Below are 57671 nucleotides of genomic sequence, written 5' to 3' on the forward strand. Positions count from 1 at the left end.
GCTGCTCACCAGATGGGTAATCTTACCGCCGGTATCTCGCCAGATCTCAAGAGCGGTGCCTTCATAATGCGCTCGTGGGTTATCAGGGCTGGCGAACTGATCAAGGATGACGCCGCGCCCCTCATCACACATGCGCTCGGCCACATCGCGCGCTTCTTCCATGCTGCCCTCCTTCGAGGTCAGCACGATTTCCGCACCGAACGCCTTCATCGATTGCCGCCGTTCAATGCTGAGGTGCTCCGGCATCACCAGCACCATGCGATAACCCATTATCGCCGCCGCCATCGCCAGAGCAATACCGGTGTTGCCGCTAGTCGCTTCTATCAACGTATCGCCCGGCTTGATATCGCCGCGCTCCTGCGCATGCGTAATCATCGATAACGCCGGACGGTCTTTCACCGAACCTGCAGGATTGTTACCCTCCAGCTTGACGAGAACAACATTGCTGGTATTCCCCGGCAGGCGCTTGAGTTTTACCAGCGGCGTGTTGCCGACAAAATCTTCTATGGTTTTGTACATGACGGCGTAATTTGCAAAAAGATTATGCCGGATTATCGCACACGTTCCGGCTAGCGCGACGTCTACCAATAGGATAGTAGGATGGGTGCAGCGAAGCGTAACCCATCGACTCACTGATAAGATGGGTTACGGCTTGCAGCCTCCACCCATCCTACCGAGCGTGGTTTAGTCAATAAGGGTATGTTTGTTACTTCGGCGCAGGCTTATTTTCTTTCTTGGCCGTAGTAGCGCCACCAACCGCAATGTCCTTGCGCAACCGCTTCAGCGTAGCAGGACCGATGCCGTTGACCTTCTCCAAGTCATCAGCCGACTTGAAAGCTCCATTCTTCTTGCGATGATCGATGATGGCCTTGGCTTTGGCCGGACCAATTCCCTGAAGCGTTTCAAGCTCGGCCTGGGTTGCGGTATTGATGTTGACGGCCGCGTAGGTAGCGCCAGTAAACGCGAACAGCGTAACCAAAACAATTGTCAGGAATTTTCTCATTAAATTTCCCTTGGGAAGGGTCAGGTTAGAGGCTGGCCCCGCACTGTTTTTCTCAGTAAGAATTTGATCGCTGGGAAGGCAAAACTATTAACAATACCGGTAAGGCAGATTCCTCTATAACGGCAAAATGAATATCAGAAATGAGCATGTTAAATAAAAATATTCCTGTTCAGTTCGAAAGAGAATTTTAGCCCTCAGAATGATCGATGTAATATTAAAACGGAATATCATCATCCATATCATCAAACCCACCGCTGCTTTTAGCAGGCGCTTTGCTCCCCGACGGGCTCGGCGCAAAGTTGCTCTCGTCCCGCCCTTCCCTGTCTGAATCAAAACCGGCGCTGCCGGGTTTGCTGCCCAGCATCTTCATATCGCTGGCAATGATGTCGGTGGTATAGCGCTCAACACCCGCCTTGTCGGTCCACTTGCGCGTTTCCAACCGTCCCTCGACGTATACCGGACGGCCTTTTTTCAGGTATTCGCCGGCGATTTCAGCAAGCTTGCGATAAAAGGTGACGCGATGCCATTCGGTTTTTTCCTGTTTTTCGCCGTTTTTATCCTTCCAATTTTCCGTGGTTGCCAAAGTGATATTGGTCACCGCGTCGCCATTTGGCATATAACGCGTCTCGGGGTCTTTGCCGAGATTGCCAATGAGTATTACCTTGTTGACTGATGCCATTATGCTTCTCCCCCCAATAATTGAACAACGCCTTCTTCGTCGAAACCTCTCATATCCACTTTCAGATAGGCCACGCCTTCGCTCGCCAGCACCAGCGCCTCATGCACACCGGGCAGTGCCGCCAGCTGGCGGGATAGGCCGCTGGCCCTGCCAGTATCCATCTCTTGCACGTGGTACATTCTGGTGCGTACAGCGGCGGGGGCTTTCATCGTAACGGCAAAAATAAGCCATAATGTCAGTAGGGCTCCGCAGAATGCATAGAGTGCGGAGGCCCCATGATGCTGATACAAATAGCCGCCTACGGTTGCACCTACAAATGCGCCGAGAAACTGGACGCTGCTATAGACGCCAATGGCGGTGCCTTTCGCACCCACCGGCGCAATCTTGGAAATGAGCGAGGGCAGAGTCGCTTCCAGAAGGTTGAAGGCGGTGAAGAACACGAGCAACGCCAGGGTCGTTCCCCAAAGCGAATCGAATGCATAGGCCAGCATAACCTGGCTGGCAAGCAATACAGCCACCGAAATGACGAATATCTGCTTGAGCTTGGCCTTCTTTTCACCATAAATGATCGCCGGAACAATCAATACCATGGAAAGGAGCAGTACCGGCAAATATACCTGCCAGTGATGGTCCGCCGCCAGTCCGGTTGTTCGTAACGACAACGGCACCACCAGCCACAGCGCCATCAATGTCGCATGCAATGCAAACACACCGAAATCCAGGCGCAGCAGTTGCGGGTTGCGCAACACATTCCGGAAACGTCCGGCGGATGCTTCGGTATCGGAATGGAAGCGGCTGATTACCGGATCGGGAATGATTTTGAAAACAACCACCATCGCCAGTAGTGCCAGCACGCCGGTCATCGCAAAAATTCCCGGCACACCGATCACGTTATTTAGTGCTGGCGCGATAATTAACGAGAGTGCGAAGGTCGCACCTATGGTCATGCCGATCGCGGCCATTGCCTTGGTCCGGTGCTCTTCACGGGTAAGGTCGGCGGCAAGCGCCATCACAGCCGCGGAAATCGCCCCCGCACCCTGGATGACGCGTCCAAGGATTACCACGTAAATATCGGTGGCGGATGCAGCAACAAAACTGCCGATTGCAAAAAGGATCAATCCGATGTAAATGACGGGCTTGCGGCCGATACGGTCGGACAGCCAGCCAAACGGAATTTGCAGTATGGCCTGAGTCAACCCATATGCGCCAAGCGCAATACCAACCAGCGTATAGCTGACGCCGCCGGGGAGATGCTCTGCATAGAACGCGAATACCGGCAGAATGATGAACATCCCCAACATGCGCAACCCGTAAATTCCCGCCAGGCCGGCTGTAGCGCGCAGCTCTATCGGCGACATTTTATCGGGAGGTAATGAGGAGGACATGAATCAGATTGGGGAAACGCGGAAAGTTGCGTATATTAACAGGTTTGACCGGCACTCAGATAGCCTCGACCTCAGGATGTTACAGGATGTCACGAGTAGTTCATGTAATGACATGTCGTTGCAGGTAGTCTATGAGCAGCCAAATGGAAGCAGTCGATGGAACTTATAAAAATTCGCGGTGCGCGTACGCACAATCTCAAAAACATCAGTCTTGATCTGCCGCGAAACAAGCTGATCGTAATTACTGGTTTATCCGGGTCCGGCAAGTCTTCGCTCGCGTTCGACACCCTGTATGCGGAAGGCCAGCGGCGCTACGTGGAATCGCTCTCGGCGTATGCGCGCCAGTTTTTGCAATTGATGGAGAAACCCGACGTCGATCTGATAGAGGGATTGTCTCCCGCCATAGCCATAGAACAAAAAGCGACTTCGCATAACCCGCGCTCCACCGTCGGCACCGTTACCGAAATACATGATTACATGCGCCTGCTGTTTGCGCGCGTTGGCGATCCGCAGTGCCCTGATCATGGCATCACGCTAACAGTGCAAAGCGTCTCGCAAATGGTCGATCATGTCATGCGGTTGCCTGCGGAAACCAAGCTGATGATACTGGCGCCGCTGGTGGTAGGGCGCAAGGGCGAGCAAATGGATTTGATCGATGAGCTGCGCGCGCAGGGTTTTGTGCGGCTACGAATCGATGGTGAAGTGCATGAGATCGATACACTGCCGAAATTGCAAAAAAATAAAAAGCACACAATAGAAGTCGTGGTGGACAGGCTTAAAGTCTCACCCGATTCCAAGCAGCGACTGGCGGAATCGTTTGAAACCGCGCTACGCCACGCCGACGGACGCGCTTTAGCAGTGGAAATGGATTCGGGCCATGAGTATCTTTTTTCGGCCAGGTTCAGTTGTCCGGTATGCAGCTACTCCCTGCCGGAACTCGAACCCCGCTTATTTTCCTTCAACAACCCAATGGGCGCGTGCCCCAAATGTGACGGCCTGGGGAAAATAACCTTTTTCGACCCTAAACGGGTGGTGGCATTTCCTCATCTGTCGCTGGCTTCCGGCGCGATCAAGAGCTGGGATCGGCGAAATCAATTTTATTACCAGTTGCTGGCGAGCCTTGCCAACCACTACGATTTTGATCTGGAAGTACCCTTTGAACAGCTCGCCGAGAATTTGCAGGATATCGTTCTGCACGGATCAGCGAAGGAAAAAATCTCATTCTCGTATTTGAACGAGAGCGGTAAACGCAACTATCGCAAGCATACCTTTGAAGGCATTATTCCCAATCTGGAGCGACGCTACAAGGAAACCGAATCGCTTGCCGTGCGTGAAGAACTGGCAAAATACCTCAATTCCCAAATATGCCCTGAATGCGGCGGAACCCGGCTACGCCGCGAAGCGCGCCACGTCCGCGTGGGCGGGCGGGCTATTTACGAAATCAACGCGCTGCCACTGAAGGAGGCGAAGGATTTTTTCGATCAGGTAACGCTGACGGGGCACAAATTTGCCATCGCGGAAAGAATCGTCAAGGAAATTTCCAGCCGCATATTATTTCTCAACAATGTCGGGTTGGATTATTTGTCGCTGGACCGTTCCGCCGACACTTTGTCGGGTGGAGAATCCCAACGCATTCGCCTCGCCAGCCAGATCGGATCAGGCCTGACCGGCGTGATGTATGTGCTGGATGAGCCGTCCATCGGCCTGCACCAACGGGACAACGGACGCCTGCTGGAAACGCTCAAGAACCTGCGCGATCTCGGCAATAGCGTCATCGTGGTGGAACATGACCAGGACGCCATACTTACCGCCGATCATGTGGTGGACATGGGCCCGGGTGCGGGCGAGCATGGCGGATTGATCATCGCACAGGGAACACCCGAGGCTATTCAACAGGATTCCAACTCACTCACCGGCAAATATCTTTCGGGTGAACTTTCCATCGCACTGCCGGAAAAACGCACCGAACCAAAAAGCGATCGCTGGCTCAGGATCGAAGGCGCATCGGGCAACAACCTGAAGAACGTCAACCTCAACCTGCCTGTAGGATTATTCGTCTGCATAACCGGCGTATCCGGTTCAGGCAAATCCACGCTCATCAACGAAACGCTCTACCATGCAACCGCTCGCCATCTCTATGGCAGCACCGCGGAGCCCGCGCCATATCAGAATCTGGATGGATTGGCCTTTTTCGACAAGGTCATCAGCATGGACCAGAGCCCCATCGGGCGCACGCCGCGCTCAAACCCGGCTACCTATACCGGCCTGTTCACGCCAGTTCGGGAGTTGTTCGCCGGTGTTCCACAGGCGCGCGAGCGCGGCTATGGGCCCGGGAGATTCTCGTTCAACGTCAAGGGCGGGCGCTGTGAAGCCTGCCAGGGTGACGGCATGATCAAGGTTGAAATGCATTTTCTTCCGGATATATATGTGTCATGCGATGTCTGCCATGGCAAGCGCTATAACCGCGAAACCCTGGAGATCCAGTACAAGAGAAAAAACATCAACGAAATTCTGCATATGACGGTGGAACAGGCACGCGAGTTTTTCAGCCCCGTGCCGGTCGTGGCGCGCAAGCTGCAAACCTTGCTGGATGTCGGCCTGGGCTATATCACCCTGGGCCAGTCCGCGACGACGCTTTCCGGAGGCGAAGCCCAGCGGGTAAAGCTGTCGCTTGAACTTTCCAAACGCGACACTGGCCGCACGCTCTATATTCTGGACGAGCCCACTACAGGCCTGCATTTCCAGGACATCGATCTATTGCTGAAAGTGTTGCATCGCTTGCGCGACCATGGCAATACCGTAGTCGTCATCGAGCATAACCTGGATGTGATCAAAACCGCCGACTGGATTATTGATCTCGGCCCCGAAGGCGGCGGAGGCGGCGGAGAGATCATTGCCCAGGGAACCCCGGAGCAAATAGCAGCGGACGAGAGGAGCTTTACCGGACGCTACCTGAAAACGGCGCTCAGTTCCTCAACTCATAATCAGCAGCGGCAACGTAGATATGAGCGTTCATAAGCATGCCCGCAACCTTCTGCTCAATAGCTTTCAGGCCGCAGTCAGCGCAGCCGATCCCCTGCTTGTAGTACCCCGGCATTTGCCGCCACCATTGCGTCATCGATTACCTCGGGGTCGTACGCTGGTGGTCGGTGCAGGCAAAGCTGCGGCGTCGATGGCGCTGGCAGTGGAAAAACATTGGCAAAAAAATGTGGCGCTGGATGGCATCGTCCTCACCCGCTACGGTCACGGCTTGCCGCTCGATCGGATCCAGGTTATCGAAGCCGGACATCCGGTACCCGATGAACAGGGCGAAGAAGCCGCACGCCATCTTCTGGCGGAAGTAAAAAAACTTGGCACGGATGATTTTCTGCTTTGCTTGCTGAGCGGCGGCGGGTCGAGTTTGCTATCGCTGCCGGTAGCGGGTATATCGCTGGGCGATCTCCGAACCGTCACCGCGGAACTGCTCCACTGTGGCGCGACAATTCAAGAGATCAACACTGTGCGCAAGCATCTTTCCGCTGTCCTGGGGGGAAGGCTTGCAGCTTCAAGCCGTGCGCAGGTACTGGCATTGATAATTTCCGACGTAACGGGGGACGATCCAACGCATGTCGCATCCGGCCCCTGCGCACCGGACCCCACAACCTACGCGGATGCGCTCGCAATCATCGAGTATCACGGCATCCCGGCACCCGATGCCGTGATGGAAATATTGCTCGCAGGCACCAAGGGCGAGCTTGGCGAGACGCCCAAACCCGGCGATGCGGCATTCAGTCGCGTAGAAAACCGGGTGATCGCTACCGCGCATGAGTCGCTGCTGGCCGCTGTGGAATATTTTCGCACTCAAGGCATTTTCGCTGTAATACTGGGCGATTCCGTTACCGGCGAGTCGCGCGATGTCGCCAGGGTCTTCGCAGCCTTGCTCAGGGAAATTCGCCGATATGGGCACCCTTGGAGACCCCCGTTAGCGCTAATCTCAGGCGGCGAAACGACCGTTACATTAGGTAAAAAACGAAATGGCGCCTATGGTGATCAAAGCACTCATCGCGGACGTGGCGGACGGAATACTGAATTCCTGCTATCTCTTGCCGTTGAGCTCGGTGGTGCAGAGAATATTCACGCGCTCGCCTGCGATACGGACGGCATAGACGGAACGGAAAACAATGCCGGCGCCATTGTCACGCCGGATTCCTTGTACCGTGCAAGCCAGGCGGGTATCAACGCATCGACATTGCTTGCCCGCAACGATTCTTATACGTTCTTTGAGCAGCTCGGGGATTTGGTCGTTACCGGCCCAACCCGCACGAACGTCAATGACTACCGCGTTATCCTGATGTTGTAAGGCTGGCGCGCGACAGGGCTGGAAAGCCGGGCAGAGGAGGACGCAAGTGTCACGAAACCGCAATATTGTTTACATATCATCGCAATATAAGGACAATCAAAATCGAAGAGAAATAATCACGAATAGAAGGAATGTGCCGATGGCAGCGACAATACTGGTGGTTGAAGATGAACCGGCGATCCAGGATTTAATCTCATATAGTTTGCGACAGGCAAGACATAACGTTTTTTCCGCACGAAATGCGGAAGAAGCGATGGAAATAATCAATGATGCGCTACCGGATCTGGTGCTGCTCGACTGGATGCTGCCGGGGATGAGCGGAATCGAATTCGCCCGCGTGCTGCGGCGCACCGCGCGCACTAAAACAATTCCTATCATCATGCTTACGGCTCGCGCAGAAGAAGGCGATAAGGTGGCGGGATTGGAGATCGGGGCCGACGATTACATTACCAAGCCTTTCTCTCCGCGTGAGATGCTCGCGAGAATCAAGGCGGTGCTGCGGCGGCGCTCGCCCGAAGCAGCCGACGATATGGTCGAGATCGGTGGACTGCACTTGGACTCGGCTGCTCATCGCGTAACCGCCGACGGTAATGAAGTAGTGCTGGGCCCTACCGAATTCCGGTTGCTGCATTTTCTGATGACCCACGCCGAGCGGGTATACAGCCGTTCGCAGCTGCTCGATCAAGTATGGGGAGATCATGTATTTGTAGAAGATCGCACTGTGGATGTGCATATCCGCCGATTACGCAAGGCATTGGAGACAGTCAACAAGGATGGACTGGTGCAGACGGTGAGGGGATCGGGCTATCGGCTTTCCGCGGTGCTGACGGCGAGCATGGGGTGATCCCTGGAATAATCCCAAATCCGGTAGTTGACCGCTTATTTTATAGACCAGTGTTTATAATTAATAACAATATTTCATATTATTTGACACTCACCTCGTGGGTGAGGCCGCTACGGGGCGAATTGCACTGTTTTTGCGACACATTGCTGCGTTGCAACTCCTTGGAATGGAATGGCGCCCCGAAGCGTCGCCCGAGGGGCCCCGCGAAGCGGGGATCGGGCAGCGCAGGGGATGTCGCGATCGCGCTCCACAAGGGGGCGCCCGCATCCCGCTTCGGGTTCGCACCTTCCTGCGGAAGGCACTGCTCCGCCCTGCGCGGTCGTATTCCGCGTCGTTGCGCCTTGCCCTGCACACCAAAAACCGTACACTTCTCCCCGTCCAACTATCGGATTTAGGATAATGATCCAGTTTTATTCTTCCAAATAGCTCACGTGTCCAGTTTCTGGGAGCGTTTCCGGGAGCATGCGGCCAACCTGATCCTGATTACGGTTGTAACCGGGCTACTCCTGGCGGTGCTGGGTACTCTCGCGACATTAGCCCTCTATAATGTCGCGCTGCTGCTGCTGGTCATTTATCATTGGCGTCAATTGGCGGTGCTCGATAAATGGCTCCAGGCCGAAGAATCCAGGTTACCTTCCGGCTTCGGCAAATGGGGGGACGTGTTTGCACGCTTGACACGCCTGACCCGTGATCAAAGCCAGAAACATCGGCAAATCAGTTCTGCGCTGGAGCTTCTGCGACGCGCCACCTCGGCTATGCCGGAAGGCGTGGTAATCATGGATGAGATAGACCGCATCGAATGGTGCAACCCTGTAGCAGAGAAACATCTGGGCATCAACGCGAGTGTTGATACGGGGCAGCATATCACCCATCTGATGCGTCAAACCCAATTCGCCAAATACCTTGCCGCCCAAAACTATTCTGAACCACTGATAATCAAACAGTCCCGGCATCAGGGACTGACTCTTTCAATACAGCTCGTGCCCTATGGTGATAAACAGAAACTGCTGCTCAGCCGTGATGTGACGCGCTTTGAAAGAATTCAGACCATGCGCAGGGATTTCGTGGCCAATGTGTCGCACGAATTACGGACACCGCTGACGGTGGTTGGCGGATTTCTCGAAACACTGTCGGAAGAAGGCCATTCAGATCCTGAAACACGTAAGTGGGCGCTGACGCTGATGACCGATCAAACCAGACGAATGCAAAGCCTGGTGGAAGACTTGTTGACGCTGTCGCGGCTGGAGGACACGGAAAACATGGCCCGGGAGGGGAACGTCGATGTCCCCGAAATGTTACGGAAGCTTTATGATGAAGCGCAATCCTTGAGTGCCGGACGCCACCATATCAGCCTCAATCTCGATACTGACACGAAATTATTGGGTAACACGGACGAATTGCGTAGCGCTTTCGGTAACCTTATCAGCAACGCCATCCGTTATACCCCTGCCGGAGGGAACATCTCCTTGAACTGGGCAATGCGCGACGGGCAGGGCGTATTTTCCGTACAGGACAGCGGCATGGGCATTGAACCCCAACATATCCCGCGTCTTACGGAACGATTCTATCGGGTTGACCATGGGCGTTCGCGTGAAACGGGGGGTACCGGACTGGGTCTCGCCATTGTCAAACATGTGCTGACATGCCATCAGGCGAGACTTGAGATCGACAGCGAACCCGGCAAAGGTAGCCTTTTCAGTGCCTGGTTCCCATCCGCAAGGTTGATCGTGCAGGAAAGCGAGTAGGTCGCCGCCTACCACAAGCGTTATAGGCAAGCGTACAGCCCTTCGGATGAAACGAACCCATCACGAATTTTCGTCAATATTCATTTTCAAGGTTGCTTTACATTGTTATGCCCACAACACCCCTCGATCTCACGGAAACAACGCTCAGCAGCAAGGATGTATATGATGGCGAGCTTCTGCATGTGCGAGCAGACCAAGCCCGGCTGCCTGACGGCAAAGTCGCAGTACGCGAATACATCAGGCATCCCGGCGCAGTGGTCATCATACCGTTGCTCGACAATGGCGAGCTGGTGCTGGAACGCCAGTATCGCTATCCCCTGCATCGGGAGTTTTACGAACTGCCTGCCGGCAAAATCGATGGCGGCGAAGACCCGCTAAGGTGCGCTCAACGGGAGCTGCTGGAGGAAACAGGTTACACGGCGGAAGGCTGGCGTCATATCGCCACCTTGCATCCCTGTATCGGTTATTCGGACGAGAAGTTGATTTATTACTTCGCGGAAAACCTTACCTTCAAGGGCGCAAGCCTGGATGACGGCGAGCATCTGGAGGTGTTCACCTTGGGGTTGTCGACGGCACTGGAGTGGGTAAAAACAGGGAAAATATCCGACAATAAAACGGTTTCCGGCCTGTTTTGGGCAGAGAAGCTACTAAGTGGCGCATGGTAAATGGTAAGCGGTTTCGATTTGCCAGGCACGATCGCTACGCCGCCATAATTACCTAATCCTCCGGTTGCGCCGCATGAGGCTGCTGCCGCTCTTAGCTCTAACAGGATGTTGAAAAACCCCACCCCATCCATGCAAATGGTATAATTGGTCGCGAACGCTGCGCGCGGACCGCGCTCTCCCTCGGCCACGAGTTGGTGCAAGCGGTGGGTTCTAGCCAAGCCGATGACGTAACAACGAGGTTCTACACGCTGCGCCGTCCCGTCAGAGCCTTGTTTTGGTGCTCGCAAGATAGCGCCGTAGGGCTAGAACAATCTCCTCAAAAGTAGCCGCGTAGTTGGAATTTTCTGCGTACAAAAAAACATTTGGATCAATAAAAGTAAAACTTAGGTAACAAATTTCAATTTATTCAGATTTTTTTGCTAGCCGGACCATAGGTAAAGATGGAAAATCTAGCCCGCCATACCCCCATGATGCAGCAATATCTCCGCATCAAGGCGCAGCATCCCGATATGCTGATGTTCTATCGTATGGGGGATTTCTACGAACTGTTCTTTGAAGATGCGGAAAAAGCGGCCAAGCTGCTCGATATTACCCTGACCCGGCGTGGCACTTCGGCGGGCGAGCCGATCAAGATGGCGGGGGTGCCTTATCATTCCGCTGAACAGTATCTGGCAAAACTCATCAAGCTGGGTGAATCGGTGGCGATCTGTGAACAGACCGGCGATCCCGCTACGTCCAAAGGTCCGGTAGAACGGCAGGTCATGCGGATTATTACGCCCGGAACGCTGACAGATTCGGCGTTGCTGGATGAAAAACGCGAAAGTATTTTATTGGCCCTGTGCGTGCATGAAACAACGCTGGGGCTGGCATGGCTCAATCTGGCGGCGGGGCAATTTTGGGTATTGGAAACATCAGCGGATAATCTGGCGGGCGAACTCGAACGCCTGAAGCCAGCGGAGATTCTTTTGCCGGATTCGCTGGATGCGCTTACCGGCCTCAGCGATGCGGGTGCATCCAAAACGTGTCTGAAGCGCCTGCCCTTTTGGCAGTTCGACGTCGAGGCTGCTGTTCGCATTCTCTCGCGCCAATTGGGAACCCATGACCTTTCCGGTTTCGGTTGCGAGGGCCTGCATTCGTCGCTGGGCGCGGCCGGTGCGCTGCTGGAATACGCGCGCCTCACGCAAGGCAACAATATCGCCCATATCAAGACATTGCGGGTAGAGCGGGACGACGCCTATTTGCGCATGGACGCTGTCACTCGCCGCAATCTTGAAATTTCCGAGACTATACTTGGCGGTGCATCGCCTACTTTGTTATCCCTGTTCGATACCTGCTCAACCAATATGGGCAGCCGCATGCTGCGGCACTGGCTGCATCATCCCCTGCGCGACCGGGCAGCGATTCAAAACCGGCTTGACAGCGTGTCGTTTTTAATCGGAGAAGCGGGCTCAGGGCCCTACCTTTCCATTCGAGGATGCCTCAAACGGGTCGCAGACATCGAACGTATCACCGCTCGCATTGGGCTGAAATCGGCCCGTCCACGAGATTTATCCGGACTGCGCGATAGTCTCAAACGCTTACCGGAAGCAATTGCAGCTATCGCTGAAGTCGCCGCTATTGCTGAAGTCATGAACGGCATTGACAAGCATATTGCCGCGCTGGCGCAATCGATGACTCCGGATGCGACGCTTGTCGGGCTTCTGCAGGAATCCCTGCGCGAAGAGCCGGAGGTGGTGCTGCGCGTAGGCGGTGTGATCGCGGATGGCTATGATGCCGAACTGGATGAGCTTCGCGCCATACAGAATAATTGCGGTGAATTTTTGCTGCAACTCGAAACGCGGGAAAAAACGCGCACAGGCATTTCAAATCTCAAAGTGGAATATAACCGGTTACACGGTTTTTATATCGAGGTGACGCACGCGCACACCGAGAAGATCCCGGAGGACTACCGCAGAAGGCAGACGCTGAAGAATGCCGAGCGCTATATTACGCCAGAGCTCAAGGCATTTGAAGAAAAGGCGCTCTCTGCGCAGGACCGTGCGCTGGAACGGGAAAAGCTTTTATATGATGAGCTGCTGGAAGGGCTTTTGCAGTATATCGATCACTTGCAGCAGGTGGCCCGCAGTATTGCCGAGCTGGATGTATTAGCCGCCTTCGCCGAACGCGCACTGGCCCTGGACTATATCGTGCCGACCTTCACCAGTGAAGCCGTTATTGAAATTGAGGCGGGCCGTCATCCGGTTGTGGAAAAACAGGTCGAAAACTTCATTGCCAACAATGTCCAGCTCGGCGCCTGGGGCGATACCGCACGGCAAATGCTCGTCATTACCGGTCCCAACATGGGCGGAAAATCCACCTATATGCGACAAGTCGCACTGATTGCGTTACTCGCACATTGCGGCAGCTATGTACCGGCAAAAAAAGCGCGCTTCGGCCCCCTGGATCAAATCTTCACTCGCATTGGCGCTTCCGATGACCTGGCCGGGGGACGCTCAACCTTCATGATGGAAATGACGGAAGCCGCCAATATCCTGCATAACGCCACTGCACAAAGCTTGGTGTTGATGGATGAGATAGGACGGGGAACTTCTACTTTCGACGGCTTGGCCCTGGCTTTTGCGATTGCCAGGTATCTATTGAAAAACAACCGCTGTTATACGTTATTTGCAACTCATTATTTTGAACTGACGAGGCTCGCGGAGGAGTTTACGCAGGCCGCCAACGTGCACCTGCGTGCGGTGGAACACAAGCATCATATTGTATTCCTGCACTCGGTCGATGAGGGCGCTGCGAGTCAGAGCTACGGGCTTCAAGTGGCTGCGCTGGCCGGCGTGCCGGAGCAAGTGATCAGAACAGCAAGAAAATATCTGGCGCAACTTGAGGAGGAAGCGGTTGGCAGACACCCACAACGGGATTTGTTCGCGGCAGCGTCGGGCAGCGCAAAAGAAAACCCGCAAACCCTGCCCGAACACCCCGTACTCAAACTGCTGCACGCTATCGTTCCGGACGAGCTAAGCCCAAAGCAAGCGCTGGAAGAACTCTATGCGCTAAAAAAAGCCGCGGAGAAAGACCGGCCCCAGGAATGAGAAGGACGAAACAACCAACCGAACGAGGCAAGCCAACTGGTTGTCATAACCCGTCTTGATCGATTTCTTACGTCGAGATACTGCGGGTTCGCCAGAGCCTCTCTTCAATGTTCGTGCCCATGGGCACCATGGACGTGGCCGTGAGCCAGTTCCTCTGAAGTGGCGGGCCGTACTGCGGTAACCGTACAATCGAAGCGCAGTGTCACGCCCGCGAATGGGTGATTGCCGTCTACTACCACCTTGTCTTCGGCAATATCGGTTACGGTATAGATAAAGGCATCGTCGGAACCTTCTTCGCCTCCTTCAAACTGCATTCCGACCGTTACATTGTCGGGGAAAAGATCGCGAGGCTCGACTCGCACCAAATCGCTATCGTATTCACCAAAAGTATTTTCCGGCTCCATCAAAACGGAGCAACTATAGCCCACTTCCTTGCTATGCAATTCTTCTTCCACCATTGGGAAGATACCGTCATAACCTCCATGCAGATAGCTGATTGGCGCGTCGGGTTCTTCCATGATCTTGCCGGTCAGATCAGATAATTTATAGTTGAGTGACACTACGCTGTCTTTTTCGATTCGCATATTAAAGGCCGTAAGTTAATGTAGGTTAATTATTGCAATAAAGATGAGCGCCGATGTTTCTTGCGTTACTCACAAGAAAAACCGCTGGCTCCCACAAAGGCGCATATGCTATCAATGTGGCTTATCAAGAGCAACCATTTGCATTAGTAATTATGAATTGAATAAAGTTCTGTCTGGAGAAAATCTGTATATGCTCAGCACGGCCTTATCCGCCGGTCCGTCAGTTTTTACAGGTTCCAATCAATTCTCTGACTGGCGCAAAGCTGCGTCGGTGCACTACCGATATCCCATGCGTTCGCAGGGCTGCAATGTGTCGTTCTGTGGAATACCCCTTATGCTGGTCAAAGCCATAACGTGGGAAGCGCTGGTGTAACGCCACCATCTCCGCATCACGCGCCGTCTTTGCCAGAATGGAAGCGGCCGAAATCTCGGGTACCAAACTATCGCCTCTGACGATAGTGGTTACGGGGCATCGCAGACGAGGTTTCTGGTTCCCATCCACCAACACCCTGGAAGGAACCAGAGACAGACTCTCTACAGCACGTTTCATGGCCAGTAAACTTGCCTGAAGAATATTGATTCGATCGATTTCCTTAACCGATGCAAAGCCAATGGCCCAGGCTATGGAATGTGCTTTAATGGCAACAGTGAGGCTGTTGCGCTTTGCTTCGCTTAGCGTTTTTGAATCCGCCAGGCCCTCAATGCAATAGTCTGGATCGAGTATGACGCAGGCGGCGAATACCGGCCCCGCCAGCGGTCCCCTGCCGGACTCATCCACACCGCAAACCCAGTTGAATTCCCGTGCCGTCACTTCTCGCGGCTTCCCTTTCTCAATGCCCGCCGCTGGCCAGCCCAAATATTTTCGGCACCATTATCCTAAATCCGGTAGTTGGACGGGGGGAAGTGTACTGCTTTTGGCGTGCAGGGCAAGGCGCAACGACGCGGAATACGACCGCGCAGGGCGGAGCAGTGCCTTCCGCAGGAAGGTGCGACCCCGAAGCGGGATGCGGGCGCCCCCTTGCGTGTGGAGCGCGATCGCGGCATCCCCTGCGCTGCCCGATCCCCGCTTCGCGGGGCCCCTCGGGCGACGCTTCGGGGCGCCGTTCCATTCCAAGAAGTTGCAACGCAGCCATGTGCCCCAAAAACTGTGCAATTCTTCCCGTAGCGACCTCACCCGGAAGGTGAGCGTCAAATAATCTGAGATATTGTTATTGATCATGACACTGATATGTTAAATGAGCGGTCAGCTACCGGATTTAGGATTATTCCTTGCGGCGCATTGTGCACATCAGCTCAGCCACGGCAACAGTCCGGCCTTCCACTTCCGCTTGGGCAGAATATTTCCAGATTCCAATCCTCTCCCGCAAAATCGTGGCCTTGAGTATCAGCTGGTCCCCCGGCACTACCGGCCTTTTGAAGCGGGCGCCATCTATGCCCACAAAATAGTAAACCGAATTCTCGTCGGCTTCCAGATTCGCCGTCTTGAGCGTCAGGATAGCCGCCGCTTGTGCCAGTGCTTCGATTATGAGAACGCCCGGCATCACTGGATAGTGGGGAAAATGACCACCGAAGAACGGCTCGTTAATGGTCACGTTCTTGAGTGCGGTGATGCTCTTTCCCGGATCGCAGGTTAAAACGCGATCAACAAGTAAAAAAGGATAGCGATGAGGGAGGTACTTTAAGATTTCCTGAATATCCATGATGCGTAATATTTCCTGGGTCCGTAATAATGACAGTTTGGATAAGCAATGCCGGTCCCACGTATTTCGGCCGTGGAATTGGCAGGGCCCCTGCTTTTTACTTTTTACTTGTCAGCCAGCGCCTTGATCACCTTCTCGGTGATGTCGACACGTGGACTGCGGTAAACGAGATCGCGCAAGGGCAATATCAAGTCGTACTTTTCTGCCTCCGCGATTATTTGAATGGCTTTACTGGCGGTTAACTGAAGCGTGGCGACTTCATCGTTCTGGCGCAGGCTCAGGTCTTCGCGCATTTGCCGTTGAGCGCGCTGAAGTTCGCGGTTAAGGGTGGCAAGTTCGCGCTCCTTGCTGCGCCGGTCCGCTTCTGGCATCGTTTTTCCCTCATTTTCAAGAAGGTCCTGCAGCGCCTTGGCCTGTAAAGCCAGCTTCTTGATTTCATGGTCGCGTGGCAAGAATTCCTTTTCTATTTTTTTCAGCGCCCTTACCGCAGGCGCTGATTCGGCTAGAATTCTCTCGGTATCGACAACACCTATCTTGATCTCATCCGCAAGGGCGCCCGCCGATCCCCAGGCAGATGCAAGGATCATGCATGCTGCCGCCGTTAAAGTTCTTAGCCTTAGAACCTTTTGTTTCAATTTTATCTCCGGATTGTTCATTTAATTTAGAACTGCTGCCCAAATTGAAACTGAAACCGCTGCAAACTGTCGCCCGGTTTATCATTCAAAGGTTGTGCGGCACTGACTTTAAGTGGTCCCATCGGTGAAATCCACATTACCGCGACTCCCGCCGAATAACGCAAGCCTTCCTGCTGCGGCCTTTCTCCATCAGGACCCCAGACCGAGCCGCCGTCAAGAAATACGCTCAGGCGCACTGTTCGATCGTTTTTCATGCCGGGCATCGGGAACAGTACCTCCACGCTGCCTACACCGCGCTTATTGCCCCCGAGCGCTCTATTGGACGCGTCACGTGGACCCAACGAACTGATGTTATAGCCTCGAACCGAGGTATTGCCACCGGCAAAAAAATTCTTGAAGAAGGGAAGATCCTTTCCATTGTACCCGTCGCCGTATCCGAACTCGCCCTTCAACATAAGAGTAAAGATTTTCGTAATAGGATAATACCAACTAAGGTCATAACTCACTTTATAATAGGTCAAATCGCCTCCCGGCAGACCTGCTTCAGCAAATACCCGCTGTGTGGTGCCTTCGGTCGTCCAGATGGCGCTATTGCGGCCATCGCGCCGCCAGCTGAGCGTTAGAGGTATATTGATGGTGCTCCGCCCGAATTTTTCCACAAAATTGATGTTGCGCTGGGGACTGTTGGCGCCTAGATCGATTACAGTATTTTCGATCCCCAGTCCACCTATAACCCTGTCGTTTTCGTTGACCGGCATGCCAAAGCGTACACCGGCGCCGGTGGTGTCGGTATTGAAGTTCATCACGGATGACAGCGAACTCGTATTCAGGACTCGCTTATAAAGATCGAACCCGGCGTTAATGCCGTCGCGGGTGAAATAAGGATCGGTATAAGATAACGAGTAGGTCTTGTTTACACGACCGGTATTGATCATGAGATTGACAAGTTTACCTGTACCGAAAATGTTGTCCTGGGCAATGGAACCGCTCAGTATCAGTCCCTCCATATTGGAATAACCCGCTCCAAACATTACCGCGCCTGTGGGCTTTTCCTTAACCTCGACGTTCACGTCAATCTGATCGGTGGCGCCTGAAACCGCCGGGGTTTCAAGGCTGACGGAATTGAAATAATTCAGGCGGTCTATACGAGTCTTGGACTGATTAATCTTGCTGGTCGAATACCATCCGCCTTCGAATTGGCGCATTTCCCGACGTATTACTTCATCCCGCGTACGGTTATTGCCCGTTATGTTGATACGCCTTACGTACACCCTCCGCCCAGGATCTATAAAAAAAGTAAACGCTACCTGTTGCTTTTCCTTATCCAGTTGAGGCGACGCGTTGATATTTGCAAATGCATAACCATCATCGCCAAGCCGATCGGTAATGAGCTTGATGGATTCAGTCAGCTGCTCACGTGAAAAAACAGCACCTTCTTCAATTTTTATAAGCTTGCGCAATTCTTCTTCCGGTACCAGCAGTTCGCCAGCCAGTTTTATCTCGGACACCTTATATTGCGGACCCTCAGCGATATTTACCGTAATATAAATGTCCTGCATGTCGGCAGTGATCGATACTTGGGTGGATTCAACGCTGAACTCAAGATAGCCGCGATTGAGATAGTAGGATCGTAATGACTCAAGATCAGCGGAAAGCTTCTGTTTCGAATACTGATCCTCCTTGGTGAACCATGTTAGCAGACCAGGCGTCCTCAATACGAACGCGCTCAGGAGCTCTTTTTCCTTGAAAGCCCTGTTCCCAACGATATTGATCTTGCGAATTTTGGCGGTCTTGCCTTCATCCACATGGAAATTGATTCCGATGCGGTTACGTTCAAGGGGCGTTGTGGTAGTGGTGATTTTTACCGCGTATTTGCCACGGCTGAGGTATTGCTGCTTGAGTTCGTGCTCGGCTCGTTCCAGCACCGAGCGATCGAATATCCGCGATTCCGCCAACCCGGCCTGTTTCAGGCCTTCCTTCAGTTTCTCCTTCTCGAATTCCTTCGCGCCAATAATGCTGATCTGTGCAATAGCGGGGCGCTCTTCAACCACCACTATCAAAATGCCGTTTTCAGATTCGAGTCGCACATCCTTGAAAAAGCCGGTGGCATAGAGCACTTTGATGGCTGCTGCGGCCTTTTCATCGTCAAGCGTGTCTCCCACCTTTACGGGAAGATAACTGAACACTGTCCCAGCCTCGGTTCGCTGTATGCCTTCCACCCGTATGTCTTTCACTACGAATGGCTCACGCGCCCATGAAACCGAAGCGCAGAAGGCAGAAACAAGCGCGACGAGATACCTGACTTTCATACTTTAACTGGGGATAAGCCGGCTGATATCGTTGTATATGGCAAAAGCCATCAGGACAAATAACAATACCATCCCGACCTGCTGACCCATTTCGATAGCTTTCGCAGAAACAGGACTGCCTTTGACGATTTCGATCACATAATACATTAAATGCCCCCCGTCCAGTATGGGAATAGGTAACAGGTTCAGCACACCCAGACTGATGCTGATGAGGGCGACAAAGCCCAGGTAGGATGACAGGCCCATCTGCGCCGATTTGCCTGCGTAGTCGGCAATTGTGATGGGACCGCTCACGTTCTTCCAGGACACTTCACCCGCAACCATTTTCCACATCATATGCAAAGTAAATATCGATGTTTCCCAGGTTTTGCTTATGGCCTTAGCCATGGCTGTGCCCGCCGGATAGCTGACTTCTATGAGCAGCTTCTTCAACTCGTCATGATCGATTTGGGGTCCAATACCAATTTTGCCGATTTTCTCCCCGCTGTCGGTGGTTGTATCGGGAATGACTTCCATGCTCAGCGTTGTTTCATTACGACGGATATCCAGCATGAGCGGAATTCCCGGACCGGCCCGTATCTTTTGCACCAGATCTTCCCAAAGCGTAATCCGCTTACCGTCTACCGCCAGAATCTCATCGCCCGCCTGCAAGCCGGCACGGCTACCTGCGCTATCCGGCGTGACCTGTGAAATAATGGGTTTCACTGCGGGTTGATAGCTGCTCAAGCCGACCTTCTTCAGAAAATCGCCGTCCAGGTCATCGGCATCAATGCCGCTGAAATCTATTCTCCGCAAGACAAGTTGTCCGTGTGCATCAAGCGTCTCCACGGCCACGGCAGGTGACCTTTCAACCGCATTCGACAACAACAGCCAGCGAGCGTCCTGCCAGGTAATGACGGGTTCTGCTTCGATTTTTACGATAGTGTCCCCCTTCTCAAAGCCTGCAACCGCTGCTGGTGTTGCAGGTGCGACGGGCCCCAGGACGGGTTTCATAGCGCTGACGCCGAGCACGAACAGGAACCAGTAAAGCACGATTGCCAGAAGAAAATTGGCAATAGGTCCTGCCGCGACAACCGCAAGCCGATGTGCCACAGACTTGCGGTTGAAGGCTCGCGTCAGTTCCTCGGGCGGAACGGCACCCTCGCTTTCATCAAGCATCTTCACGTAACCGCCGAGAGGAAAAGCCGCTACTACCCACTCGGTTTGGTCTTTTCCCCAGCGCTTCCGTAATAAAGGCTGACCGAAGCCGATCGAAAAACGCAGCACCTTTATTCCACACCAGCGCGCTACCAGAAAGTGGCCAAATTCATGAAATACGATCAGTAGCCCTAAGGCAACAACGAAAGCAACAATGGTAAAAATGAATGTCATGCGGTATGCCGGCTGCTAACGCGGCCCAGGGGAGCTTCAAATATCCGGAAGAAATGGCTTGCTGTCTTCCGCAAAGCGGGATGGCAGCGTGATCGGTGAGAAATGATCAGGTTGGCGTCAGGCACAACGGGAGAAAAGACGGTACTTTATGCCAGGCACGTCAGCCACTCATGTGCAGCTTCACGCGCTATGCTATCCGCATCAAGCACGTCATCAAGGGTGGCGATATCCTGGTGGCCGATGGTCTGCATCACGTCTTCAATCATGGCCGGGATCGCGGTAAAAGGCATTTTACATGTCAGAAAAGACTCTACCGCTACTTCGTTGGCTGCGTTAAGTATCGCTGGTGCGCTTCCGCCGGTAGCCAGCGCCTGGTATGCAAGCCTCAAGCAGGGGAAGCGTTTAAAATCCGGGGCCTCGAAATCCAGTCGGCCGACTTTGAACATATCCAGAGGTGTCACACCCGTTTCAATCCGGTCCGGAAAACCCAGGGCATGTGCAATCGGCGTACGCATGTCCGGATTACCAAGCTGTGCCAATACCGAACCATCCACGTATTCAACCATGGAATGAATGATGCTTTGCGGATGAATCACTACCTGGATTTGGTCCGGGGAAGCCTCAAACAGCCAATGCGCCTCAATGACTTCCAGCCCCTTGTTCATCATGGTAGCGGAGTCGACTGAAATCTTCCGCCCCATTACCCAGTTGGGATGAGCGCATGCCTGCCCCGGCGTTACCTGCTCCAGCGAGCTCAGCGGAGATTGCCGAAACGGCCCCCCGGATGCCGTCAGTAAAATGCGGCGTACCCCGATTGCACCTAAATCACCATTGAAATGCTGCGGTAGCGATTGAAAAATCGCATTATGTTCGCTATCAATCGGCAGTAGAGTAGCGTTATTTTCTTTGACCACATCCATAAAAATCCGCCCCGCCATGACCATGGTTTCCTTGTTGGCGAGCAGCACCTGCTTGCCTGCACGGGCGGCGGCAAACGTGGGACGTATGCCCGCCGCACCCACGATCGCGGCCATCACGGTATCGACTTCTGCTAGCGACGCCACTTTTTCCAGAGACTCGACACCGCAGAGCACTTCGGTAGCAAGCCCTGCCGCACGCGCTTCGGTCTGCAACCATTCAGCGCTCGCTTCCTCAAGCAGGACTGCATAACGGGGCTGAAAGCGACGACATTGCTCCAGCATTTTTTTGGCGCTCTTGTTGGCAGCAAGGGCAACGATACGAAACCGGTCAGGATGGCGTGAAACCACGTCAAGCGTACTTACGCCGATGCTACCGGTAGAACCAAGAATAGTGAGGTGACGAACTGCTATCATAATTCGGACTGTAACAATAGAAGTGACAAAACGGCCAGGGGCAGGGTTGAAGTCAGGGCATCAATACGGTCAAGTATACCACCGTGGCCGGGCAAAATATTTCCGCTATCCTTGAGTCCGGCATGACGTTTCATCATGGATTCGAACAAATCTCCGATGATTCCCATGGCGGCTAGTAAAAGTAGCAGCGGTATCAGTAACCTGGCTGGAACTTCGTCTCCCCCCGCATAACTCCATATCAGCGCATAAATAAACACCGCGGCCAGCGCTCCCGCCACGCCTTCCCAAGTCTTTCCCGGGCTGATAGCGGGCGCAAGCTTATGCTTTCCCCAGGCACGTCCGGAAAAATACGCCGCGGTATCGGATATCCAGACGGTGGACATGAACCCCAGCAGGAGAAGCGGATCGATGGACCGTAACTGGTACAGGGCAAAACACGTCGGCAGTAGCAGCAACCAACCCGTCAATGCCAGCAAGGCCGTATTTCCGATCGGACGTTTTGATCTCAGCAAAAACGGAACGCCCAGCGTCCAGAACACCAGTGATGCGACGTAAATCCATAGAAATGACGTGGTATACGGATCAGCTAAAACGGCGCCGCTAAGCAGGAATAGCAATTCACCCGTCAGCAACACCGTAAATAAAAGATAACCGATGGAATGCTTGAGGGAAAACTTTGCGAGCCGGGTCCATTCCAATGAGCCTGCGGCAGTCAAGATAAGCAGCAATGCCATCCAGAAAATAGGCGACAGGTAAAATAATGCCGCAAGGAAAAGGCATAATATAATGACGGCGGTGAAAATCCGAGCCCTAAGCATGACTGGGAAGGTAAAGAAGAAACGGCACGGATGGAAAGGTGTAGAAGTTATGCCGTTTTTTTGACGACAGCTTCTCTTCCTCCATGACCGGGTGGCGTCGTTTGAAGTTGTTCGCTGGTGCGCCCAAACCGGCGTTCACGCTGTTGATAAGACTGGATCGCGAGGTCCAGCGCACGCGCATCAAAATCCGGCCACAACGTATCGGTGAAATAAAGCTCGGTATAAGCTAATTGCCATAACAGAAAATTGCTGATGCGTTTTTCGCCGCCGGTACGGATAAATAGATCCGGTTCGGGAGCATAGTTCAAAGCAAAATGCTTCATCAAATCATTTTCGTCAAAAGAAGCAGCCAATTGCGGGTGTTGCTCCAGCATTTTCCGAACAGCCTGCATCATATCCCAGCGCCCGCCGTAATTGGCCGCAATGGTAAGTGTAAATCGATTGTTCCCTGCTGTAAGCGCCTCCCCATTGCGAACAAATTCGACTATTTTTTGATCAAATTTGGACAAATCGCCGATCACTTTGAAGCAAATGCCGTTCTCGTGCAGTTTGGTAACCTCCTGCTCGAGCACGCTGATGAAAAGCTGCATCAGGAATGCGACCTCGTCCGTCGGCCTGCGCCAATTTTCGCTACTGAAAGCGAATAAGGTGAGATATTCCACCCCGCGCTCTATACAAGCCTTGATCGCTGTGCGAACTGTTTCCACCCCGCGTTTATGCCCAGCCATCCGCGGCATGAAGCGATTTTTCGCCCAACGGCCATTGCCGTCCATGATGATGGCGATATGTCGCGGAATCAGGCCGGTTTCAGGTATTTCCCGAGTTGAACTGGTGGTAACGGGCATGGGGATACGGTTGAGTCAAGGACATTTAAAATCCGGTAATGCGTAGCACCGTTCGCAAAAGCGGACGCTTACCTCCGCAATACCTTGTGCAGGCTGCTTAACCTCAGATCGCCATCAGTTCGGCTTCCTTGATCTGCAGAAGTTTGTCTATTTCCGCGATATAACGGTCGGTGATTTTCTGAATCTCATCCTGTCCGCGGCGTTCATCATCCTCAGCTATTTCTTTTTCCTTCAGCAGATCCTTCAGGTGCGTATTTGCGTCACGGCGGATATTTCGCACCGCCACCCGCGCGGTTTCACCCTCATGCTTAACCACTTTGGTGAGATCACGACGACGTTCTTCAGTGAGCGCGGGCATGGGTACGCGGATCAACTCGCCTACAGTGACAGGATTTAGCCCCAGATCGGAGCTTCGAATCGCTTTTTCAATCGCACCCAGCATTTTCTTTTCCCATGGCGCGACGGTGATGGTGCGCGCATCCGCCAGGTTGACGTTCGCGACCTGATTGATGAGCGTCGGTGCGCCATAATAGTCGACCGTAACATGATCCAGCAGACCCGTGTGAGCCCGCCCGGTCCGTATCTTGCCCAGGTCCAGTTTCAGCGCATCCAGACTCTTCTGCATTTTTTGTTCAGCGGATTTTTTTATCTCGGCGATCATGATTGTCGTTTACGGAATAACGGAATTTTGCACTGATCGTTGACAGTCCCTATTTTACGGATGATTACAATGGTGTTAAGCAGTAAAAATGTAGACCATTTCAAGCCTGCACCAACGTTCCCTCATCTTCCCCCATCACCACCCGTTTCAGCGCACCCGGCTTGAATATGCTGAATACATTGAGTGGCAACTTCTGATCGCGGCATAAGGTCAATGCCGTCGCATCCATCACCTTGAGATTCTTGGCAATGGCCACATCAAACGATAGCTTTTGATAGCGGATGGCGTCGGCATTCGTCTTGGGATCAGTGGTATAAACGCCATCCACCTTGGTGCCCTTGAGTACAATATCGACGTTCATTTCCATCCCGCGTAGCGCGGCAGCAGTATCGGTCGTGAAAAAAGGATTGCCTGTACCGGCGGCAAAAATCACCACCTTCCCGGTCTCCAGATAACGTATGGCCTTCCCACGGATATAAGGCTCCACGACTTGATCAATTCGCAACGCGGACTGTACCCGACTTACTAAACCGCCGCGGCGCATGGCATCCTGCAGCGCCAGGGCATTCATGACCGTAGCCAGCATCCCCATGTAATCCGCGGTGGCGCGATCCATCCCATCTTCAGCGGACGTTATTCCTCGAAAGATATTGCCACCGCCAATTACCACGGCCACCTGGACGCCCAACTGAATTACGTCGGTGATCTCGGCTACGATTCGTTCAATTACCGCCCGATTGATGCCATAGCTATCATCGCCCATAAGAGCTTCACCGGAGAGCTTCAGCAGAATACGCTTGTAGGAGGCGATCGTCATGAATAATGAATAATTAATTTGGCTGATTTGACTGCGATGTGTTGTCTTCTTTGGCCTGGTTTACTTGCGCCATCACTTCGGCGGCAAAATCGCCAGTTTTCTTTTCGATACCCTCACCCACGATAAACAGGGTAAAGCCATTAACCTTCGCAGACTTTGCGGTAAGTAGTTTCTCCACGGTCTGATCGGGATTCTTGACGAATGGCTGGCCTAGAAGAGTAACTTCAGCAAGGTATTTGACAACACGCCCATCAACCATCTTTGTGACGATATCGGCAGGCTTACCGCTTTCCTCCGCCTGTGCCGTATAGATTTGCCTTTCGCGCGCCAGCAACTCGGGTGACACCTGCTCGCTTGACACGCATATCGGTTTGCTGGCCGCGATGTGCATCGCCAAATCCTTGCCTAGCGCCTGGTCACCCCCCGTATAATCAACCATTACGCCAATTTTTGCACCGTGCAAGTATGAAGCAAGATGCCCCTGCGTTACATGTCGCGCGAAACGGCGCAGGCTGATGTTTTCGCCTAATTTCATTATCAAGGCTTCCCGGAACTCATCCACGTTTTCCCCGCCCGGCAGCGCAGCGCTCGCCAATGCTTCGGTATCGGCTAAATTTTTCGTCGCTGCCAACTGCGCAAGATCGCGGACAAAACCGATAAAGTCTTCATTTCGGGCGACAAAATCGGTTTCGCAATTGACTTCCACCAAGGCGCCGCTCTTGCCATCTGGCGTAATATACGCCGCCACCATTCCTTCCGCCGCAACACGCGCGGCGGCCTTGCTCGCCTTGGCGCCACTCTTGATGCGTAGCAGATCCTCCGCCGCTTTAATGTCCCCGCCGGCTTCAGTCAACGCTTTCTTGCATTCCATCATGCCTAGACCGGTCATGTCGCGCAATTCCTTCACCCTTTTTGCGGTGATGTCCGCCATATTCACTCCAGATATAATTTGTTAAAGTAGCCGGGCGTTGATCATATCGCCAGCGTTGCCTGCGCAGAGGAAAACCCATCTGGCCAGCTAACAGCAGCCCCTGTTATTCCGCGGCTATTGCCTCATCCGCCTCTGCCAGCTCATTTTTAACGATCTCCTGCATGGCCTGATTGCGCCCTTCCAGAATCGCATCGGCGACACCACGTGCATAAAGGCGTATCGCCTGGCTGGAATCGTCATTACCAGGGATAACATAGTTCAACCCCTCAGGGCTGTGGTTGGTGTCCACCACGCCGACTATCGGTATGCCGAGCTTCTTGGCCTCGGTAATCGCTCCTTTCTGGTAACCGACATCGATCACAAACATGGCATCGGGCAAGCCTTTCATGTTCTTGATACCGCCTAGGCTGCGATCGAGCTTTTCCAGATCGCGCTGGATATCCAGCGCTTCTTTCTTGGAAAGCTTGTCGAGAGTGCCATCCTCAGCCATCGCCTCCATATCATGTAAACGCTTGACCGATAGCTTTATCGTCTTGAAGTTGGTGAGCATCCCGCCGAGCCAGCGCTGATCGACATAGGGAGCACCGCAGCGGAGGGCTTCCTCACGCACAATATCGCGCGCCTGGCGTTTGGTGCCGACAAACAGAATATTGCCCTTGTTGGCCGATAACTGGCGCACATAGTTCATCGCATCCTGGTACATCGTCAGGGTTTTTTCGAGATTGATGATGTGTATCTTGTTGCGATGGCCGAAAATGTACTGTGCCATCTTGGGATTCCAGAAACGGGTCTGATGCCCGAAATGGACACCCGCCTCGAGCATTTGTCGCATGGTTACTGACATGAATTTCTCCTGTGGGGTTGAGCCTCTATCCGCCATAGTCGCTCTCCTGAAGAGCACCCTATTTGAAACAGACGGATATGCGAATTTAAGCTGGCTTACGAAAAATTCATCCTGGAACTTGGGGACCAATTAACCGCAAAGCCAGATTAGCGCGAAATTATATCATTTTTGCCGGGATTCACTCAATTTGAACCCGCGAAATGCGATATATAACTCTGGCGTGCGTTACGTTTCGTGCGCGGAAGGGCCTATATGTTTAGGCCTCGGAAGAGAAATAGCAGGATTCCGTTGATAACGATTCGATTATCCTCAATCCAGCAGGACGGGGTGGAGTGAGCGGTCAACGGACGGATTTAGTAGTATGTGTGTCAACGTACATAGCCACGTCAACAATTGTGAGAAACTGATCACTCATGACGAGGCGCTCACAATCGAGTACTGCGTATATCTTCTGACTAACAATTGAAGGAGCCATTATGGAACAGAATACTTCGGATAAGATTGATGACGCAAAAGCCGCGGCAGAAAACATGGCGGACCGGGCCGGCACCGCAGCTCAGCGGGTCGGAAATGCGGCCAAATCCGCAGGTAAGCAGGTGGGTGACGTCGCGAGTGAAGAACTCGCCAATCTCAGAGCCGATCTTGACGACCTGATTTCGCGAATACCCAGCTTATCGGATGTTGACCTCGAGGAAGCCAAGGAAAAACTGATGGCAAAGGTTGCCTCCACGCGTGAAGCGGCGACGGACCTGGCCCACGATGCCCGCGAACAGTTCGACTATGGTGTTGAATGTTCCAAGGAGTGTATAAAGGAGCATCCCCTGCAATCGGTAGGTTACGCCGCCGGCATCGGCTTGCTGATCGGCTTGCTGATGACGCGCCGTTAATTGTCCATCCGGCTCCAGCACCCCAGTCGAGATAATCGCCATGTTTGAGTCCATCAAAAAAGCCAAACAACTCGGAACACTTGCGTTAGAGCGCGTCGACGACTATCTCGAGTTGGTGAAGTTATCAGCGGAGATTCAGGTTCAAAATTGGAAGAAGCAAGTGGTCAGCTATCTAATGGCAGCGCTTTTTTCTGCCTTGAGTCTGATCTTCCTGGGGTTGGCCGTCATCATTACCTGCTGGGACACCCCTTATCGCATACTCTCCGCATGGGGTGTTGCCGGCATTTATACTTTGATAGCTTTTCTGGTTTACGCCGCAGCACCAAAACCGACAGTTTCTGTTTCGGCCTTCGATGTCGTGCGTGATGAATTGCAGCAGGATATAAAGCTAATGAAGGATGTGGTATGAGCACCGCTCTCGAAGATGAACAAAAGGCGCTACTGGAGCGGATGGATGCCAGTCGTAGAAATTATCGATCCAGGTTTGTCCATGAGCATGAAGACGAACAAGTCCATGATACGCATGCGTTCCCGCGTAGCCATACGTTCAAATTCCTAACGCGACATCCGTATTACGTCTCCGGCGCGCTTGTTGCACTGTCGTTGGTTTCACGCGGACGACTGAACAAAGCGGTGAAAGGCGGCGTAGCGCTCACGGCAGGAATGCTGGGCAGCAGCGCAAGAACACTCATTATGCGTCAGGTCCTACCCTCGGTAATAAGTTCGCTACGCTCGCGTAACCACCGCGCATGATTCGGCAACGAAAAAATGCGTATGTGACTATGGCATGGCCGAAACAAGCTGCTTCTGCTTTTTTTGAGGAGAGTTATCATGGGTAAATATATTCTCGCCTGGATTCTGGGCGTACCCGCATTTGTTTTAATAATAGTTTACTTCTTGATGAACTGAGCGATGTTGATCTGCATTGCTGCTCTAGCTGGATTTCTTCTGCTCAGCGCCAGCTACTATCATAAAGGCGGTCCCGTGAGATATTTTTCAACATGCCAGGTCTTCAAACTGCAGTGGTTTGCAATACTGATTGCCAGCGCCGCAGGGCCGGCCTATGCAGAGGCGCCTCCCGAGGGAAACCGGAATACGCCAGAGGCAGTGGCGCCCCCGTGGGAATTATACGACACCGATGAGGATGGTTATATCAGCACTGAAGAAGCAGCGGCACAGAAGATGTCAGCTCGGACTTTTGAAGGTCTGGACATTGACCGGGATGGAAGGCTGAATCAGGATGAGTTCTCTAAGGCGCCTCGCATCAGGTTGAAGTGATATACCCCACTTAAACTTACCCGGACACCTGGTTGTGGGTCGTAGGCTGCGGCTTTCGCCTCCTCGTTCTGCTCTTCTGCTCTTCTGCTCGTTCTGCTCGTTCTGCTGAAAGTTATCTAGTTATCTTGCTTACACCGCCCTTCGACTTGCGAGCGATCGGTAAGCCGAGCCATTGCCATCAAAATACATTCATACTCGATCCGACTTGGCGGGGATTGTTTTAGTCCTTGGCGGTCAAAACCTGAACATATTGTAGTTAACGTGGATCAGGGCATTTCGGCTACAATTCGTGAATGTATGCAATTAAAGCAATAGTGACGCTAGATAATAGGGTAGGCGAGCCCGTCCTGGACGAGACAAGGGGAAATATTTTTCTGGTCGGAATGATGGGAGCGGGAAAAACGACGGTCGGCAGGCTTCTGGCGAATTTTCTGGAAAAAAAGTTTCACGACTCGGATCGGGAAATCCAGAAGCGAACTGGCGTTAGCATACCTCTTATTTTTGAAATTGAGGGAGAGGCTGGTTTCCGCAAGCGGGAAACCGAAATGCTCTCCGAACTGGTGAAAACCGGAAATATTGTGCTTGCCACAGGCGGCGGCGCAGTGTTAAGCGCGGAAAATCGCGAGATGCTGAAGCGTAGCGGCACCGTGATCTACTTGAGAGCCACAATTGATGATTTGTGGCGACGAACGCGACATGATAAGAATCGTCCATTGCTCCAGACTCAGGATCCTCGCACGAAACTGACCGAGCTTTATGCGCAACGGGACCCGCTTTACCGGGAGACAGCGCATATCATCGTTGAAAGCGGAAAACGGAGTGCACGCCATCTTGCGCAACTGCTGGCACAACAACTGGCCTGCTCCGATTTAAGAATGGATGAGATTTGAAAAGAAAAAGTGCTGCAGCAATAATATGCATCGATGTACGTTATTGCTACAGCCCGGCGTTCTATAAATTGGCGGACTGATGAGTAAAGAGGGGGACGGATAGCTCAGCTTACTCGTCCATTGGCGCCTCGTCTGGAAACAGAACATCGGTAAAACCAAATGTACGAAAATCAGTAATACGCATGGGGTAGAGAATGCCCTCCAAATGGTCGCACTCATGTTGTACGACACGGGCGTGGAACCCCTCGACACTCCGATCTATGAATTTACCATGCTGATCCAGGCCCTGATAGCGCACCTTGGTAAAGCGTGGAACCATGCCGCGCATGCCTGGAACACTGAGGCAGCCCTCCCAACCCTGTTCCATGGTTTTTGCCAGCGGTGTTAACTCCGGATTCACCAATACGGTATAGGGCACCTCCTCCGCATCGGGATAGCGCGGATTGCGCTTCACCCCGAAGATTACTACTTGTAGCCCGACTCCAATTTGAGGTGCAGCCAGTCCCGCGCCGTTGAGCGCTTCCATGGTGTCATGCATATCTCGAATCAGGGCCTCGAGCTCGGGGGTACCGAACGCCTCCACTTTGCGGGCCACTTCGAGCAATCCGGGATCGCCCATTCTCAAGACGGGTTTAATCGACATCGAGCTCCACCGCGTGCTCGAGAATATTCCTGACACCGACCATCGCTTTCTCCAGAACAGCATGAGCATCTTCCAGGCGAATTGCATGTACGCTCGTTTTACGTCCCGCGGCATGATTGGCCACTACCGCTATCGCCGCATAACAGAGGCCCAATTCTTTAGCGAGCGCCGCTTCGGGCATACCGGTCATACCTACCATATCTACCCCGTCCCGTTCCATGCGATTGATTTCGGCGGCGGTTTCCAGCCGGGGCCCTTGAGTTGCGCCATAGACGCCACCATCGATTACGTCCTCACCGGCACATCCCGCTGCCTCCAGCAAGCGTCCACGAGTCAATTTGCAATAGGGCTCGGTGAAATCGATGTGAACTACGGACTTGGCTGCGTTGTCGTGATAAGTATACTTGCGACCATGCGTATAATCGATAATCTGATCGGGAATTGCAACCACGCCGGGTGTTAAATCCGAGCGGATACCGCCTACCGAAGCAACAGCTATCACCCGGGTCAGATCCAGTGATTGCAGCGCCCAGAGGTTGGCACGATAATTTACCTCATGAGGCGGAATCGTATGCCCATAGCCATGGCGCGCCAGGAATACGACCTCGTTGCCATTAATCCTCCCGAAAGTCAGGGGGCTCGACGGTTCGCCGTAAGGTGTCGTCATGATGCGCCGATGCGATATTTCAAGACAGGCAAGCTGGGCCATGCCGGTGCCACCGATGATTGCAAGCATGTCTTAGAAATCCAGAAATATTGAAGAGTGCTCGGGCTTGACCGCTTCTAGAAAAAACATGGCTCGTCGGCGCTCACCCCGCAACTTTCGTTCTTTTCGTTCTTGTCGCGCGTTGGCGACGTTAGCGACTTTGCAGATTTCATATTTTCCGGTTTCTCCTACGCCTTCAAGGCGTAAATCGCGGGGAGATTCCGCCACGCGCCATAGATATCCATTCCGAAGCCAAACACAAAACGATCCGGCAGCAGGACACCCACAAAATCCGCGCTGATGGGCTTGGGCTTGCCTATGACTTTCTCAGCAAAAACGGCGCTGTAGAAGGCCGCTGCGCCCTGACCCATGACCCGTTCGCGGATCGCCGCAAGCGTAACCCCCTCATCAAGGACGTCATCCAGCACTAACACTACCCTGTCCCGCACGTTTTCGGGGGGTGATACCTTCCAATTGATTTTACCACCCCGAATTTCATTATCGTAGCGGCTGACGTGAAGATAATCGAAATTGAGCGGAAATTCCAGCAACGGTAGCAATTGACCGGTAAACACCACGGCCCCGCCCATTATGCTCAACACCAGCGGATACCGATGCGATAGTGCCCCAGTAATCTCGACTGCCATTTGTTTGACCGTCTGGGATACCACGTCAGCAGAAAATATCTGCTCCGCTGCACCCAAGATCTTCTTCGCTTCTTCACAAGAAAGCATCGGATCAGTATGGGTATCAGCTAAAATCGTAAAAAGAAAAAATCGTCAAACCAAAGGAATGTCGCGGCATCGGGCATCTAGATAATCGGAAAATTCCTGGCGCACTTCCGGATGCTCAAGCGCCAGCGCGATAGTAGCCTTGAGATAACCTATCTTGCTTCCACAATCGTAACGGGTACCCGAGAATTCATACGCCAACGCGCGCTCTTCCAATAATAGCGAGGCGATGCCGTCCGTGAGCTGAATTTCCCCGCCCGCGCCAGGATCGATTTTTTCCAGATGCTCAAAAATTTTGGGAGTCAAAATATAACGGCCCACTACGCCTAACGTTGAGGGTGCATCCTCTGGCTCGGGTTTTTCAACAATACCGGTGATAGGGTGCAGCCGGTTCATCCCTGGCCCGCATTTCACAATGCCGTAATTCACCGTATCTTCCGGCTCGACTTCTTGTACGGCTAATATCGAGCAACCGTTCTGTTCATATACACGGCACAACTGTTGCATGATCGGTTCGTCATCCGCCAGCAAGTCGTCCGCAAGCAGTACTGCGAATGGTTCATTACCCACTGCGGGGCGAGCACATAAGATTGCATGGCCTAACCCGAGCGCTTCCGATTGACGGATATAGATGCAGGAAACGTTTTTCGGCAGAATATTCCGCAGCACTTCCAGCGTTTCCGTTTTACCGCGTGCTTCCAGCTCTGCTTCCATCTCGTAAGCTTTATCGAAATGATCCTCTATAGCACGCTTATGACGCCCGGTTATAAAGATCATTTCTGTTATGCCCGCCGCCACGGCCTCTTCAACGGCGTACTGGATCAAAGGCTTATCCACGACGGGCATCATTTCCTTGGGGCTCGCCTTGGTAGCAGGGAGGAAACGGGTGCCCATCCCCGCCACGGGGAAAACCGCTTTAGTTATTTTGGCCATGAACGCACTCGCTTAGTGTTGGGATTTCGGAAAAATCAACTTGAATCAACCTTGCGAACCTCGCAATAATTGTAACAGTCCTGCCTCGTCAAGGACCGTTATTCCCAATTCAACGGCCTTGTCATACTTGCTGCCGGGGTCCGCGCCAGCCACTACATAATCGGTTTTTGCCGAAACGCTGCCTGTTACTTTTCCCCCAACGGCTTCTATTTTCTCCCTGGCGTCCTCCCGTGTCAGATTTGGCAGGCTCCCCGTCAGCACAAAAATCTTGCCGCCGGCTTTGCCCATATCCGAGGTGATATCGGAGCTCGCCTTTGCTTGTGCGCCTTCGTCTTCCTTCCATCGTATTCCGCTGGCGCGCAATTGTTCGATAACTTCGAGATTGTGCCTTTCTCCAAAAAAATCGGCAATGCTCTCAGCCACTACAGGTCCAATATTCGGCACCAGACGCAAACTTTCCGCATCCGCTGCAATCAGCCTATCCAGCCCACCGAAGTACCGGGCCAGATCCTTGGCAGTGGTCTCGCCCACATTACGGATACCCAACGAATAAATAAACCGGGCCAGCGTGGTATTTTTGCTTTTTTCGATGGCCTTTATGACATTGCTTGCGGATTTGTCCGCCATCCTCTCCAGCGCGGCAAGTCCGGTTATGCCCAGTTTATAAAGATCTGCCGGTGTTCTAATAATGGCGTTGTCTACCAGTTGCTCCACGAGCTTATCGCCCAGGCCGTTGATATCCATAGCGCGGCGTGAGGCAAAATGCAAAATCGACTGTTTTCGTTGTGCCGGACAGAACAGCCCGCCCGTGCAACGTGTTAGCGCCTCGCCAAGCAGGCGCACCGCTTTCGAGCCACATACCGGGCAGTGATCGGGCATGACGAATGGCCTTGCATGCGGCGGTCGGCTCTCCTTCTGTACTGCCACTACCTCGGGAATCACATCGCCCGCCCGCCGCACTGTTACTTTGTCACCGATCATGACATCTTTACGCCTGATTTCATCTTCGTTGTGCAGCGTTGCATTAGTAACGGTGGCGCCCCCCACAAACACCGGCTTCAATCGCGCAACCGGCGTCATAGCACCGGTTCTACCTACTTGTACGTTGATTCCCAGCAATTCCGTTATCGCTTCCTGCGCTGGAAATTTATGAGCGAGGGCAAATCGGGGGGCGCGTGACACAAACCCAAGCTTCTCCTGCTGCGCAAGATCGTTGACCTTATATACCGTGCCATCGATATCGTAGGGCAGATGTTCACGCTTTATGCATATTCCCCGGTGATATTCCAGCAATGCCGCTACACCGGTTACGGTACTGCGTTCTTGCGCGACCGGAAAACGCAGCGACGCAAGGTAGTCCGTTATATGATGATGTTTATCCCGAGGCACGCTTCCGCCTTCACAAGCGCCGACGCCATAGGCGAAGAACTTCAGTCCACGGTTTGCCGTAATGGCGGGGTCGAGTTGGCGTAGCGCACCTGCCGCGGCATTGCGAGGATTGATGAACTCCCTTTCATTTTTTGCACGCTGTTGCCGATTAAGTTTCTCGAAATCAGCCTTCAACATCAGTACCTCCCCGCGCACCTCAAGAAAGGAAGGAGTTTCTTCGCCACAAGCGCCGGTTTTAAGCGTCAAGGGAATAGATTGGACCGTGCGTAAATTCAGGGTAACATCTTCGCCAACGTAGCCATCGCCGCGGGTGGCGCCGGTCCTGAATATACCATTTTCATAACACAGGCTTACCGCCAAACCGTCGAATTTAGGTTCCACCGCATATTCCACCATGCTCACGCCTAAGGTCTGGCGCACGCGCCGGTCAAATGCCTCCACCTCCGCCGGTTCAAATGCATTGCCAAGGGAGAGCATCGGGATGCGATGGACAATCTGGGGAAATTCAGTGAGCGCGGCAGCACCTATGCGCTGAGTAGGGGAATCAGGTGTAATGAGTTGCGGATGGCGCTGCTCAAGTTCCTGTAATTCACGGAACAGCTTGTCGTACTCCGCGTCCGGAATTGTCGGGGTATCCCGTGCGTAGTAGTTGTAATTATGCAGTTCGATAGTGCCGCGCAGTTCCTGTATACGGCGCGCTACTTGAGAGACTTCATCCGAATGTCCACTCACGTAAATAGCCTCAGCGCAGTTTCGCCACCCGCAGGGATATTGCGCGACAGCATGGTGGACTGTATCGCAATTAATTGCTGTTTGATTTTGCGGATGCCGCTGTCACTCAAGGGTATGCGATTATCATCTACCATGATTCCCCCCAGATTGTCCGTGAAGATACCGGCAAGATGCATCATTTGCCCAAAAACGGCTGCGCCGTTTGCTACGCCCGGTATATCAAGAAGAAATGTAATACCACGCGTCGTAAGCGTGCGTACGCTACCCGGGAGAAAAGGGGAAGGCTCATAGTTTCCGAGGGAAAATAAGATCGCATTGTTTTCGTCACGATAATGAAACAGACCTTCGGCTCCCAGTTTGAACCCCGACGTTTCTGCCAGGACGCGAATTTTGGCGCCGGTAAACACACTGTTATCCTTGCTGATAATGTTGATGCCCACCATGACGTCCACTTGGGTGCAGAATTCATCAAGCAATATCGCGCGCGCATACGCCTTATGTATGTTGGGGCAATTTACCGCTGCTGCCACATGCGTGGCGAAGTTTTCCGCCATGTCACGAAATTCGGACAAACTTACTTCGCTTATCGGACCGGCTCGATCGGCGAGTTGCAGGCAACCGCGCAAATGTGTATAGCCACCCTTGCCGTTGGCCTCCGTGGTGATTTCTTCCCAAAATGCTTCTGAACTCCTCTGCCCCAGCCATCGCACCGGCTTGCTGAAATCGAATCTCCGCTGTAACACCTCTGCCATGCTCGAATTCATGATCGGTTTTTCGCTGCGGATTTCAATAATATAATCCACACTCTCCTGGGAATTGTCCTCCTCAAGCGGCGCTGACTCCCGCTCAACCGCTGTTATAGCCCTGGCCGAACCGATGAGCGGCTCCAGCTTGGGCTTGGCAATTTCCGCAGCTTCTGCTGGTTCTTCGCACGGTTCTTCGATTGGTTTTTCGGTAGGTTTTTCGGTAGGTTCTTCGGTTGGTTCTTCGGTTGGTCCTTCGGTTGGTCCTTCGGTTGGTCCTTCGGTAGTTTCTTCGGCTGGTTTTTCGGTGGATTCCCCGTCTGGCTCCATCCGGGGCTCTTGCGAGAACCCCTTGTCGAGTTGCGGTTCAATCCTTTCATTTTGTTCACTGGACATGGCTTCTCTCAGCAGCACATCCTCATGCTTTGGCCCGAATGCTTCTTCCGCACCCCGCCGATAGCGGCGTTGCTGCATCCAGTTAAAAAAAACAACACCCATAACCACAATGAGTCCTATGGCTATCAAGCTGATTTGCAATTCGCTCATGTTCATCATATGTTCAAGTCACCGTGGAAGCGCCGCTCAGTCTTACAGCCTCTTCGATTTCTACCGCAACCACCCGTGAAACGCCTTTTTCCTGCATAGTGACGCCAATTAATTGCTGCGCGATTCCCATAGTGATCTTATTGTGACTGATAAACACGAACTGGGTCCGAAGCGACATTTTCCGCACCAGATTGCAGAACCGCTCGGTGTTGCTATCATCCAGAGGGGCATCCACTTCATCCAACAGGCAAAACGGCGCAGGATTGAGTTGAAACAGCGAGAACACAAACGCCAGCGCAGTGAGCGCTTTTTCACCGCCGGACAAAAGGTTGATAGAACTGTTCTTCTTACCCGGCGGTTGGGCGAAAATTTGTATGCCTGCATCGAGAATTTCCTCACCCCTCAATATCAGCTTCGCTTGCCCGCCACCGAACATGGTGGGAAACATCTCTTCCAGATGCCCGTTGACCTTTTCGATAGTCTCCAGCAGTCGTTCGCGGGTTTCACGATCTATCTGCCGGATTGCATTTTTAAGGGTCTCGGATGCCTCCTCCAGATCCTGCGATTGTGAATCCAGATAAGTTTTACGCGTCTGGCAAGATTCCAGCTCATCGAGCGCACCCGGATTGACTGCTCCCAACGCAGCAATTTCTCCATTCATCCGGTTTATCTCAGCCTGCAATGCGAAAGGTCTTGTTTTTCCGAGAGAGTGGACCAGTTCCTGCTCCGAACCACCTGATTCCCTTAATTGCTCACTAAACTGATCCTCGGCAATTCGCGCCTCTTGTTCCTTGAGGCGCGCCTGGTTGATGCCCTCCCGCAGCGGGTGCAACTTTTGCTCGGCAGTCATGCGCTCCTGCTCTATTTCTCGCAATTCGCTGGCCGCATCTTCAAGGGCGTTGCGCGCAACCGCCAATCTCTCCTCACGCTGTTCACGCGACGCCAGCCGTTCCTGAAGCAGGCTGCTCAATTGCGTTTCATCAAAATCACTTTGTCCGGCTTGCAATTTTTCCAGATGAGCCTCGAGCTCAACAGCATTTTCGCCAATATATCGAATGGAATTCTCCACTTCGGAGATTTTATTCAAGCAGGTTTTTTCGTGAAATGCAGCCTCCTGCATTTCCTTCTCGGCAATCCGCACGCGCAGACGCTGTGCATCCAAAAACTGTTCCGCTGCTTCCCGCGCTTGTTTTTCCTTTTTTACCTGCTGTTGCAGCGCTTCGACCTGGACCTGATACTGCATCAATTTTTCTTCGGCCTCCTGCTTCCGGGAGGACTCTGCCGTTGCCTGCTGCCCTATTTCAGCCAGTTCGCTGTCAATCTGCTTGTGCCGCTGGCTAGTGCGGTCAGCGAGTTGCGTGAGCTTCAATGCTTGCATTTGTACGTCGTGATGCAGTTGCTGTAGGCCCCCAATATCATCACGAAGACAAGATACAGATGATTCGAGCTCATGGCAGGCTTCCACCGCCATATCCAGCTCGGCTTTCTCCCCCGCCAGGCTTACTCTCAGCGCACCCGCTTCGACTTCAATCTGGGTTATCTCGCGTTGCCGCGCCAGCACGCCATGCAACTGGGAATCGGGAGCATAATAGGAAAGACTGTGACATGTAATGATATGGCCCTCGCGGGTCACCAGCATTTCGCGGGAAGATAGGCTTGTTCGTGCCGAGAGACCCGCCCGCACATCCTCGGCCACAAATATTCCGTCCAGCCATTCGTCCAGCACAGGTCTTGTTTCTGCATGATCGCAAGTCAGATACGACTGCAGCAGTATCCAGCTCTCCCTTCCTCTCAAGTTCTTCTGTTGTTCGCCCGGTATTCCTTGTAATGCCTGGGCCGCTAACTCGAACACCGCCCATTTCCCTGGAGGAGGATCTTCCGCCCACTCGCGCGTCAGCTCCAATTGGCCAAGCGACACACTGTTCAGGCGCTCGCGCAGCACCGCTTCAAGCGCATCTTCCCACCCCTTCTCAATCTGGATGTGTTGCCACAAACGCGGCAGTGCATCAAGCTGATGCCTTGCGATCCATGCGCTCAGTCCCTCGCTGCCTTCGAGGCGTTTCTGCAGGCGCTGCAAAGCGCCAAGCCGCGCTTCGATCCGGACAATCTGCTGTTCCAGCATTTGCACTTTGTGCGAAAACTCGCGTTTCACTTCCTCGGCATTCAGCAGGAGGCGTTCGGTTTGCACGAGCGTTTCCTGTTTACTTTTCAGATCAGCAGCGCTGGCCTCTATTTGCCGAGTCAAGCGGGACAGCGCTTCGATTTCCGGTTGCGGCAAGGAATCTCGTTCAGCCGTTAGCCGTGCCCGTCGCAGCTCAAGCTGCTGGAAGTTTTTTGCCACGTGGACCCGGTTACTTTCCTCCAACTGACCAGCCTGCTCAACCAGCAACAGCTCACGCTGTATTTCGGTTAATTTCTCCTGGCATAACCGAAAAGCGGAGTCGGCTACCGGCAATTTTTCGCTCTCTGCCGCGACTTCCTGTTTGCCGGCTTCGCGCGCCAGGCGAGCCCGTTCAAATTCTTCGCGCCAACGGTTCAAACTTTCTGCTGCGTCCTCCGCTTGTTTTTTTTGGCTCTCAAGCTGGTTCTTCACTGCCTTGATTTGTTGCTCCATGCGATGATAGTTTTCACGCACGTGTCGAATTTGCTGTTCAATATGCGCTACTGCCGCATTGGCTGCATAAAGCTCGCCCTGAAACTCATGCAAGAGATCGCCCATGGCGTAATGATGAGCGCGCTTCTCTTCCAGGCGTTTTTCTGCGTCGCGCAGGTTCGCGCTTTCCATTTCCAGCGAGGTCTGCAGCGATCGGAGTTCTTTTTCCGCAAGGGTACGTTGCGTGGCGGCTTCCTGTTTGCGGGCGTACCATAAAAGGTTTTGCGTTTTATGCAATTGGTCTTTCACGTCATTGAAGCGTCGGGCCACCTCGGCCTGTCGTTCCAGGCGTATTAACTGCTTTCCCAGTTCCTGGCAAATATCGCCTATCCGCAGAAGGTTGTCGCGTGTATCGGAGAGACGCGATTCAGTTTCCCGGCGCCGCTCACGATATCTGGAGATGCCTGCTGCTTCCTCCAGAAGTACGCGCAACTCCTCCGGCTTTGCCTCGATAATGCGAGAGATCATTCCCTGCTCGATAATGGCATAACCACGCCCGCCTACCCCGGTGCCAAGAAAGATATCCGCCACATCCCGCCGGCGGACATGGATATTATTGATGTGATAGGTTGACTCACCGTCGCGACGCAATATCCGTTTGATGGAAATCTCCGCATAGCTCGACCATTGACCTGCCGCCTTGCCAAGATTGTTATCAAACATCAGCTCCACGCTTGCTCTTCCCACTGGTTTGCGATTCGCGGAACCGTTAAAAATCACGTCCTGCATGGACTCGCCGCGCAACGCAGACGCCCGCGATTCGCCCAGGACCCAGCGCACGGCGTCGATCACATTGGATTTTCCGCAGCCATTAGGACCCACAACGCCGACCAGATCCCCTGGAAGGGGAATCTCGGTAGGGTCGACAAAGGATTTGAACCCGGCTAGTTTGATGCGGGAGAGACGCAATTTGTCGTTCGCAACCAGTTATAATTGAGCGGCTCGAAAAGATAGCCTTGAAAAGAAGCCCTAAAGTTATTCTGAGCTATTGTGCAACGACCGTACCTCAGGGCAGACAATTCTAACCGATTTGAAAGAGATAAGAGAATGCCCAGCAACCCCACGACCAACTTGGAAGTTTTCCCGAACCCCGCGCCGGCGCGGGATTATCATATCCATATGGAGATTCCGGAGTTTACCTGCCTTTGTCCAAAAACCGGACAACCGGATTTTGCCACCTTGATTCTGGATTACATTCCGAACGTAAACTGCGTTGAGCTTAAAAGCCTCAAGCTCTACATCTGGTCTTATCGGAACGAGAAAACGTTTCATGAGGCTGTAACCAACCGTATTGCCGATGACCTCGTTGCTGTCCTGGAGCCAAGGTATTTACGCCTCACTGCCAAATTTTACGTGCGCGGCGGTATTTTTACCAATGTCATCGCGGAACATCGGAGGCCGGGCTGGCAACCGCTGCCGGCAGTAGAGCTGGCGGCATTCGGGGCTCAGCCTGCAACACGAGGATAATTTCTTTTTTGCGGGTAGCAGTCATGCATGGGGTCAGGCTCCGCCGTTATTGCCCACTTGTTGCTTTTTGATAGGTTGCTTTTGGCGATTTGCTGCCCCGAGATAATCTTTGTGCAGCTTGATTAAATTTTAGAAAGAGGCCTTACCCGACGAATTTTTTCCAATAAACCTCCACAAACCAATAAAACCTCGACAAAAGGTTAATAATAATAAGCATGGAAGTCCAACGGCTCACTTCAGTTTTGATTATCAGCCTCACGCTGACAACCGCAAGTTTCGCAGCAAACGCAGATGAGCATACCGATCAGCCAATTGCTGAGTTTGCGCAGGACGATACGCACGACACATCCGCCATTCTTCCTATCGCGGAAAGCGATCCTGTCATTCCCCCCGCCGAAACGAGCCTCCCTGCCGGCAAGATAGCACCTCCTCTCCCCGTTGATCTATGGCAACGCATTCGTAATGGCTTCGCCATGGCTAAATTGGATAGTGAAAAGGTGCGCAGCAACGAGGATTTTTACGTTGATCGTCCCGAATATATCAAGCGCATCGTCGAACGCGGTAAACGCTACCTCTTTCATATCGTTGAAGAGGTGGAGCGCCGCGGCATGCCTGCCGAGATCGCCCTGCTGCCTATCATCGAAAGTGCTTTCAATCCAAAGGCATATTCCAATCGAAGTGCCGCCGGCATCTGGCAGTTCATCCCATCCACAGGTAAGAATTATGGCTTGAAGCAGAATTGGTGGTATGACGAACGCAGGGACATAGTCGCCGCCACCGGCGCCGCACTTGATTATTTACAAAACCTTCATCGCATGTTTGGTGACTGGGAACTGGTGCTGGCTTCATATAATTGGGGTGAAGGTGCAGTGGGACGCTCGCTCATGAAAAACCGTAACAGCGGGCTTCCGGAGGATTTCCGTAATATCGCGCTGCCACCTGAAACCCGAAACTATGTTCCCAGGCTGATCGCAATCAGAAATATTATCTTGAACCCGGCCGCCTTCGGGATTGAGCTTGAATCCGTCCCCAACGAGCCTTATTTCGGCCGGGTCGAAGCGACCCGCCATATGGACGTAAAACTGGCGGCAAGGCTTGCTGAAATTTCTGTGGATGAGTTTAAAGCGCTTAATCCGGGCCATAATCGGCCGGTCATTAATATTGACGGGCCTCGTACGCTGCTTCTTCCAGCGGAAAAAGTGGAGGTCTTTATGGAAAATCTGAAAGTTCATGACAGACCCTTGGTATCGTGGCAAGCCTACGAGGCAAAAAAAGATGAGACGATAGAAAAAATTTCGATTCGATATGGGATCAGCGTCGGGCGACTGAAGGAGATCAACGATATTGAGACGGGCGGCGCGATAATGGCAGGACAAACTTTGCTCGTTCCCCGTAACGGAAGTGCCGAAGGGATGGATATTTCTGTTATGAGCAACAAACCCGCCACGCCGAAAATGCTCGAACACAATTTCGTCTACGCCGTCAGGAAAGGCGATTCACTTTTGGGCATTGCCAAACGTCATGACGTCACGGTAGGGCAAATAATGTCATGGAACGGTGGCACAGGCCGTCTGCTGCAAATCGGCCAGAAGCTCACGCTAAAGCACAAGTTTGTGGATAAAACAGCGCTACCTGCTACTGAGGCAGGACCTACTTTGCCGGAAAAAAAACGCATGTGAGCGTGCATGTAAACGTATTGCCCGGCACTCGATGCGTCGGATTCATACGAACCAAACCCCACTTAAAGGACCAAAACGCGCCAGGAAGAGATTGCCAGGTGCTAGAAACAAAAAGCCACGAAGCGCGGACTCAACTCTCTATATAACTCAGAATAAGGCTCTGCTTGAGCAGTCTCGCCATGAGGCGGCGCTATCAGCCTAAGCCGATCAGTAGCGTGGCCGGTTGCTGTCCTGACAGTTCCAGACTTTGCTGATCCAAAAAATCCCGCTCTTACGGGAGGGTTCAGGAGCTCACCGAACGCTCACTGAACGGAAGGTTTATCACTCGTATTGACTCTTGAAACAAGCTCGGACTGGCCCTCGAAATAAGCTGCAGCGTCAAGAATGGGCTTGGGGTCGCCGCCTTGTCGGGCGACAATCTCTGCCGTCTCTTTATAGCCCTTCGCCAGCGATTTTGCCTGCTTGGGAAACAACGGTTCTCCTGTCTTTAGCTTGAAGTCATTCGCCTTTCGTATCTTCTTTCTAGCCTCGTCACTGGCTTGCTGAGCTGCATTATCAGTTTTTTTCGATGCCGTCTGTGCCGCCACCGGGGTTCCTGCGACAATGAAAATGGAAAGCGCAATAACCAGCAGGATGCGAAAAGCCGAGAAGCGGTGCATACTCATTGAGTTAGCCCGCGGTCGACAATATGCGCCGTAGAGTTTGTGCCCACGTTAACAGCGCCGATAAATTGGCCTCCGTACAACTCTCCGCCAGAGAGTCCCGTGACATGAAGGTTCGGTACCGCTTTGTTTGCAGACAAGATAATCTGATTGGTCGTGCGATTCCATTGCGCATGGATAATCGCAGACTTGACGTTGAGAGTTTCCGCGGTACCGTCACCGATCAGATAATATGGTAAATTCCTGACGGGTAAATTAAACAGTTGTTCATATTCCACGAAAACCGCATTGAGCCAGTCAAATTCCAGCGTATTACCGCTTTCGTCATATCTAGCCAAGTTCGCCTGATGGAAAAAATGAGGCCACCTGCTAAATGTCAGCATATGTCGTAATGCCATATCTGCTTCCACCATGAGGATTTCAGCATAATTCCGGGGAGAGCAGATAGCTTCGGGTATTTCACATGGATTTCGTCCCGCATTAACAAATCTCCCATTGTAAATATAGTTGTACTCATCTTCCAACTGGGATGGATTCGTCACGTTATAAAAAATATTGGTTGGCCAGCGTGGCAACATCAGTCGATCCGTTCCGCTACCATCTTCGTACTGAGCGATATATTGTTCGACGTTCTCAGCCCGCTGCGATGCGTCGGCGCCGAGATACTCCACGCCCACGCTGGCGGCCGCTTCAAGGAATAACGGATTGGCGCCACCCGCATCAAATGCTATGTCATCAGCTTGAACGTCAAACATATCAGGGTGCAAAGCAGGATCCTCCGTGCATTTGCGGTCTTTCAAGCCCGAGTGGGCGCCGCTTATCAGTACTCGGTTGTTTTGACTTCTTTCGGGAAGATCCAGAAGCGCCCAAACCGCCTGGTTCTTGGTAATTTCCGCGCGGATGGCCGCGACGTTGGTAAATCTAGCCTCATCACAGGGAGCATCCGCTGGAATCGGCGCCTTATCCAAATCCGCATGAGTGAAGGTATGGTTGATAAAACGAAAATCACCTTTGTTGGCGACCACCGCCGCAACTAGGTCTTCCGTCAGGTTTGCGGCCAGCGGCGCCGCTTCTGGATCGACAACCGCGCCCGAACCGTTGAATGGAAAATCCAGCTTGAAATTACCGGCTAGTGGATGTGCGGCACGAAACGCTTGCTGTCTACGCACTGTATTGTTGATGTCAGCGCCGTTCAAACGAAAGGTCATGACGGGATGTTCTTTCTTGAGAGCGGGATCCCATAATTTACTGCGGCGAAACAAGTCGTCCATATGGGCAGCCATATAGACAAAGCGTGAACCCACGAATATGCCTTGTGTCACCCAGTTGATGAACTCGTAGGCCAAAACATTAGAATGGACCAGGAACGACGCGTTCGTGATAGTCGAGATCATAACCTCGCGTACAGGCGTTGCCTGGGAAGGCAGCATGTATTGCACGATCGATATCAACGCCTCGCCATTTCGGGTTCGCAGAATGGGATCAACGTGCGGCACAGAATTATCCCGCAGGCCGCTGGCATCATTTCGAGGGTTGGCCGCGAAGGCAAAGTCTGTAATTGAAAACGGACTCGCCCGGTTCACGTACTCAAAAACCTCCTTGCTATAGGTGGCAGGCACCGTCCACTTGGCATCGAAGTCATTGCCGCTTGACGAATAGACAAGACCATAATCCAGGTAAACCCCATGAGGAGGTTGCGGATCCGTATAAGTGGCTGGCCATCCTGACAGCACCGCCTCGCGTACGCCAAAGTTTTTCTGGTAATTATGCAGTATGTCCCATTCTGATGGCGTGAAGTTGGGGACCAAATCGGCGTCGGAAAGGATAACGCCGTTATAGTTTCCTACACAGCCCGCATCCTCAGCCTTGCAGCCGACGCCGACCGAAGATGAGGCAAGCATGGCCGCCGTTAAATCCTGTTTCTCGGCATTTAACACATCGTATGGCACTCCCATTTCATCAAGGACAGGCTTTATATAGGCGAATCCCAGATCTTCGGCTACCTCACCTGTCGTGATTACCAGTATTCTCAGCTTGACGGCATTATCAGAAAACGCGGGTGGCGCCACAGCAGCTAAAGCCAGCCACATGGCCGCTGAAAGCAGCGGCAGGCGTTTTATGCTCAGACTCTGCTTCATCAATGAAATCTCCTTATCGCAGACGAAAACCAAAAGAGTTCGATGAATTTCTCAAGATTAAAGATTGATTCTGTCCATCAATCTCACCTCCATCGCCACCCCTTAATCGACAATAAGTCGCGCACTCACATTTGACAAGAAAACCTATGCCAGATTCTCCTGCATTACAATAAATGATAACCGGCTATTATATTGCTCTGCTCAGCAGGAAGAAGAAAAAAAGAGAAGGAAGTCCACTGAGCAAAAACCTGGATATGTCCGCGTAAAAGATATAGTTCGCACTCCCGTTCTGCATCCTTTAAAAAGGAAACTTAACGAGCAAGCATTGGCCAATAAACATTGGTATCTACCGACAACTCCAATTTTCGAGAAGACTTCTGATACCTATCCTGATGCTTTCGGCCACTTTTACGCGCGATAAGGAGACCAATCAGGCCAAGCGCAAAGAGCGCTAATGTCGACGGTTCAGGAACAGCGCTAATTTCATTGGGGATGATTCCGCCCTCGCCCTGATTTCCGTTTCCACCGGTGCCGCTAATGCCGAAACCACCACCCACACCCCCGCCATCCGAGTTATCAAAATCGAACCAGCTATCGGCATCCCCGTTACCTCCAATACCAGTACCAGGGTTAGTACTGTCAGAACCTGTACCGGCACCAGTGCCTCCTGCGTGGCTTTGACCAGTACCACCACCGCCTCCGCTTCCACCAAGGCCGGCGCCACCGCCACCGAAGTCGCCACTATCCACAATGCTCTTATGGGGATACAAGCCAGCGCTTCCGCTACCCCCGGGCATTAAGTCTCGGCCCCTGCCACTCCTGCCAGAACCGCTACTGCCGCCCGACCCAATCTCTTCGGGGCAAAGACTTCCTCCTCGCTTGTGCGACTGCTCCTGCTGTGGTTGCAGGCAACCGTCTCGCGAACTTTGCCGAACTATTGCAGGCGCCACAGCCGGTGAGGTTTTCCGAATAAATGCCTGTGAATTTTTTTCGACTGTTAGCGGATCCTCTAGTGAAATGCCCAACATGGCAAAAAATTCATCTGCGGCATTTTTGTCTTCACTTGATCCGACAATGTGAGTCACGTCGATGAGATCAGCCAACGGATGGTCCAGGATGAGAAAACTCGCCATATCAAGACCCGGTAAATCGCTTCCAAAAACCGAGTGGAAGCCATAAAGTATATCGATTCCGCCCGGATAATTAGCCGACGGCGCAGCATTCGCGGCAGTGTGCTGGTTCCACAAGAGAGGATTTGCAGGTATCCGAACATCATCAACCCCCGTGCTGATCCTGGTGAGATCGCCGTATTGCGCGTCATAGGCATCCCCATCCAAAGAAGGCGCAAGGTCGAGCTGAAATATGGGAAAAGCATGGGCGTTTGCAGAAAATAAAAGTATTAAAAATACCCCTGCTCGCAAGAAAATTTTTATGCTCACTTTACGCGTACTCCGATTTACAGATGCTCTCTGATAACTGAGGTAAAAACTTGAAGATCAGCGCGGTCCGGGCAGTGCGATCAGCAGTTCAAGCCCAAGAAAAAAGCCTTTCAAGTCATGTGCGCATCGTAACAACCTCGGCAGTAGGGTCAATTGGACCTTGGTACACCTTCAGGGCGCAAATGGATCATTACGTCCCGAGTTCAAGGACAAATTGGCGCTCCATCCTATCGGCGAGCAGGAAGCACGGACGAAGCCGGTGAGGGCAGGAAGGAAAAAATTACCGGTGAATCTCGGGCAGGAAGATATGTTCTGACGGACGTGCAGGGTGGAATCGAATAACTACGCTGAAGAAGTGCGTGGTAATTGACCACTCGCTCTTCAGGAGGCCCGGTAACAAAACCGCAGCCCATCCAGCATGGGTGATCGGAACCACATCAATACGCGCCATGATAGCAAGACGTACCGGCTATTTGATGACGTCACCGCGACCTGTCGCCAAAAACGAAGATTGGACGACTATGATAGTGATACGGAGTCACTCAGGAAGGGAAATCCTGACCTGGCGAACCTACCTGCTCGTCATGGACAGTTGCGGCAAATGTGGGAACTATGACAAACGTCCCATCCTGCCGCTTTGGTAATCGGTAATCGCCTGTCTGATTTCCTCTGGCTTGTTCATAACAAAAGGGCCGCTTCCCACAATTGGTTCGTCGATCGGTTCACCGCAAAGCAGCAGCGCTGTTGCGTTTTGTGCGCTATCAATGCAAATCTGGTCGCCAGCCCGATCAAACAGACCAACCTCCCCCGCCCGGATCGTTTCAGAACCAATCACGTTCACCGACCCTTTGAGCACCACCAGCAACGTGGTGTACCCTTCGGGTGTCGGGAGGCAGAATGACTGCTCACTCGCCAAACGAAGATCCCACACATGAACCGGCGTAAACGTTTGCGCCGGCCCCCTTATACCGCCAAACTCGCCAGCGATGATGCGCAGCGTTCCATAACCGCCGGGGAGATCCAGCGCGGGGATCTCCCTATTCGATATGCTTTGATAGCGCGGTGAGGACGTTTTGTCTTTTGCGGGCAGATTGACCCACAACTGCGCCATTTCCAGCGTACCGCCTCGCCGGGCAAAATCACCACCGTGAAATTCTTCATGAACCAGGCCGGACGCCGCCGTCATCCATTGCACATCACCCGGACCAATAGTGCCACCGCTGCCTGAGCTGTCGCGATGCTCCACCTCGCCGCTATATACGATAGTTACCGTCTCGAATCCGCGATGCGGATGTTCGCCGACACCAAGGCGTTTTTCTGTTGGCGGAAATTCCATCGGACCAGCATGATCGAGAAGCAGAAAAGGGCTGATCATCGGCCCCAGGTTCGAATAAGCGAAAAGTGTTCGTACGGGGAAACCGTCGCCAACCCAGTGCTGCTCTCCCCCTCGCTGGACACGCGATAATTTTTTGGTGGATTTTCCAGCTGCTACTTCAAGTATCCTCATGACATTCTCCCGCTTCAGGTTGAATAGTAGGTTAATGGGAAACTGACCTGGAAAACACATTCAGGACAATTACGCCAGCGACGATAAGCGCCAGTCCGAGCATAGCGAAACCATCAAGCGTTTGCCCGAAAGCGAGCCAGGCAATAAGCGTGACAAGCACGATACCGGCGCCAGACCAGATAGCGTAGGCGACTCCAACGGGGATTGTGCGTAGGGTAAGAGACAGGAAAAAGAAGGCAGCGGCGTAGCTGGCTACCACTACAAGGGACGGCCACAATTGCGTGAATCCGTTACTCGACTTCAAAGCGGAAGTCGCAATAACTTCACTGATAATTGCGATAGAAAGGAAAAGCCATTGCATTGCCGGCTCCTGCCTGATCGGCGTACGGAATTGACTTTATTAACATCATACGCCAAGTGGCGACATCGGCGATAATCGGAACGCCACCCAGATGCTTTATGTGCGTCACCGTACCGACCAGATTTTTGCTCCTCAATAACGTTCAAAAATTCAGACGCGCGGCTGCTGGAAATCATAATCCATGAGTTGCAAGCCGACAAAAAATAAGCAGAAACTACAGACTACCTCATCCTCGATCAAGACTCTAAAAAAGGGAATACCGTGCCACATCTTTCTATCATCGCCGCAACGTTGTTGTTATTTACATCAGTGGTCAACGCTGCGGTAACCGAGGACGCTTATATTGCCGGTTATGCCGCTGGGATTCTCAAGCATGGTTTCAAGGTCGAAATACCGACGTTGATCGTGCGGGAAGGCATCATTACAGTTCCGGCGAATAAACTGACACCGGACAACCGTATCTCGATTGTGCAGGCACTGTCACAGATTCCGGGAGTCACTGCGGTGACGGTGTCTGAAAGTATTGCCGGTGGTTCCGCGCAGCGCGATGCATTCAAGCCTATTCAGCAACGCGCCGCCACCTCGCAGGAATCGGGACCGGAAGAGGCAGTTGCAAGTGAAGGAGTGCCCGCAGCGGGTCCAGCGGTTCTCGCAACCGGAATGCTGCCTGAAGGTCATCTGTTCAAGCCATTGCTGGCTGATCCCCGTTGGGCTCATTTCTCCGCCGCATACCGTAATTATGTTGGAAACAACATTGATGGAAATAACAATGGCGCTGTCAGCTTCGGGGAAACGATTCCGTTCTACCGCTCTAATTTTGGAAACTCCACGGTGCAATGGGAAGCCGGCCTCCAGGCTGCCGTCTTCAGCGACTTCAATCTCGGTGCGCCCTCTGCGGATCTCATCAATACCGATTTTATAGCTTCGGCCTACGGAAGTATGCGAGCGGGCAACTTTTCGGCTTTCGGCCGCGTCTATCACCAGAGCTCGCATCTTGGCGACGAGTTTTTGCTGCGCAGGTTAACCAATTTCGAGCGGATCAACCTTAGCTATGAAGGAGCCGATCTCAGGCTGTCGTATGAGCTCCCGTATGGACTACGAGTCTACGGCGGAGGAGGAGGCATTTTTCACAAGGAACCCTCGACAATCAAACCTTGGTCAATACAATATGGTGTCGAGTTCAGAAGTCCCCGGCGAATCGAGCTTGTATCAATGCGACCGATTGTAGCGGTTGACATCAAAAACCATGAACAGAATGACTGGAACGCCGATGTATCCGCGAGGGCGGGCGTGCAATTGGATCACTTCCAGGCATTTGGTCGGAAACTCCTGTTCCTGGTAGAATATTTTCACGGAAATTCTCCCACCGGGCAGTTTTTCAGACAAAGGGTCGACTATCTTGGTTTTGGCGCGCACTACCATTTTTAAACCCTGGCCGGCAAATGCTGCATGGATGCACTTCCACTTCCTGGCAACTGCACTTCAACCTGATTACTCGGTGGGACTATTGCTGAGCAGGTCGATGAGCTCTGACCGCAGCGTGCTCCGGTAGCGGCTGTTCCAAGATTTCCTACGCATGTCCAACACCATTCAGCGGGCCTATCCGTCGCATGCTTTCGATGCACTGCTCCGGCATGGCTTCCATCCCGTACTGGCTCGCGTCTATGCTGCGCGTGGTGTCGAAGAGCCAGCGCAACTCGAGGTGGATTGGTCCCGGCTAATCCCATTCAGTCGCCTGAAGAATATTTCACTAATGGCGCGATTTCTTGCCGAGGCAATCCTGGCTCGAAAACGTCTCCTGATCGTAGCCGATTATGATTCGGACGGCGCCACCGCTTGCGCCGTTGGCATCCGCGCTCTGAGGCAATTCGGCGCGGTAGTCGATTATCTTGTCCCCAACCGCTTCGAATACGGTTATGGCCTAACACCGGAGATCGTGCGTCTTGCAGCCGGCGCCGTAGGCGCAACGGCAACCGGCGGGACAAGCCGTCCCGACATACTGATCACGGTGGATAATGGGATAGCCAGCGTAGAAGGCGTAGCTGAAGCCAACCGTTTCGGTATGCAAGTGCTTGTTACCGATCATCACTTGCCCGGGGATGAATTGCCGGATGCCGCAGTGATCGTGAATCCAAATCAGCCCGGCTGCGATTTTCCCAGTAAACATCTCGCCGGCGTCGGCGTAATGTTTTATCTGATGCTGGCGTTACGGGCAGAGTTGCGCGCAAATGGAGTTTTTCGCGCTCCTCAAAAGGAACCTAATCTTGCCATCCTGCTGGACCTGGTCGCGCTGGGCACCGTAGCCGATGTCGTAAAACTCGATGACAACAACCGGATTTTAGTACACCAGGGTTTGCAGCGTATCCGCAAGGGGCGCGGCTGCGCAGGCATCAACGCTCTCCTGCAAGTTGCGCGACGGGATTTTCAGCGCGTATCCGCCTACGAACTGGGTTTCATGTTGGGGCCGAGATTGAACGCAGCGGGACGGCTCGACGACATGTCGCTAGGCATTGAGTGTCTCATTACAGACGATGCATCCCGCGCTTCGCAAATTGCCCTGCAACTCGATACGCTTAACCGCAAACGCCAGGAAATCGAGGCGGATATGCAGGATAGTGCGTTAACGATGCTGGAGAATGCTCTCCTTCCGGTACCGGCTCCCCAATCACAACACCCAACTATAAAGGCGCTGCATACCCATAGCCTGAGCCTGTTCGATCCAAGCTGGCATCAAGGCGTGATAGGCATACTTGCCTCGCGCATCAAGGATAAGTTCCATCGCCCAGTCATCGCATTCGCACCAGGCAGCAATGGCGAATTGAAGGGTTCGGGGAGATCCATTACGGGATTTCATCTAAGGGATGCACTGGATCTCGTTTCAAAACGCTATCCGGGCCTTTTGCTGAAATTCGGCGGCCATTCAGCCGCGGCTGGGCTGACCATACTTACCGGTGATTTCGAAAAATTTCGCGATGCGTTCGAGCAAACTGCGCAGGCGCTGCTCGCGCCGGCTGATCTCAAGCGCATTATTGAAACCGACGGTGATCTGGACGAATCCGAAATGAATCTGGAACTGGCACGGCATCTTACGGAACAGATATGGGGTCAGGGTTTTGCGCCGCCCACATTCAGTAGCCGCTTTTGTGTGGAGGATCAGCGTGTGGTTGGGCAAAGACATCTAAAATTAAAACTGAGGAGACAGGAAATAAAGATCAGGGATGGCGAGCGAATGAAGCCGAATATTCTTTATGACGGCATATTATTTTCCCACGCAAGTCCTCTTCCAGATGTCATAGAGGCGATTTACCGGCTACAGATAAATGAGTTCAACGGCAGTTCCACCTTGCAATTCATCCTGGAGCATTGGTTTCAGCCTGTGCCTGATGCTCAAGTTACGCTTTCTCAAGAGCGATGAACCTGATACGCCGTTTTTTATCGCACCGTATTTCTGCCGGAGGGGGATGAAAGAAACATACTTTCGCAGCCAGCCATCCGTCTGCTGGATATACGGCGTTATAACTGTCATATAATGTCTCTCTTTTTTATGTGGAGCGCGGTGTTTATTGGCCGCGGCTATTGAAAACAGTACAGATGCCATTCAAGTTGACTATTCCCCAGTCCGGTTCGATGATCCGCTATGGTCATTTCGACGGTTCCGGTGATGCCCTGGCTCTGGCAAAACTGGCGCAGGAAGCAAAACCTATCGCCATCATCACGGCAAGCGCGCTCGCCGCGCAAAGGCTGCTGGAGGAAATCCCTTTTTTTGCCCCCGAGTTGAGAACACGGCTGTTGCCGGACTGGGAGACTTTGCCCTACGATACCTTTTCACCTCATCAAGATCTCGTTTCCGACCGGCTTGCCACGCTTTACCAGCTCATGAGCGGCGCCTGCGATGTGCTGATCGTTCCTGTCACGACCGCGTTATACCGAATGCCACCGCGAGAGTATCTGGCAGCGCATACTTTTTTTCTCAAGCGGGGTGAAACGCTTAATCTGAACACGCTACGCGGCCAAATGACTTTGGCGGGTTACAGCCATGTAACCCAGGTGCTCTCGCCGGGTGAATACAGTGTGCGCGGCGGGCTGGTAGATCTGTTTCCAATGGGTAGCCCGCTGCCCTACCGGATCGATTTGCTGGATAACGAAATTGAAACCATCCGTACGTTTGATGTGGATACGCAGAGAAGCGTCTATCCCGTCACGGAGATACGATTACTGCCGGCGCGTGAATTCCCTCTCGACGAAGAAGCCCGCAGTCGTTTTCGAGGTCGTTTTCGCGAAAATTTCGAAGGTGATCCATCGAAAAGCCGCGTCTACAGAGACATAAGCAAGGGCGCTGCGCCTGCGGGCATCGAATATTACCTGCCGCTTTTTTTTGAGGATACCGCGACAATCTTCGATTACTTGCCGCAAACGACGCTGCTATGCCTGCACCATGAACTCCACCCGGCAGTGGAAAACTTCTGGCGCGACACCCAATCACGCTATCAGCTTTTGCGAGGCGACAATGATCACCCATTGCTGCAACCGGGAGAATTATTTGTCACGACGGAGGCTTTCTTCGGCGCGCTGAAGCCCTACGCGCGCATCGAAATCCCATCCGATGCTCAAACCTCGAAAGCCGAGACTCAAAGTTGGACCCGCTCGCTACCACCTCTTCAGATTGATCGCCGCGCTGACAATCCAGCTGAGAAGCTTGATATATTTATCGCAGAATTCGCCTCTGAGTTCACCTTTCCCGCCGGGCGAACATTGCTATTGGCAGAAAGTCTCGGCAGGCGAGAACTGATTGCAGATCATCTGAAACAGTATGGGCTCGATACCGATATCTGCGATAGCTATGCGCAATTTCGGTCAGGCGACAAACCTTTCATGCTTGGTGTGGGGCCCTTGCACAACGGTTTTATATTCCGTGGCGAAGGAACAGCCTTCATTACCGAAAACGAGCTGTATGCAAGACATTTGCACGGCCGTCGCGAACGTGATTCGCGCAAAACTTCCGCAGTGGCCGATGCGATGCTGCGCGATTTGTCCGAGATCAAATCCGGTGACCCGGTTGTGCATGAGCAGCACGGCATTGGCCGTTACCTCGGACTGGTAAGCATGGATATGGGAGAAGGCGCAACAGAATTTCTATCGCTTGAATACGCCGGTGGAGATAAGTTATATGTACCGGTTTCGCAACTGCACCTTATTGGACGATACAGCGGGGCGACGCCTGAAGCTGCGCCGCTGCATAAACTCGGCAGCGGCCAATGGGACAAAGCCAAGCGTAAAGCGATGCAACAGGTACGCGATACCGCTGCGGAACTGCTGAATCTTTATGCTCAGCGTACCGCTCGTGTGGGCCATGCGTTCAGGCTCAGGCAGCATGATTATGAAGCATTTGTTGAAGGTTTCGGGTTCGAGGAAACGCCCGATCAGGCCGCCGCGATCGATGCGGTAATCGAGGATCTGGCTTCGGCCAAGCCCATGGACCGCCTGATCTGCGGAGATGTTGGTTTCGGCAAGACCGAAGTGGCGTTGCGAGCAGCCTTTGTCGCTGTTGCGGATGGTAAACAGGTGGCTGTACTGGTACCCACCACGCTCCTGGCTGAGCAGCATTTCCAGAACTTTTCCGATCGCTTCAGCCTGATTGCGAACGAATGGCCAATCAAAATTGCGGAGCTGTCGCGTTTCCGTTCGCCGAAGGAACAAACCCAGGCGTTGGCAGGGTTGGCTACCGGGCAAATCGACATTGTCATCGGTACGCATAAACTGGTCCAGAAAGGAGTGAAATTCAGTAACCTGGGCCTGGTCATCATCGACGAGGAGCATCGCTTCGGTGTGCGTCACAAGGAGCAACTGAAAAGTCTGCGTTCTGAAGTGGACGTGCTGACGCTCACCGCCACACCCATTCCCCGCACGCTTGCCATGTCGCTGGAAGGTCTGCGTGACTTTTCCGTAATCGCTACCGCCCCGCAAAGGCGGCTCGCCATCAAAACTTTTGTCAATCGTTTTTCCGAGGGCATTATTCGCGAAGCATGCTTGCGCGAATTAAAACGCGGCGGGCAGATATACTTTCTGCACAACGAAGTGAGCACCATTCAACCCATGCATGACAAGCTTGCACGGTTGTTGCCGGAAGCGCGCATAAATATTGCCCATGGGCAAATGCGCGAACGCGAACTGGAACATGTGATGAAGGATTTTTATCAACAGCGCTTTAATCTGTTGCTTTGCACAACCATCATCGAAACCGGTATCGATGTTCCCACCGCCAATACCATCGTCATCAATCGCGCGGACAAATTCGGTCTGGCGCAATTACATCAGTTGCGCGGACGCGTAGGCCGCTCCCATCATCAGGCGTACGCTTACTTATTGGTGCCGGAGGAAGAGGCGCTTGGAACACAAGCCAGAAAACGTCTGGAAGCCATCCAAGCCATGGAAGAGCTGGGCGCGGGTTTTTATCTCGCCATGCACGATCTGGAAATTCGTGGCGCTGGCGAAGTACTGGGGGAATCGCAAAGCGGCGAGATGCAGGAAATCGGCTTCACTCTCTATGCCACTATGCTTGATGCTGCGGTTCGATCATTAAAGGAGGGCAAAGAACCCGATATGCAGCATCCCCTGGGCGTTGCAGCCGAAATAAACTTACATGTTCCCGCGTTGCTGCCTGATGGCTACTGTAATGATGTACATGAACGCCTGGTACTGTATAAGCGCATGGCGAACTGTACAAGCGATGATGGACTGGATGATATTCAAATAGAATTGTCGGACCGCTTCGGCCTCTTGCCGGACCCCGTCAGAGCACTGCTGGATTGTCATCGCCTGCGTGTTGCAGCTACGCCATTGGGAATTACGCGCATTGAAGCAAGTGCCGACTCCATCCAGGTGCAATTCATCCCCAACCCGCCGGTTGATGCCGCAAAAATCGTCGCGCTCCTTCAGCGCAGCCGCGATTATGAGCTTTCCGGTCCTGATCGCTTGAAAATAAAAGCACGCATCCCCGAAGTGAAAGAACGGGTAACGCGGATAAAAAGCTTGATCACTGAGTTGAATGGCTGAAAATCCAGTTGCGATTTGACGCGGAGTCGACTATGCGTTTTGGTATTCCTTCAACTAAGTACCATTAGCCAAGTATTGTTGATGATTACGGCGTTTCCCTTTTTTTACAAAAATAAATAGATGCCCAATTGCAGCTTTTCAGGATAATCGCCCTTCATTCGGACATAACTTGTCCGTTAATAATCGTTTATGCCGGAAAACTATCCTGATGGCGTGGCTAAGGAGTATTAAAAGCAAACTTGTTGTGTTTGCCATGATGGCCACACTCATCCCGTCGTTAGGGCTGGGGTTGTTGTCCTTTCGACAAAATGAGGCGCAGATAAGCGATAACGTAACCCGTGAACTTCGCGCCATGACAAATTATGCCAGCCGCGAAATAAAGCTCTGGATTGATAAGCGTGTCCATGAAGTACACGTAACATCCACGTCCAATGTCGTCATAGACGGTTTATCGGCAATTAGCCGCCCCGAAGAGAGCTTACCTGGTGGAAATCCGCAAGCCCTCGCACACTATCTGCGATCGGTACAGGGAAAACTCGACACAATACTGGAACTGACTGTCGTGGATGCGACGGGTAAAGTCGTGGCGAGCAGCACGCAAGCGCCGGCCAGAGTCACACTCCCCAAGGATTGGCCCCAAAGTTCCCTCACAGAAGGCCTGGTGATTGCACCGCCCCGCTGGAATACGGGATATGCTACCGCCACACTTAGCGTTGCGGTTCCGGTATTGTCCTACGACAATCTATTGATGGGCGCGTTAGTGGCCGTGCTTGATCTTCACGGCTTGCAGCCCCGCCTGAAAAGTGCGATAAAATCTCCATCGGGCGAAGTGATCCTGCTTGATTCAGACGGCAGAGCTCTCGCCAGCAGCCAGAACGACACAGATAAATTGCAGCAGCTGGATCCTTCGGTGCTGCGGCACTTGCTCGCGCAACCGGGCAACTCCATGGCCTTTCAAGGCCTCACACATCGCAACGTGATCGGGTTGGCTGAGGTATCCGCGGAGCCGAGGGTCACCATTGTGGCAGAACTCGATCGCGCTGCAGTCTATGGCAAATGGATAGAACTTCGAAATATGTTTCTGGGGCTGGTAGGCGCACTGGTTCTGGTAGTGGCAGCCGTGGCCTTCCAGATGGGCCGTTCAATTGTCGTGCCGTTGCAACGGCTGATCCGTGCAGCGGACCGCATTGCCGGGGGCGACCTGGAGGTACGGCTTTCTGCAAAACGAAATGACGAACTCGGTCGCCTTACAGTGGTATTCGATCAGATGGCGGACCGGTTGCGCCAAAGCCACGCCGAGATTATGGCCGCTAATGAAGCCATGCAGCAACAGAATCAGGTGCTGGAGACGCTTTCCATCACCGACAGCCTTACCGGCCTGTACAATCGCAGTAAGCTCGATGCCATTCTGGCCGATGAGCTAGCGCGCTTTAAACGCACCCAACGGCAGTTTGCATTATTAATGCTGGACATTGATCACTTCAAGACATTAAACGATACCCACGGCCATATCACCGGCGATGAAATTCTGCGAAGCGTCGCCCGGATACTTCTTCAGTCTGTCCGTAGTATCGACTATGCAGCACGCTACGGGGGTGATGAACTTATTATTATTCTGGTTGATACTTCCGCAGACCTGGCCGCGAAAACTGCGGAACGCATCCGTTCACAAGTAGAAAATGCGCAATATGGCAACAACGGCTCGACGATTGCAGTAACGGTGAGTATCGGTATCGCACAGTGTCAACCCGACGACATGACGCCAACCGCGGTGTTCGCCCGCGCAGATCAAGCACTCTATCAAGCAAAGCGGGCGGGTCGCAACAGGCATATAGCGATCATTAATCCTGGTTTGTCCACCGCACCTACTGCTTGCCCAAGTAGGCTTCCACCAGCGTATTGAGTACCCATCCCGACCGCCCGTCGGCCGAGATCAACAGCCATTCGCCCTGATAGGCATCCGCTACCATAAGGGATTCCTTCTTCAATACGCCCAGCACTGCGGCACTTAAACCGGGCTTCTGGCGCAGATTGCTATTGGCAGCGGCACGAAGCGGGAGAGGAACCTGCAACGAGACTGTTATTTGATGCGACTCCGAGCTCTTGCGACCTTGGGTGTTTGTTAGCATGTTGATAAACTCACGAGCCTGCGCGGCATAATCCATGGCGGCGGCATAGTTGTCCTCTGCGTACGATGTAGCGGCCGCATCCAGAAGGCGCGCTGCCTGAGCTTGCAGTACCTGCGCGGAACCCGTGATTGGGGATGACTTAAGGTTTTCCATGACCATTTCAACTTCCGCAATAGTGGAGGCGGCGGCGGGACGTGTAGCCAGACGCCTGAGTTTCACCTGGGCGTGAGCAGCCTTGCTGCTGGTTTCCTGCAATGTCTTTGCCTGGTCCTGCTGCCGGGCTTCCTGGCTGCGGATTTGGGCCTCCTTTTCCGCCACCAACTTCTGCAAGCGTTCGATTTCCTGTTGCTGCACCTCTTTTTCCACAAGCAGTTTTTGCAGGCGCTCGATTTCATGCTGTTCCCCAACACATGGAGACCAGAGGCTGCGGGCAATCTCGGCTTCAGAGGGAGAGGCTTTTGGAAGAATGCTGCATCCCGTCGTGATCACGCCAATAAGCACGAAAATTAT

At 52.9% G+C, this 57671-nt stretch carries 47 protein-coding genes (2 of these 47 only partly in view); 17 read left to right on the plus strand and 30 right to left on the minus strand.

The window, feature by feature from the left end; all coding sequences use genetic code 11:
• The 4 genes from cysM to BLS94_RS01530 all read right to left on the minus strand — a co-directional run.
• Nucleotides 1–519, minus strand: partial view of a cysteine synthase CysM gene (cysM, locus tag BLS94_RS01515; RefSeq protein WP_090957462.1) — the 5' portion only. It extends 369 nt beyond the left edge of the window; 519 of the gene's 888 nt are visible here — the first part of the coding sequence; its start codon is at nt 517–519; its stop codon lies beyond the left edge, outside the window.
• Nucleotides 520–706: 187 nt separating this feature from the next.
• Complete coding sequence (locus BLS94_RS01520) at nt 707–1003, minus strand: ComEA family DNA-binding protein (RefSeq protein ID WP_090957463.1); 297 nt, start codon at nt 1001–1003, stop codon at nt 707–709.
• 214 nt (nt 1004–1217) lie between these two features.
• Nucleotides 1218–1682, minus strand: coding sequence for a single-stranded DNA-binding protein (gene ssb / locus BLS94_RS01525; protein WP_090957464.1), 465 nt, complete (start codon nt 1680–1682; stop codon nt 1218–1220).
• Nucleotides 1682–3040 carry an MFS transporter gene (locus BLS94_RS01530; RefSeq protein WP_090957465.1) on the minus strand — a complete coding sequence of 453 codons (1359 nt, stop codon included), beginning with the start codon at nt 3038–3040 and terminating at the stop codon, nt 1682–1684. Before BLS94_RS01530 ends, ssb begins: the two co-directional genes overlap by 1 nt.
• Before the next feature lie 183 nt (nt 3041–3223).
• On the opposite strand from BLS94_RS01530, the gene uvrA reads away from it, so the two are divergent.
• From uvrA to mutS, 6 genes are all read left to right on the plus strand, one after another.
• Complete coding sequence (gene uvrA, locus BLS94_RS01535) at nt 3224–6085, plus strand: excinuclease ABC subunit UvrA (RefSeq protein WP_090957466.1); 2862 nt, start codon at nt 3224–3226, stop codon at nt 6083–6085.
• Nucleotides 6072–7406 carry a glycerate kinase type-2 family protein gene (locus BLS94_RS01540; RefSeq protein ID WP_090957467.1) on the plus strand — a complete coding sequence of 445 codons (1335 nt, stop codon included), beginning with the start codon at nt 6072–6074 and terminating at the stop codon, nt 7404–7406. Before uvrA ends, BLS94_RS01540 begins: the two co-directional genes overlap by 14 nt.
• Before the next feature lie 139 nt (nt 7407–7545).
• Nucleotides 7546–8250, plus strand: a complete 705-nt coding sequence (gene phoB / locus BLS94_RS01545) for a phosphate regulon transcriptional regulator PhoB (protein WP_090957468.1) — start codon at nt 7546–7548, stop codon at nt 8248–8250.
• 431 nt (nt 8251–8681) lie between these two features.
• Nucleotides 8682–9995: a phosphate regulon sensor histidine kinase PhoR gene (gene phoR, locus BLS94_RS01555; RefSeq protein ID WP_090957470.1), complete on the plus strand. Its 1314-nt coding sequence runs from the start codon at nt 8682–8684 to the stop codon at nt 9993–9995.
• A gap of 107 nt (nt 9996–10102) precedes the next feature.
• The gene (locus tag BLS94_RS01560; RefSeq protein ID WP_090957471.1) at nt 10103–10660 is read left to right on the plus strand and encodes an NUDIX domain-containing protein; all 558 of its coding nucleotides are present in this window, start codon (nt 10103–10105) and stop codon (nt 10658–10660) included.
• Between the two features lie 440 nt (nt 10661–11100).
• On the plus strand, nt 11101–13746 hold the full coding sequence (mutS, locus tag BLS94_RS01565) for a DNA mismatch repair protein MutS (RefSeq protein ID WP_176767761.1): 2646 nt from the start codon (nt 11101–11103) through the stop codon (nt 13744–13746).
• A 104-nt stretch (nt 13747–13850) separates the two neighbouring features.
• On the opposite strand, the gene BLS94_RS01570 is transcribed toward mutS, so the two are convergent.
• The 13 genes from BLS94_RS01570 to rpsB all read right to left on the minus strand — a co-directional run bounded on the left by BLS94_RS01570 (nt 13851) and on the right by rpsB (nt 26595).
• Nucleotides 13851–14330: an FKBP-type peptidyl-prolyl cis-trans isomerase gene (locus tag BLS94_RS01570; RefSeq protein WP_090957473.1), complete on the minus strand. Its 480-nt coding sequence runs from the start codon at nt 14328–14330 to the stop codon at nt 13851–13853.
• Between the two features lie 220 nt (nt 14331–14550).
• A complete protein-coding gene (gene rnhB / locus BLS94_RS01575) occupies nt 14551–15141 on the minus strand; it encodes a ribonuclease HII (protein WP_090957513.1) in 591 nt (196 codons plus the stop codon).
• Nucleotides 15142–15592: 451 nt separating this feature from the next.
• Complete coding sequence (gene fabZ / locus BLS94_RS01585) at nt 15593–16030, minus strand: 3-hydroxyacyl-ACP dehydratase FabZ (RefSeq protein ID WP_090957475.1); 438 nt, start codon at nt 16028–16030, stop codon at nt 15593–15595.
• A 104-nt stretch (nt 16031–16134) separates the two neighbouring features.
• A complete protein-coding gene (locus BLS94_RS01590; protein ID WP_072766427.1) occupies nt 16135–16617 on the minus strand; it encodes an OmpH/Skp family outer membrane protein in 483 nt (160 codons plus the stop codon).
• Nucleotides 16618–16691: 74 nt separating this feature from the next.
• Entirely contained in the window at nt 16692–18974 is a 2283-nt protein-coding gene (gene bamA, locus BLS94_RS01595; protein ID WP_090957476.1) for an outer membrane protein assembly factor BamA, read from the minus strand.
• Nucleotides 18975–18977: 3 nt separating this feature from the next.
• Nucleotides 18978–20345, minus strand: a complete 1368-nt coding sequence (rseP, locus tag BLS94_RS01600) for an RIP metalloprotease RseP (RefSeq protein ID WP_090957477.1) — start codon at nt 20343–20345, stop codon at nt 18978–18980.
• Nucleotides 20346–20491: 146 nt separating this feature from the next.
• Nucleotides 20492–21679 (minus strand): 1-deoxy-D-xylulose-5-phosphate reductoisomerase, encoded by a 1188-nt coding sequence (gene ispC / locus BLS94_RS01605; protein ID WP_090957478.1) that lies wholly within the window; start codon nt 21677–21679, stop codon nt 20492–20494.
• Entirely contained in the window at nt 21676–22497 is an 822-nt protein-coding gene (locus BLS94_RS01610; protein WP_072766430.1) for a phosphatidate cytidylyltransferase, read from the minus strand. Before BLS94_RS01610 ends, ispC begins: the two co-directional genes overlap by 4 nt.
• A 47-nt stretch (nt 22498–22544) precedes the next feature.
• Nucleotides 22545–23342: a polyprenyl diphosphate synthase gene (uppS, locus tag BLS94_RS01615; protein WP_072766431.1), complete on the minus strand. Its 798-nt coding sequence runs from the start codon at nt 23340–23342 to the stop codon at nt 22545–22547.
• A 103-nt stretch (nt 23343–23445) separates the two neighbouring features.
• Nucleotides 23446–24003: a ribosome recycling factor gene (gene frr, locus BLS94_RS01620; RefSeq protein ID WP_072766432.1), complete on the minus strand. Its 558-nt coding sequence runs from the start codon at nt 24001–24003 to the stop codon at nt 23446–23448.
• A gap of 100 nt (nt 24004–24103) precedes the next feature.
• Entirely contained in the window at nt 24104–24820 is a 717-nt protein-coding gene (pyrH, locus tag BLS94_RS01625; protein ID WP_072766433.1) for a UMP kinase, read from the minus strand.
• 13 nt (nt 24821–24833) lie between these two features.
• Nucleotides 24834–25751 (minus strand): translation elongation factor Ts, encoded by a 918-nt coding sequence (gene tsf / locus BLS94_RS01630; protein WP_090957479.1) that lies wholly within the window; start codon nt 25749–25751, stop codon nt 24834–24836.
• Between the two features lie 103 nt (nt 25752–25854).
• Nucleotides 25855–26595 (minus strand): 30S ribosomal protein S2, encoded by a 741-nt coding sequence (gene rpsB, locus BLS94_RS01635; protein ID WP_072766435.1) that lies wholly within the window; start codon nt 26593–26595, stop codon nt 25855–25857.
• A 476-nt stretch (nt 26596–27071) separates the two neighbouring features.
• On the opposite strand from rpsB, the gene BLS94_RS01640 reads away from it, so the two are divergent.
• The 5 genes from BLS94_RS01640 (at nt 27072) to BLS94_RS01660 (ending at nt 29650) form a co-directional block, all read left to right on the plus strand.
• Nucleotides 27072–27482, plus strand: a complete 411-nt coding sequence (locus BLS94_RS01640) for an ElaB/YgaM/YqjD family protein (RefSeq protein WP_072766436.1) — start codon at nt 27072–27074, stop codon at nt 27480–27482.
• Between the two features lie 40 nt (nt 27483–27522).
• A complete protein-coding gene (locus BLS94_RS01645; RefSeq protein WP_090957480.1) occupies nt 27523–27891 on the plus strand; it encodes a phage holin family protein in 369 nt (122 codons plus the stop codon).
• Nucleotides 27888–28235 carry a hypothetical protein gene (locus tag BLS94_RS01650; protein WP_090957481.1) on the plus strand — a complete coding sequence of 116 codons (348 nt, stop codon included), beginning with the start codon at nt 27888–27890 and terminating at the stop codon, nt 28233–28235. The genes BLS94_RS01645 and BLS94_RS01650 overlap by 4 nt, the downstream gene beginning before the upstream one ends.
• 231 nt (nt 28236–28466) lie before the next feature.
• Nucleotides 28467–28760 (plus strand): EF-hand domain-containing protein, encoded by a 294-nt coding sequence (locus BLS94_RS01655; protein WP_176767762.1) that lies wholly within the window; start codon nt 28467–28469, stop codon nt 28758–28760.
• 383 nt (nt 28761–29143) lie between these two features.
• Entirely contained in the window at nt 29144–29650 is a 507-nt protein-coding gene (locus BLS94_RS01660) for a shikimate kinase (protein ID WP_256325237.1), read from the plus strand.
• Nucleotides 29651–29759: 109 nt separating this feature from the next.
• Here the strand turns inward: BLS94_RS01660 and def are convergent, their stop codons facing one another.
• The 7 genes from def to smc form a co-directional block, all read right to left on the minus strand.
• Nucleotides 29760–30293 (minus strand): peptide deformylase, encoded by a 534-nt coding sequence (gene def / locus BLS94_RS01665; protein ID WP_090957483.1) that lies wholly within the window; start codon nt 30291–30293, stop codon nt 29760–29762.
• Nucleotides 30283–31029 (minus strand): S-methyl-5'-thioinosine phosphorylase, encoded by a 747-nt coding sequence (locus BLS94_RS01670; protein ID WP_072766441.1) that lies wholly within the window; start codon nt 31027–31029, stop codon nt 30283–30285. Before BLS94_RS01670 ends, def begins: the two co-directional genes overlap by 11 nt.
• Nucleotides 31030–31187: 158 nt before the next feature.
• Complete coding sequence (locus tag BLS94_RS01675; RefSeq protein ID WP_090957484.1) at nt 31188–31733, minus strand: hypoxanthine-guanine phosphoribosyltransferase; 546 nt, start codon at nt 31731–31733, stop codon at nt 31188–31190.
• A 45-nt stretch (nt 31734–31778) separates the two neighbouring features.
• Complete coding sequence (galU, locus tag BLS94_RS01680) at nt 31779–32663, minus strand: UTP--glucose-1-phosphate uridylyltransferase GalU (protein ID WP_072766443.1); 885 nt, start codon at nt 32661–32663, stop codon at nt 31779–31781.
• 45 nt (nt 32664–32708) lie between these two features.
• On the minus strand, nt 32709–34784 hold the full coding sequence (ligA, locus tag BLS94_RS01685; RefSeq protein WP_090957485.1) for an NAD-dependent DNA ligase LigA: 2076 nt from the start codon (nt 34782–34784) through the stop codon (nt 32709–32711).
• Complete coding sequence (locus tag BLS94_RS01690) at nt 34781–36073, minus strand: cell division protein ZipA C-terminal FtsZ-binding domain-containing protein (RefSeq protein ID WP_256325233.1); 1293 nt, start codon at nt 36071–36073, stop codon at nt 34781–34783. The genes ligA and BLS94_RS01690 overlap by 4 nt, the downstream gene beginning before the upstream one ends.
• A gap of 13 nt (nt 36074–36086) precedes the next feature.
• Nucleotides 36087–39635 (minus strand): chromosome segregation protein SMC, encoded by a 3549-nt coding sequence (gene smc / locus BLS94_RS01695; RefSeq protein WP_090957487.1) that lies wholly within the window; start codon nt 39633–39635, stop codon nt 36087–36089.
• 138 nt (nt 39636–39773) lie between these two features.
• Here smc and queF point away from each other — a divergent pair, with 138 nt between their 5' ends.
• Together queF and BLS94_RS01705 are read left to right on the plus strand one after the other, a co-directional pair.
• On the plus strand, nt 39774–40193 hold the full coding sequence (queF, locus tag BLS94_RS01700) for a preQ(1) synthase (RefSeq protein ID WP_072766447.1): 420 nt from the start codon (nt 39774–39776) through the stop codon (nt 40191–40193).
• A gap of 215 nt (nt 40194–40408) precedes the next feature.
• Nucleotides 40409–41872, plus strand: coding sequence for a transglycosylase SLT domain-containing protein (locus BLS94_RS01705; protein WP_090957488.1), 1464 nt, complete (start codon nt 40409–40411; stop codon nt 41870–41872).
• A gap of 302 nt (nt 41873–42174) precedes the next feature.
• Here BLS94_RS01705 and BLS94_RS01710 read toward each other — a convergent pair whose 3' ends face one another.
• From BLS94_RS01710 to BLS94_RS01730, 5 genes are all read right to left on the minus strand, one after another.
• Nucleotides 42175–42537 carry a hypothetical protein gene (locus tag BLS94_RS01710; protein WP_143021632.1) on the minus strand — a complete coding sequence of 121 codons (363 nt, stop codon included), beginning with the start codon at nt 42535–42537 and terminating at the stop codon, nt 42175–42177.
• Nucleotides 42534–44672 (minus strand): Agd3-related carbohydrate deacetylase, encoded by a 2139-nt coding sequence (locus tag BLS94_RS01715; protein WP_090957490.1) that lies wholly within the window; start codon nt 44670–44672, stop codon nt 42534–42536. The genes BLS94_RS01710 and BLS94_RS01715 overlap by 4 nt, the downstream gene beginning before the upstream one ends.
• A 311-nt stretch (nt 44673–44983) precedes the next feature.
• Nucleotides 44984–46111: a PEP-CTERM sorting domain-containing protein gene (locus BLS94_RS01720; RefSeq protein WP_090957491.1), complete on the minus strand. Its 1128-nt coding sequence runs from the start codon at nt 46109–46111 to the stop codon at nt 44984–44986.
• Between the two features lie 610 nt (nt 46112–46721).
• The gene (locus BLS94_RS01725) at nt 46722–47618 is read right to left on the minus strand and encodes a pirin family protein (protein ID WP_090957492.1); all 897 of its coding nucleotides are present in this window, start codon (nt 47616–47618) and stop codon (nt 46722–46724) included.
• Between the two features lie 31 nt (nt 47619–47649).
• Nucleotides 47650–47979: a DMT family transporter gene (locus BLS94_RS01730; RefSeq protein WP_090957493.1), complete on the minus strand. Its 330-nt coding sequence runs from the start codon at nt 47977–47979 to the stop codon at nt 47650–47652.
• A 261-nt stretch (nt 47980–48240) separates the two neighbouring features.
• Here BLS94_RS01730 and BLS94_RS01735 point away from each other — a divergent pair, with 261 nt between their 5' ends.
• From BLS94_RS01735 to BLS94_RS01750, 4 genes are all read left to right on the plus strand, one after another.
• Entirely contained in the window at nt 48241–49407 is a 1167-nt protein-coding gene (locus tag BLS94_RS01735; protein ID WP_090957494.1) for a DUF1207 domain-containing protein, read from the plus strand.
• Nucleotides 49408–49555: 148 nt separating this feature from the next.
• Complete coding sequence (gene recJ, locus BLS94_RS01740; protein ID WP_090957495.1) at nt 49556–51394, plus strand: single-stranded-DNA-specific exonuclease RecJ; 1839 nt, start codon at nt 49556–49558, stop codon at nt 51392–51394.
• A gap of 176 nt (nt 51395–51570) precedes the next feature.
• Nucleotides 51571–55032, plus strand: coding sequence for a transcription-repair coupling factor (gene mfd, locus BLS94_RS01745; protein ID WP_090957496.1), 3462 nt, complete (start codon nt 51571–51573; stop codon nt 55030–55032).
• A 208-nt stretch (nt 55033–55240) separates the two neighbouring features.
• On the plus strand, nt 55241–56935 hold the full coding sequence (locus BLS94_RS01750; protein ID WP_256325234.1) for a sensor domain-containing diguanylate cyclase: 1695 nt from the start codon (nt 55241–55243) through the stop codon (nt 56933–56935).
• Here the strand turns inward: BLS94_RS01750 and BLS94_RS01755 are convergent.
• Nucleotides 56898–57671, minus strand: partial view of an SH3 domain-containing protein gene (locus BLS94_RS01755; RefSeq protein WP_256325235.1) — the 3' portion only. Its footprint extends 72 nt past the window's final position; 774 of the gene's 846 nt are visible here — the last part of the coding sequence; its start codon lies beyond the right edge, outside the window — the gene reads right to left on this strand; the stop codon is at nt 56898–56900. The two genes, BLS94_RS01750 and BLS94_RS01755, sit on opposite strands and share 38 nt — an antisense overlap.

This window comes from Nitrosospira sp. Nsp18, assembly GCF_900103145.1.
Lineage (GTDB): Bacteria > Pseudomonadota > Gammaproteobacteria > Burkholderiales > Nitrosomonadaceae > Nitrosospira.

Coding starts and splice junctions, on each gene's coding strand:
- queF (WP_072766447.1), top strand. CDS start 39,774: ATGCCCAGCAACCCCACGACCAACTTGGAAGTTTTCCCGAACCCCGCG.
- BLS94_RS01710 (WP_143021632.1), bottom strand. CDS start 42,537: ATGAGTATGCACCGCTTCTCGGCTTTTCGCATCCTGCTGGTTATTGCG.
- BLS94_RS01730 (WP_090957493.1), bottom strand. CDS start 47,979: ATGCAATGGCTTTTCCTTTCTATCGCAATTATCAGTGAAGTTATTGCG.
- def (WP_090957483.1), bottom strand. CDS start 30,293: ATGTCGATTAAACCCGTCTTGAGAATGGGCGATCCCGGATTGCTCGAA.
- BLS94_RS01725 (WP_090957492.1), bottom strand. CDS start 47,618: ATGAGGATACTTGAAGTAGCAGCTGGAAAATCCACCAAAAAATTATCG.
- BLS94_RS01570 (WP_090957473.1), bottom strand. CDS start 14,330: ATGCGAATCGAAAAAGACAGCGTAGTGTCACTCAACTATAAATTATCT.
- BLS94_RS01640 (WP_072766436.1), top strand. CDS start 27,072: ATGGAACAGAATACTTCGGATAAGATTGATGACGCAAAAGCCGCGGCA.
- fabZ (WP_090957475.1), bottom strand. CDS start 16,030: ATGGATATTCAGGAAATCTTAAAGTACCTCCCTCATCGCTATCCTTTT.
- ispC (WP_090957478.1), bottom strand. CDS start 21,679: ATGATAGCAGTTCGTCACCTCACTATTCTTGGTTCTACCGGTAGCATC.
- BLS94_RS01645 (WP_090957480.1), top strand. CDS start 27,523: ATGTTTGAGTCCATCAAAAAAGCCAAACAACTCGGAACACTTGCGTTA.
- BLS94_RS01690 (WP_256325233.1), bottom strand. CDS start 36,073: ATGAGCGAATTGCAAATCAGCTTGATAGCCATAGGACTCATTGTGGTT.
- ssb (WP_090957464.1), bottom strand. CDS start 1,682: ATGGCATCAGTCAACAAGGTAATACTCATTGGCAATCTCGGCAAAGAC.
- BLS94_RS01650 (WP_090957481.1), top strand. CDS start 27,888: ATGAGCACCGCTCTCGAAGATGAACAAAAGGCGCTACTGGAGCGGATG.
- BLS94_RS01590 (WP_072766427.1), bottom strand. CDS start 16,617: ATGATCCTTGCATCTGCCTGGGGATCGGCGGGCGCCCTTGCGGATGAG.
- bamA (WP_090957476.1), bottom strand. CDS start 18,974: ATGAAAGTCAGGTATCTCGTCGCGCTTGTTTCTGCCTTCTGCGCTTCG.
- BLS94_RS01670 (WP_072766441.1), bottom strand. CDS start 31,029: ATGCTTGCAATCATCGGTGGCACCGGCATGGCCCAGCTTGCCTGTCTT.
- BLS94_RS01675 (WP_090957484.1), bottom strand. CDS start 31,733: ATGCTTTCTTGTGAAGAAGCGAAGAAGATCTTGGGTGCAGCGGAGCAG.
- BLS94_RS01560 (WP_090957471.1), top strand. CDS start 10,103: ATGCCCACAACACCCCTCGATCTCACGGAAACAACGCTCAGCAGCAAG.
- BLS94_RS01750 (WP_256325234.1), top strand. CDS start 55,241: ATGGCGTGGCTAAGGAGTATTAAAAGCAAACTTGTTGTGTTTGCCATG.
- phoB (WP_090957468.1), top strand. CDS start 7,546: ATGGCAGCGACAATACTGGTGGTTGAAGATGAACCGGCGATCCAGGAT.
- pyrH (WP_072766433.1), bottom strand. CDS start 24,820: ATGACGATCGCCTCCTACAAGCGTATTCTGCTGAAGCTCTCCGGTGAA.
- rseP (WP_090957477.1), bottom strand. CDS start 20,345: ATGACATTCATTTTTACCATTGTTGCTTTCGTTGTTGCCTTAGGGCTA.
- BLS94_RS01660 (WP_256325237.1), top strand. CDS start 29,144: ATGATGGGAGCGGGAAAAACGACGGTCGGCAGGCTTCTGGCGAATTTT.
- rpsB (WP_072766435.1), bottom strand. CDS start 26,595: ATGTCAGTAACCATGCGACAAATGCTCGAGGCGGGTGTCCATTTCGGG.
- BLS94_RS01530 (WP_090957465.1), bottom strand. CDS start 3,040: ATGTCGCCGATAGAGCTGCGCGCTACAGCCGGCCTGGCGGGAATTTAC.
- tsf (WP_090957479.1), bottom strand. CDS start 25,751: ATGGCGGACATCACCGCAAAAAGGGTGAAGGAATTGCGCGACATGACC.
- frr (WP_072766432.1), bottom strand. CDS start 24,003: ATGATCGCCGAGATAAAAAAATCCGCTGAACAAAAAATGCAGAAGAGT.
- mfd (WP_090957496.1), top strand. CDS start 51,571: ATGCCATTCAAGTTGACTATTCCCCAGTCCGGTTCGATGATCCGCTAT.
- BLS94_RS01610 (WP_072766430.1), bottom strand. CDS start 22,497: ATGCTTAGGGCTCGGATTTTCACCGCCGTCATTATATTATGCCTTTTC.
- BLS94_RS01715 (WP_090957490.1), bottom strand. CDS start 44,672: ATGAAGCAGAGTCTGAGCATAAAACGCCTGCCGCTGCTTTCAGCGGCC.
- recJ (WP_090957495.1), top strand. CDS start 49,556: ATGTCCAACACCATTCAGCGGGCCTATCCGTCGCATGCTTTCGATGCA.
- BLS94_RS01520 (WP_090957463.1), bottom strand. CDS start 1,003: ATGAGAAAATTCCTGACAATTGTTTTGGTTACGCTGTTCGCGTTTACT.
- BLS94_RS01705 (WP_090957488.1), top strand. CDS start 40,409: ATGGAAGTCCAACGGCTCACTTCAGTTTTGATTATCAGCCTCACGCTG.
- uppS (WP_072766431.1), bottom strand. CDS start 23,342: ATGCCCGTTACCACCAGTTCAACTCGGGAAATACCTGAAACCGGCCTG.
- galU (WP_072766443.1), bottom strand. CDS start 32,663: ATGGCCAAAATAACTAAAGCGGTTTTCCCCGTGGCGGGGATGGGCACC.
- mutS (WP_176767761.1), top strand. CDS start 11,101: ATGGAAAATCTAGCCCGCCATACCCCCATGATGCAGCAATATCTCCGC.
- BLS94_RS01540 (WP_090957467.1), top strand. CDS start 6,072: ATGAGCGTTCATAAGCATGCCCGCAACCTTCTGCTCAATAGCTTTCAG.
- uvrA (WP_090957466.1), top strand. CDS start 3,224: ATGGAACTTATAAAAATTCGCGGTGCGCGTACGCACAATCTCAAAAAC.